Source organism: Alteromonas sp. ABM1_013 (assembly GCF_056160505.1).
This window is the reverse complement of record NZ_JBSWXH010000005.1, coordinates 346,029-403,699: the sequence shown is the minus strand read 5'-3', so window position 1 is coordinate 403,699 and position 57,671 is coordinate 346,029. Positions and strand designations below refer to the sequence as shown.

Genomic DNA, 57,671 nt, shown 5'->3' with positions numbered 1-57,671 from the left:
GATGATCCAGAAAGTTTGGATGTAGCAAAGCTTAAACAAAAGAGCCTGTCACTACACTGGGAATTCATGTTTACCCGTTCTATGTTTGAAACTGATGATATGGCAGAACAAAGTCGTCTACTTACTCACGTAGCGGGCCTTATCGATGAGGGTAAAATTAAGACTACTGTAGGCAAACACTTGGGGAAAATTAATGCTGCCAACCTAATAGAGGCGCACAAAACTCTGGAAGAAGGCCGCGCAATTGGCAAATTAGTACTAGAAGCGTTTTAAGATAATGCCAATACCATGGCTCTTACCGAGAGCCATGAGTGTTAGTGTCGAGATAGGGCAAAAGCATTGGCTTCAGCCCTTTTTCTGTGTTTTTATAAGCGCTCTTACGCTCAAAAAGGTTAAAGCTTAACTAATGTTCTGCCCGATAATTCGCCTTTCAAAATAGCATCTATTTTATGGCTAACGTCATCTAGCGACACTTCTTCAGTTAAGTCGTCAAGACATTCTAATTTCCATTCACTGGCTAATTTATCCCAAAGTCTCAATCTAGGCGGCATTGGACATTGTACTGAGTCGATACCTAGCAAAGACACGCCGCGTAAGATAAAAGGAAATACACTTACATTAAGATCGGCAGAAGCAGTCAGCCCACAACATGTTACCGAACCACTATATTGGGTTGCCTTAATAGCCTGCGCTAAATATTCGCCGCCTACGGTATCAACAGCACCCGCGTATTGTTCTTTTAACATAGGGCGCTCTTTACTTTCCAACAGCTCATCGCGAGTTATTACTTTGCTTGCGCCGAGGTTTTTTAAGAATGACTCATGTTCTTTTTTGCCAGTACATGCCACTACAGAAAAGCCAGCTTTGGCAAGCAGTGCAACTGCCACAGACCCAACGCCACCCGTGGCGCCTGTTACCAAGATATCACCTTTATCAGGCGTTATGCCGTGTTCAACTAACCCTTGTACTGACAGCCCAGCTGTAAATCCAGCAGTGCCAATAACCATAGACTCTCTTAACGTAAGGCCATCTGGCTTAGGTACCGCCCATTCACTAGGTATCCGGATGTACTCGCCAAAGCCGCCTGGGGTATTCATGCCCAAATCATAACCTGTAATGATAACCTCATCGCCTTCTTTAAACCGGCCGTCATCACATGACACCACTGTACCTGCTGCATCTATGCCTGGGGTGTGGGGAAAATTTCTACTAACACCAGGGTTACCTGTTGCAGACAAGGCATCTTTATAGTTGAGTGATGAATACTCTACCTTGATGAGAAGAGTGCCGTCTGGCAAATCATTTAGTGAGCGCTCTGTGATGCCACGAGTGAATGATTTGTCTTCCTGTTTTTCTACAAGTAAAGCCTTAAACGATGTCATACCTGTCTCCGTTGGTCGAAAATTTACGCTACCCATTGTGACGATATATAAACTTTGCGCAAGTATGCACTTTTTAGTAGGGTAGTACCCAAAAAGATACTATTGGACTTTCCCGTAAAAAGCTTTAAAGGCTTAGACGCAAATTATCGCGAGAACGCCAGTTTCGGAGGAAAAATGACAGCAAGTTTAAAATCCATGGACAGTACCGCAGAAAGTGGTACTGCAGGCTCAAAGAGTACAGATCAGAATATCGAGAAAACGGGCGGAACAGTCAGTGAGCCGAAGCAATATATTTGTGGTGTCGCGGTATCGTTAGAAATTATTGGCGGTAAGTGGAAAGGGGTGATTCTTTGGCATCTTTGCCATAAAACTCTTCGCTTTAGTCAATTAAGACGAAGGCTGCAGGGTGTGACGCAGAAAATGCTGACACAGCAACTTAGAGAGTTAGAGCGAGACGGGCTGGTAAATAGAAAAGTGTATGCCGAAGTTCCACCGCGGGTGGAGTACTCGCTAACCGCGTTAGGTCGCACATTAGAGCCAACCCTGCGTCAACTATGCGATTGGGGAAGAGCGTATAACGACGAATATAATTCGTAAGGAACATCAATCTCCTTAACATTAACAAAAAAGCGAGCACTGATAAGAGACACTCTCAATGCTCGCTTTCAACGTATGAGTGAGAGTGTCTATCTCGCGGCTTAGGCTAATAACGCGCCTATAGAAAGCGTATTTTCTTCGCCACTGCTAACCGTGTTGATAGCTGCGTCCATTGCAGCGAAATCGACGGTTAACGATGCTGCATCACCTTCATTGCTCCATGACATTACTAAAGTGCTATCCGCATACGTAACGTCAAAAGCTCCGTCAAAGGCTTTGTTTTCGTTTCTAAGCTTGATGAGCTGCATTAAGCCTTTAACTACCGGCTTTTTAACTGCCTCTTCGACCATCGCGGTAGACAAATAAGGGCGGTTAATGTCACGACCTACGTTGGTGTTGGCAAGTAACTCCATATCATTATGGGCCGCAAGTAAGCCGCCGTAATAAACTTGAGGAATACCCGGGCTAAAGAACTGAATAGCACGAGCGACCAAATAGGCGAAATCATCCTTACCTAGTGCATCGTAGTATGTGCAGTTAACCTGATATAAGTCTACGTTATTCGCTGCGGCGCCTGTGGCTTTTTTAGATTCACCGTTAGAGTTCACGTGTATCTGTTCAACAAGCGCGTTGATCGCGTCTGCATTAAGTAAGCCAGGCTTGTCACCACTTGCGCCCACATCGACAATTCCAATACCATCGTGGGTATCAAGTACGGTAAAGCAGTTTCGTGGTGAAATTGACAGCCAGTGTGCCAATGCCTCTGCGTTTTTGGTAAACAAGGTGTGCAGTACAAGTGGCGGTAACGCAAAGTCATAAACACTGTCGCAACGCGCCGCAATATCAATTTGAGTTTGATAATGGCTGTGTATTTCAACCAAACACTGCATACCCATGCCGCGAGCGCGGTTAGAAAGCTCTTCAATAAACTCAAAGGTTTCTTCAAGCATAAAGCAGTTCGAGCCTGCGCGTTTTATGGCGTAGCCTGCTGCGTCAAGGCGTATAAGGTCAACATTACTCTCAGTAAACGACTGAAGAATAGACGATAGATAGTCTTTGCCCAGCTCTGACTCTACATCTATATCGATTTGATTAGAGGTAAAGGTTGTCCAGAACGGTACCGTTTCTGGTTTACCAGTTTCTGTGCCTACTTCATAATCACTAAAAAATGGCGTTGGGCGAGGACGGAATACCTGTGCTATTTGTTCGTCGATTTGCGCTGGGTCATTACCCTTAAAAATGTCTTCTTTAGTTAAAAACAGTGGCCAATAGGTAGATTCGCGCCCGTTTGCTAGCACGTCTTTAAATGCTTCACTTTGCCCTGACATATGGTTAACAATAAGGTCGGCCATAATATCTACAGACTCACCCAGCTTTCTAACGCTGTTCCAATCGCCCAAGCGCTCATCCACTGACGTGTGGTCAATAGGGTCAAAACCTGCGTCTTCACCATCGTAAGGATAGTAGAAAGGAAGGATGTGAACACCGGTGAACAGGCCATTCAATGGACCTTCAAGTAAGCTTGTCAGACTCTCGATGTTGCCATCGCCTAGTCGATCTGCATAGGTGATTAATTGAACGCCATTGCGTATAGACATGATAATTCTCCAAAATTCAGCATGCGCTGGCTCGTACTGCTTTTCGTTTCGCGAGCACACATTACTACAGATTAAGCACTACCAGTCTGATAGGTTCACAATTGACCATGTAACAGGTTTAGCTTAATTCTTAATCTTTTACCGTGGTCTTATTCAATTTGTTTGAGGTACGCGGTAAAGGATGACCTTAATCGATTAAGTAAAATAGCAGTGCATGAGCAGTTTGTAAATGAGAAGTTTCAAAATGAGGCCTGGTAAGAGGCTGTGCTGTTACTTTGTTAACGCACTTTTGCGAAAACTCAACGTACTGAAGGAAGGTTTAAAGTGAAATGGTTCAGCATATAGTGCTTGGGTATATAACAGTTTAAATTTTTTATCGAAAGTTAGTCTCGCGTTCTAACGTGCAATTTTTCCTTGTTGTTTTGCTGTTCAAATTCTCGCTTCGCTTCTTTCCACTTAGCGAGCTTCTCATAGTATACGTCCCAAATACATGGGCAACATGAACCGCCGCCACAACAGTCGTCTCTTAATGGTTTTTCCGGCTCTTCAGGTAGTGACTTCATAGCACTTATCCTCGATCTCGTTCCTTGAAAATAACTCAATCTCAAATAATACGTTCAAGGTTCAACAACATCCTCTCGCCTAAACGTAATCTTTAAGCACAAGTGATAAAACTTTGACTGTATATCTTACCCCTTACGATACGCCTTTGCAGCTCGAAAGGTTCCAAAGGCGTTCAATCTATTTTCGTTAACAAGCAAAAGCTGACATTAACGCCATAATTTGCAAGATGTTACAGCTTCATACCACCAGATGCCTCAATCCTATGGCCGTTAACCCAATAGCAATCATCACTCAATAGCGCAGCCATAACGCCACCTATATCTTCGGGTTTGCCAACTCGGCCCAAAGCCGTCTGAGAGGCTATAGCATTATTGACTTCGCTATTATCACGAATATAGCCTCCGCCAAAGTCCGTTTCAACGGCACCCGGTGCAAGAGTATTCACTCTAATATTGCGATTTCCTAGCTCCGCTGCCAAATAGCGAGTCATTACTTCAACAGCACCTTTAGCCATTCCATAGGCGCTGTTTCCGGGTAAGCAAAATCTTGCCAAGCCAGAGGAGATATTCAATATTGCGCCGCCATCCTCAATAATAGGTAACAGTGTCTGGGTTAAAAAATAAGGACCTTTCACATGCATATCAAATAGCGTATCGAACTGTTTAATGCTGGTTGCTGCAAAGGAAGCATTTAGGCCAATGCCGGCGTTATTTATCAGGTAGGTAATAGCCTGCTTTCCAAATTGGCTCTTCAGTACTTGTTTAAGCGTAATCAGAAATTCGGGAAAAGAATAATGCGAGTCAGCAGTGTTAAGGGGCAGGGCACTGGCCTTTCTTCCATAGCTTTGAATTTCTTTAACTACCTCATCTGCCGCTGCTTGATTAGTGTTATACGTGATAACGACATCTACCCCTTCTTTCGCCAGTGCTAATGCGCCAGCGCGCCCAAGACCTCGACTTCCACCTGTTATTAATGCAATCGCCATTGTCATCTCTCTGTCGGTTAATTTGCATACGAGTATATCGACCTAAATTGGTATGAAAAACTTGCCTAAAGCGATAACATTGTTTTTATTTGGTGAACAATAGGGAAGTAATGGACAGGTTCGAAATGCTTACCCGGTTCGTGGAAACTGCGAGATTAGGAAGCTTCAGTGCGGCGGCTGCACTACTCGGTCTGCCTAAATCAAGCATTTCCCAAGCGGTAACAAAGCTCGAAAAGCAGTTGGGCACACGTCTTTTTAACCGAAGTACGCGAAGCGTTTCTCTCACCTCTGATGGAGAAACATTTCTGCCACAAAGTATTGCCTTACTAAGTGAATGGGATGCCCTGCAATCACAATTCATATCGTCACCAGACAATGTGAGTGGCGAGCTTCGTATCGACATGCCTAGTCGATTTGCAACCAACATTCTGCTTCCCATGTTAGGAGAGTTTATCTCTGCTTACCCGAAAATTACGTTGCGAGTAAGCAGCGTCGATCGCAAAGTTGATCTTATTAAAGAAGGGTTTGATTGTGTTATAAGGGTTGGTGCATTAACGGATAGCAATTTGATTGCCCGCCGCCTTTTAACTTATCCAATTTATAACTGTGTAAGCCCTGATTATGCGTCGAAGTGGGGCATACCGCAGTCGCTGTCAGATTTAGGTAATCATAAGCTCATTGATTATTCTCACTCGCTAAGCCATAAAGCACCGGAGTTTGAATATATGAAAGATGGAAGGCGCCATGCCGTTGAAATGCAAAGCTTACTAAGTGTTAATAGTACTCAAGCCTATTTCACGGCTTGTGTAAGTGGGTTAGGTATCGCGCAAATTCCAAGCGTGGGCGTTGAGTCTGACCTGAAAGAAGGAAAATTAATTCGCGTGCTTCCTAGATACGAAGCGGAGTCGATGCCGGTTAACCTCCTTTATCCCTCTAGAAGGCAAATGCCCCTTAGGTTAAAAGTATTTTCTGAATGGTTAATTGAGAAGCTAGGTCAAAAAAGCCCTGTTAAATAACAGGGCCTAGCTTTTTTAGTTCACTATTTTACTAGTAACCGTTAATCAATAGGTTGGCCGTCCTGTGCTGTATGGCCATTTAGGTTTTCTGGTGCAGCCACAACCGGCTTAGGCTTAACTGCGCCTGCTTTAGCCAAGATATCGCTGTTTCCGGTAACCAAATCTGCTAACGAGCCTTTATCTGCATCGACTAAACCCACTTCACGCAGCATGGAGTCGACCAGTGGGGCGTTAGCACGGTAATTTAGCGCTGCCTGCGTTACTTGCTCAGCCAAACCGTTGCCTGAGGTTGCAACGGTATGCTCACCTTTTGCACCGCTACCTTGACCGTATCCCTGAAGAATTTTAATACCTTCAATGTTTTCAAGGGGCTTAACCGCTTGCTCAACAAGTTCAGGTAATATCTTAAGCATCGCAAGGGCTTTTTGTAGCTCAATTTGTTCGGTCTTAAGCGTATTCTCAGCTTCGTAAAGAGCTTGTTTACCTTGCGCTTCAACGGCAAGCACTTTCTCGTCCGCGTCGGCTTGCAGCATTTTAGCATCGGCTGCAGCTTTGGCTTCCGTAAGAATTGCAGCAGCAGAGTTTTCAGCCGCTTCTTTCTTAGCCTGTGCTTCAACAGTTATACCTACAGCTTCTCGCTCCGCCTCTTTGCGAGCATCAATAACTTCAATTTGCTTCTTACGCTCAGCTTCTGCTACCGATTTAGCGGTAAGTACTGCTTCTTCTTTTTCCACCTTTTGCTTTTCAGCTTCTGCAGCTTTAGCGCGTGCAGCAGACTCTTCTTCCGACTTGGTAGCAACAGCAATTTGCTTCACTTGCTCTGAAACTTCAACTTCTTGCTGCTGGCGAATGCGCGCTTGTTCTAACGCCTGGCGTTTGGCGATTTCTTGGGTCTCTATCTCACGAGATTTCTCAATTTCTGCCGCTTCGATAGCACGGTTTTTAGCAATTTCAGCCTCGCGCTCTTCACGTTCTTTCATTTCTCGTTGCTTAGCAATTTCAGCTTTTTGCTCTTGGCGTTTAAAAGCAAGTACCTGCTCTTGTGCAAGGCGAGCTTCTTCTTCATCGCGTTTTACGTCTAACGATTGCTTCTCGGCAGCTAGGTTACGCTGCTCAATGAAAATACGGTTTTCTTGTTGAATATCGTTCGTTTCTTTGCGCTTTTCTTCAATGATTTTTGTCAATCGAGCGCGCCCTTCAGCATCGAATGCATTGTTTTCATTGAAAAACTGAAGGTCTGTCTGATCGAACCCGGTTAAGCTTACCGATTCAAGTTCTAAACCATTCTTCTCAAGGTCGTTAGCCACACTCTGCTGAACTTTCTGTACAAAATCAGCGCGCTGCTCGTGCATTTCCGTCATGCTCATTTCAGCAGCTACGGCACGTAGCACGTCAACAAACTTCGACTCCATTAATTTTTTAACTTCTTCAGCGCGTGTTGTGCGAGTACCTAGCGTTTGCGCGGCCATTGAAATGCCGTTGGCATTCGGCGCTACACGCAAATAGAAGTCGGCTTTTACGTCTACACGCATGCGGTCTTTAGTGATTAGCGCGTCTTTCTGTATTTTCTCTACTTCGATACGAAGGGTATTCATGTTCACAGGAATAATTTCGTGAACAACAGGCAGAACCAAAGCGCCACCGTCTTTAATGACTTTCTCACCGCCTAAACCGGTTCTTACGAACGCAGTTTCTTTCGTTGCGCGGGTGTAGAGTTTGGCAAAAATAAGGCCAATAACGATAAGCCCTACAACAATAGCACCGGCAATAAAGAGTATTGACGGCAAGCTAGATGGTTGAATTGTATCCATACTTTTATCTCTTTTAAGTTATAAGTAGCGGGTTGCTAACCAGCTGTGTTGGTTTTTCTGAACTAAAATGACGCGCTCTCCCTGTGCGAACAATTCTTCATCTTCGAATGGTTCAACTAACACAAAATGAGGCTGAGAATAATGGTCGGTAAATTTTGCTTCGGCAGGATTTCCACGGCTTGCTTTACCAATCGTGATTTCCGCCACGGACCCGATAAAGTCTTCGCTATTGACCGCACTGGACTCGACACTTGGTAATACACCGGCGATAATTTTTACGGTTTTGGCAGTAACGAACAGACCAACAATGAGGGCGAGAGGAACAGAGATAGCCGCAGGCAAAGTAATTTTAAATATGCTGGCTGTTAAGCCGTTTAGCATTAGGCCTGCAAGCCCAAATAAAGTGAGCAATACAACTAGGTATATAAGGAAGGGGACTTTATTTATATTTAGCCAGTTTGCTAACGACGTACTTAAAAAGCCTTCGCCATCGACTTCAGCAAAATCGTCGCCCAGCCCCAAAAAGCTCGCACCGAAAATGGTACTTATTAGTTCTAATATGAAAACAAAGAATACGGCTATAAGCGCAATGCTAAACCAGAAATTTGCAGGGGAAAGAAGAACATCTGTCATTTACACCGTCCATGATGACTAACTTGCTTTTATTCTTTATACCACAGAACAAAAATTAAGCCAGCGCGTAACGCATGTACTTTGGGCTAGTTTGTAACAAAACCTTTTCGCGGTGCCTAAATGGCTAAGCCGCAGGCCCAGCCATTTTGAGAGCGATTTTAAACGTTTAGTGTGCATGACCCTCACCGATACTGTGACCATGCTCATCGTAGTAGCCACTGGCACCAGCTTCAATAAAGCCTTGAGTTACCATTTTGGTTAAAAAAGGATCCGTGTGATCATCGCCAATATCAGCGTAATCTGTACTTTGATAGTCCTGTCTTTTTGCAAAGAAGTCTCTCGTGTTCACATCGAAATCTACGTTTGTAAGCTCCCAATCTCTTACATACCCATTTCTATCAACGCTAAAAGATCTGACTAATTTTAAGTGAGGAATCCATGTGAGCTTGAAGTGCCCTTGTTCGTTGTCTATTGAATAGTGTTCAACGGCATTGCAACCTTTTCCGTCTTTTTTATCCAAGGTCATGGCATCAATGAGTTTGTCACTAATGAGTTGGTAGCGGTATGAAAAGTCCGTCTCTTTTTTTCCGTGAATGGTTTCACCTGGCTGGTATTCGATAGCGCGCTCATGAGCATCGAAAAAGCGAGTAGGCTTTATAAATTTGTTTCTAACAAGTGTCCATAACTCAGTAATATTGGTGGCAGGGTATTCATGTGCGACTTTATTGCCGTTTCGCCACAAATGTAGTGATGTAGTTTGTAAAGTTTTAGATGGGCTAGTCACGCTTATTTCATATTTAGCGAACAGACTGGTGCTGTCTTCTTTACACGTCTGCTCATTAGATACGTTTACTACAGACGAAGTTTCAGCCATTTGAGCTAAACTAAACGTACTCGCACTTGTAAAAAGAATAAGCGCAAATGCATTAAATAATTTCATTCATTTATCCTACCGAAAATGAAGTTCTTAACCGAAGCGAAAAAGGCGACCAAAGGCCGCCCTAGCATTACTTTTTCAATAACTTATTCCATTGCATTTTCTGCTTGAGAGACAAAGTCTCCTGCAAAATCCATAACATGGAATATAACGCTTTGCTCATTAGTACCGTTGACGAGGAAAGCGCCAGGGCCTTTAGCATAAATGCCTACATCTTCACCCGAGTGTGTTTCCGAACCCAGTGGAATTAAGGCTTCTTGGTGATAGCCAGGTGTTGTAGTGTCGACATCAGTGATGTCTTTACGACCTGTATCAGGGCCTTCTAAATAAGCTGCGTCTGAGTTAGTAACGTCTCCCAGATTTCTAAAGCCTAGGCCATTTGTGTAGCCAAGTGTGGTGTATGGCGTACCGTCGGCAGCTGTAGCAGCTTCATCTGAACCTACGTTTACTACCTTGCCTAAAATCGGGTTGCCGCGCTTTGGATAACCAGCAATGGTAAAGACGTGCCCGTGGTCAGCGGTTACAATAATAAGTGTATCTTCATCATCAGTAAGCTTATCAGCAGCATCAACAGCTTCAGCAAAAGCGATAGTGTCATGAAGTGCCCCGTAAGCATTACCTGCGTGGTGAGCGTGGTCGATTCGACCGGATTCAACCATAAGGAAGAAACCTTCTTCATTGTTATCTAACACTTTAATTGCTGCACTTGTCATTTCAGCGATAGAAGGTTCACCAGCAATGTCGTTGCCGCGGTCGGCTTCGTATTGCATGTGTGATTCGTTGAATAACGCAAACACCCTTTCAGTGGTTTCAGTATCCAAGCCGTCGAAACCAGACTGATCATAGATATAAACGCCGTTTTCGTACATGGCTTGCCACTCGGCAGTTAGGTCACGTCCATCTGTACGATCTCCCTCAATGCTGCTCGCCGCATCTGGGCTGTTGAACGCTTCGTCACGCGGCAAGAAGTGGCGACGTCCGCCCCCCATTACTACTTCAATGCCATCAATGTCTAGGCCTTCAAAGTTTGCTTCTAAGTTAGCTTCGAAATTAATTAGCTGGTCGGCAATGTCAGAACAACCCGCTGTAACCGCATCTTCTGGCATATCTGAAATGTCTTCCCAGTTGCGATCTGCTGATTTTGCATAGGTTGCTGCTGGCGTAGCGTGCGTAATACGGGCAGTAGAAATAATACCGGTAGACTTACCTGCAATTTCAGCGAGTTCTAGCGCCGTAACTAACTCGTTACCTGCAACGGTAGAACAATCACCGCGCTCAATATCTTCGTCTACGCCGATAACACCTACGTCAGTTTTTATGCCGCTCATCATCGCGGTCATTGTGCCTGCAGAATCCGGTGTTTGGGCATCAACGTTATAGGTTTTTGAAAGCCCAGAGAATGGGAATTTGTCAAAGCTAAGCTGGTTTTCTTCGCCCGCTAGGCCGTTCATCTGACCATCTAAAATACGCGCTGCGGTAACGGTAGAAACACCCATGCCGTCGCCGACAAACAAGATAACGTTTTTCGCTTTACCGCGTAGGTTCGCTACCATTGCGTCTAATTCTTCTCTAGAATTAACTGTGGCAGTAAACGCCGCATTTGATGACGCTGCACTTTCACCCGATGTTGCGTTCATCCAAACCGCTTTATTGTTTTCCACTTCGTTTTGAGCAGCCACAAACCACTCATTATTGAGGCTAGTGAGTAGTTCGCTATTGCTCACGCTGTTTACGCCAGGAACACAAACATAGCTTGTCGAAGTAATTTCACTATCACCAAGTGTGCCGTCAGCATCGGCGTCTAAGCCTGAGTCAATGCGAACACCCGAGTTAGGGCAGTTAGCATCGCCAACCGCTAATTCCGTTTGCACGGTAAGGCTTGTTAAACCGTTTTGACCGTCAGCGCCATCAGCACCAGGTGCGCCATCGTTACCATCGTCGCCTTCCAAGCTACACGCTGAAAGACCTGCTACTGCTACCGCAATTATACTTAATTTAAAAAGGTTCATATTCTTATCTCTACTTACTCGTTTACAAGGCCAAGCGCTTGATTAATCAAGTGGAAAACAACGTTTTGCTCTATTACGCCTTGCGCAAGCTGGCTTCCAGGTCCTTTGGCATGCAGTGCAATGTCTTCTCCAGAGTGTGTTTCTGAACTAAGTGGAATAAGTGCTTCTTGGTGATATCCAGGCGTTGTTGTGTCGATATTGGTAATATCAACGCGACCTGCTGCGTTTTCTAATGCATACGTGGCATCAGAATTTGTTTCATCACCTAGGTTGCGGAAACCTAGACCGTTGGTGTAACCGAGTGTGGTGTATGGCGTGCCATCAGACGCTGTTGCAGGTTCGTCTGAACCCACGTTAACCACTTTGCCTAGAATGGGATTACCGCGCTTCGGATAGCCTGCGATAGTGAACACGTGTCCGTGGTCAGCCGTTACGAGGATTAATGTTTCAGAAGGATCGGTATTTTCAACCGCTGTCATTACTGCTTCTTCAAATGCTAGGGTATCGGTAAGTGCACCCGCCGCGTTGCCCGCATGGTGAGCGTGGTCAATACGGCCTGACTCAACCATTAAGAAAAAGCCGTTCTCGTTGTTATCAAGAATGTTAATTGCCGTTTCTGTCATCTCTGCAACTGATGGTTCGCCCGCGATGTCATTTCCACGGTCTGCTTCGTATTGCATATGCGACTCGTTGAAAAGACCGAATACACGTTCAACACTCTCCGTGTCTATCGCGTCAAAACCTGCTTGGTCATAAACATATACACCATTTTCGTACATGGTCTGCCATTCAGCCGTAAGGTCGCGATCATCGGTTCTATCACCTTCGACATCACTCACTGCATCAGGGCTATTGAATGCGGCGTCTTTTGGCAAGAAATGACGGCGACCACCGCCCATAGCAACCTCAATACCGTCAACGTCAACACCGGTGTAACGCGCTTCTAAATTGCTTTCAAAGTTCACTAGCTGGTCAGCAATGTCTAAGCAGCCATCGGTTACAGCGGCTTCTGGCATGTCGGAAATATCTTCCCAGTTGCGATCTGCTGACTTTGCGTAAGTTGCCGCAGGGGTAGCGTGAGTGATACGGGCTGTCGAAACAATACCTGTAGACAGGCCTTTTATTTCAGCAAGCTCTAGCGCAGTAATAACTTCATTGCCTGCAACGGTTGAGCAGTCACCGCGCTCAATATCTTCGTCAACGCCAATTACACCCACGTCAGTCTTTAGGCCCGACATCATAGCGGTCATGGTGCCCGCTGAGTCTGGGGTTTGAGCATCTACATTGTAGGTTTTAACCAAGGCCGTATGTGGAAAGCTTTCAAAACTCAAATAACCTTCTTCACCAGGGTTACCCGCTAATTGACCTTTTTGAATTCTTGCTGAGGTGAGGGTTGAGATACCCATACCATCGCCGACAAATAAAATAACATTCTTTGCTTTGAACTGATTATTGGTTTGTAACTTAGTATTTAGTTTTGATTGTGCGTCGGTAAACCAAGCGCTGTTAGTTTGGTGCTCGGGTAACACTGCCGCTTGAAGACTAGCAGAAACCGCTAGAGCAACAGCAGTACATGCCACTTTCCAGTTACGATTCATGATTTTTTCCTAAACGTATTGTTTGTATTGGTTGTGGTTTTGTCTAGACATCCAATCACTACCCATCATCATTCCTTGCATGGGGAGTGAATTGTTAAATCACGGAGAGCGTATGGAGAGAAGGTGACAATTCTTTGATATTTATATTACTGAACTGTCATAAATGTCACAAAACTGTATTTTTGGGAAGTTTTACGGTCGATTGAAATTTGATAAAGCTTACGTTTTATAGTGAGTTAGAGATAAAGAAGGGCACACATATAAAATATTATTAATGGTAATAAAAAAAGAGGTAGGACCATCTGTAAGTGTCAGATTTGCTTACATAAAATTGTGATGTTGTAACATAGCTTCTGAGGGGGTAACCTTTAAAACACTACCTTGATCATACCAATCGCCGAGCACGATTCGAGTCGCAGGTTTGCCATTAGCTTCAAGGCTGTGAATGTTTGGTCTGTGTGTATGCCCGTGGATCATGCGCTGCACACCCCACTTTTCCATCACTTTCACTACCTCTTCTGGGGTAACATCCATAATTTCTGGCTTAAGGTTTTGTTGCTTAGCCTTACTTTCCTTTCGGCCATTATCGGCTACGCGTTGGCGATACCATAAAGGTAGGGCAAGCATTAGACGAGGCCACCACCAACCACGAGATTTCTTGCGAAACTTTTGATAAGCAACGTCGCGTGTACATAACTCGTCACCATGGGTCAGCAGGGTAGGCGTGCCGTACAGGTCTATGACCTCTTGTTCGTTTAACAAGATCATGCCTGCTTTTGATAGCCACTTTTCTCGTATGGCAAAATCGCGATTGCCGTGAATAAAGTAAATAGGGCAGTGCAGACTTACCTCTTTAAAGGCTGTCGCTATAGCAGTATTGAACGGGGTGACATTATCGTCGCCAATCCACACTTCAAATAAGTCACCAAGAACATATAGTGCATCAGCATTAATCGCGTCTTCTTTTAAGAAGCGCATCAAGCATTCTGTAATATCAGGGCGGTCGGCACTTAGGTGTAAATCAGCAATGAAGTAGGTGAACGACATAAATCTTCTTAAGTGTGGTCTAAAAAGCCGCGTTAACGTTCACGCGGCTTTAATGTAACTAAAGGCTTGTTTTGAACAGCATGCCAGCCAAGCCAAAATTTAGTCAGGTGTTGTAATAATTATCTAAGCAGTTATTTATGCTACAACTGCTTTTTCAATGATCACTGGCTCAACAGGTACATCCTGATGGTAGCCGTTGTTACCGGTTTTAACCGCTTTGATCTTCTCTACCACGTCCATACCTTCAACCACTTTACCAAACGCGCAGTAGCCCCAACCGTTTACTGACTTACTAGTGTGGTTAAGGAAGTCGTTGTTGTTCACGTTAATAAAGAATTGTGCGGTAGCTGAGTGTGGGTCTTGAGTACGCGCCATCGCGATTGTACCTACTTCATTCGCAACACCGTTGTCAGCTTCGTTTTCGATAGGCTCTTTAGTATCTTTCTGTTCCATATCAGGTGTAAAACCGCCACCTTGAACCATGAAGTTGTTAATTACACGGTGAAAGATTGTGTTGTCGAAAAAGCCGTCTTCTACATAAGAAAGGAAGTTAGCTACTGTTTTAGGTGCTTTATCTTCAAAAAGCTCTAGGGTGATGTCACCGAAATTTGTTTTTAACGTAACCATTGTGGTTTGTCCTGTGTGTTAGCGTATATGTAAAGTGGGGGCATTTTAGCGCAAAACAGGTAGCTAGCGCAAAGAGCGGGTATGGCAAATAACAGCAATATCGCTGCAAATGGCTTGTACCATTTAAATCGTGACAGTGCTAAACTTTGCGCCCCAAAATTATGACAAATAGGAAATATAGACATGCTACATCTTTACAATACCCGAACCCGTGAAAAAGCGAAGTTTGTTCCGCTTCAAGAAGGGAAAGTGGGTTTGTATGTGTGTGGTATCACCGTTTATGACCTAAGTCATATGGGTCACGCCCGTACCTACCTAAGTTTCGATGTTTTAGTACGTTATTTGCGTCACCTTGGTTTAGATGTGAAGTATGTGCGTAATATCACCGATATCGACGATAAAATTATTGCTCGTGCCAATGAAAACGGCGAAAGCTTTGAAGCGCTGACTGCACGCACTATCGCTATGATGCACGAAGACTTTGCGGCAATTAACTTACTAGAGCCTGACGTTGAGCCGACAGTAAGTGGGCATATGGATGAGATCATTGAAATCATCCAGCGTCTAATGGACAAAGGCTACGCCTATCAAGCTAAAAGCGGCGATGTGCTATTCGACGTAAGCAAGTATGAAGATTACGGTAAGTTAAGCAAACAAGACTTAGAGCAGCTTAAAGCCGGTGCCCGGGTTGAAGTAGCGGCAGGTAAAGACGACCCGCTAGACTTCGTATTGTGGAAAACCACCAAACCTGGTGAGCCAGCGTGGCAGTCGCCATGGGGCGAGGGGCGCCCAGGCTGGCATATTGAGTGTTCTGCAATGAACCACAAGCACCTTGGTGCGCACTTCGATATTCACGGTGGTGGTTCGGATTTAACCTTCCCACACCACGAAAATGAAGTGGCTCAATCGTGCTGCGCGTACGATACGCCATACGTAAACGTGTGGATGCATGCGGGTATGGTACAGGTAAATGATGAAAAGATGTCTAAGTCGTTAGGCAACTTCTTCACCTTGCGCGATGTGCTTAAAGAGCACGATTCAGAAACTTTGCGTTTCTTCTTGATGTCAGCGCATTATCGTAGCCAGTTAAGTTACTCTCAAGACAATATTACTCAAGCGAAGGCAGCCCTAGAGCGTTTATATACTGCACTACGTGGCGTTGTAGTAGACGAAAGTACAGACCTTAGTTACGGCGGTTATTTAGCGCGTTTCGAAGCGGCCATGAATGATGACCTAAACGTACCTGAAGCGTTTTCTGTATTGTTCGATGTTGCTCGTGAGCTTAACCGCCAAAAAGACAACGCTGAAGAAGCGGGTAAACTGGCTGCGGTGCTAAAAGGTTTAGGCGCAATTTTGGGTATGCTACAGAGCGATCCTGACACCTACCTTAAAGGTGGCGAGGGCAACGATGACGAAGCAGCAGAGATTGAAGCGTTAATTAAACAGCGCAACGATGCCCGTGCCGCGAAAGACTGGGCAGCTGCAGATGCAGCGCGTGATGCATTAAACGCAAAAGGCGTAGTGTTAGAAGATGGTCCGGCTGGCACTACGTGGCGTAAAGCCTAACTATCCGGAGTCGATAAGCATTTTTACAAGTTAGATAGATTGAAAAAGCCCACAGATGTGGGCTTTTTTGTATGGATTAAAAACGCTTTTCTATACCCACTTCGAAGCGACGCTGTGCCCCAAACCAGCAGTTGTTGGTATCAAAACATGAACCCACATATTCTTTGTCGGTCAAGTTACTTACACTACCAGTTAACCTCAGGTCATAACCTGGCATGTCGTAGGTGACAACAGCATCAACCAAAGTGTATGAAGGCACTTGGTCAGAGTTATACTTATCTGCCTGTGTTTCACCAACGTAACGTACGCCAGCGCCCACCATTAGACCATCTAACTTGTCATCAAACAGGTAGTTAGCCCACACTGACGCACTTTCTTCGGCTACCCATACTGGCGTATTGCCCACTTCATCTGGGTCTAGCTCATTTTCTGTCACTTCCATATCTAAGAAAGTCGCATTAGCCTGAAGCGAAAGGGCAGGTGTGATATTTGTACTTAACTCTAGCTCAACACCTTCTGACTCAACTTCACCAGTTTGGGTACGCTGAGCAAAATCTGGCGTGTTCACTACAACATTTTGTTTAGTGAGAACAAAATAAGCACCGGTAAACGTAGTCGCGCCATCGCTTGATTGGAACTTAGTACCTACTTCAACTTGATCGGCGGTGGTCGGCTTGAAGGCTTCACCTGTTACCGAGTCTACGCCCGTTACAGGTTCAAAAGACTCTGAATAGTTCGCGTATACGCGCCAACCTGAATCGAAGTTATACATAGCGGCCACACGGCCTGAAAATTCATCTTGGTCAATCTCGGTAGTGCCACCGTATTCAAAACCGTCGTAAACATTTGCAGCGACATCAGTACTTTCAAAGTTATCATAGCGACCATTTAACAACACAGTGATGTTGTTAAACTGCATTTCGTTTTGAACATAAAAACCGAGTTGTTCAACATCAATTTTGTGATCTTCTTGGTAGAAATCGAGCGGTAGCGCGCTAACATCGAAAAGGTCGTTATCAATATTCACAAGGTTCAATGGCGGTGTATTCGTACCTAACGTATCGCGATAGGCTACTGTAGAATCAGAATCTTGATAGTCGACACCAAACAGAAGGTTGTGAACTAGTTCGCCAGTAACTATCTGCCCTGCAAGCTGGGTATCTACCGTTACACCATCGGTTTCTTCGTCGGTTAGATAGGCAGAGCGATACAAATCGTTTTCAGCATCTAACACAGAGTGGTAAGTATTGCGTTGAAGCGCTTCTGAATCTGTATATCTGAACTTTTGCAGTACTGACCAGCTATCTGTGATTTGGTGATTCAGTTTGTATCCGAGCATGAGCACTTCGCGTGAAAAACTATTCCAGTTTTCATCACCTGCGTAGGTACTTGGATCTAACTTACCAAACTGGTCGCTGTACAAGGTACCTTGTCCGGGAAGAGGAGTTGACGGAATCATCTCTGGGTCGTCTTGATAGTAGCCAGATAGTGTAAGTTCTGTTTCGCTACTAATATCAACCGTAACAGAAGGTGCTATGGTGTAGCGCTCGGTTTCTGTTGTGTCTTGAAACCCGTCACGCTTTCTTCCCAGCATAACCAGCCTGTACCTTGCATTGTCGGTAAGTGCGCCCGCTGTGTCCAAACCTAGTTCAAACAAGTTATCAGACCCCAACGCTGCTCTCACAAGAGTTTCATCTTCGTCTTTAGGGTATTTAGCCACTTGGTTAACCATACCACCAGGCGGAACCAGACCGTACAGAGATGAGGCCGGACCTTTTAATATTTCCAGAGATTCAGTAGCAAACGCATCAACTTGAGGGTAAAGATTCCAACTATTATTGGTTAGAAGAGGTAAGCCATCGTAAAACGTTTGGTAAGTAGTAAAGCCACGAATAGTAAACTGGTCGAAAATAGTAATGGTAGGGCGGCTTTCAGTGGTAACACCAGAAACGTAACGCAGCGCTTTATTCACTGAATCGGCCTGACGAAGCTGCAATAAATCTTGATCGATAACGCTAATGCTTACAGGTGATTCAATAGGGCGAAGTGATGATTTTGTTGCAGTGCTTCTATAAGACTGCATAGGGTTTACTTCAATGCGTTCTAATTGTTCTTCTTCGTCAGTTTGCTGGGCAAATGTATTGCTTGAAGCAAAAACAGCTAACGCAATAGCAGACAATGAGAAAATAGTCTTTTTTGAAATACTAGGTTTCGCTAACGATGGCTTACTAGACGCCATAAATCCCTTCCTCAAATGATAGATATTAAGATATTGAACTTTAGTCTACCATTTGAAAGGTAATGATAATAGTTATTATTAACTATTGAGGTTGTTGTTAATAATCGCCTATTCTATTAATTTACATCTGGCTTACTAGTGGGTATCGCCGACTCTTTTTCAGTTAAATGTGACTTCCAGCGCTGCTGTGCAACGTGCGCTTTTACAAGCTCTAAGCATTCATTTACAACGCTAAGCACTTCTTTATCTAGTGCGTCCGCAGTAGGAGTATAGTCGTGCATACCGACAGAGATGAAATGGTCGATGCGCTCTGCATCCAAGTCGCTTAACAGGTTTACTAGCGATGTGGTAACAATGTCGGTGACTGACTCTTCTAATGTATTTTCAATGGTTTTTCCAATAACAGGTAGGTAGTGCAAGGAGGATACTTGTGCATTGCTTCTCACCGCTTTTCCCACGCTTTTTCGTACATGCTCTCGAATCACCTCGCCATGTTCTTCGCTTTGAATAGACTGGCCTAAATGGTTGATTACGCCAGCCATCCACTGCGTTATAACGGGTCGACGAGGCGCTAGTACCTGTGCATTGATATCGTCTAATAAAGGCGAACCTGCTGAGATGTCTTTTTGCGCATCGCTTAGCACTTTAACAACAATCCGGTCGCTAAGTTCTTCAACAAACACGTCGTAATAAAAGGCAAAAAAGCGAAAGACGGCGGTTTGATTTAAATCGATAATTTCGAACTTGTGCAAGCGGTGTAGTATGGAGAATATTCGCAAGAAGCGGAATAGACGAGTAGGGCCCGTTGGGATTAAGCCAATAATGTCGTACCAGTGCAAAAACGGAAAGAAGTACCAGCGTAAATGCTCTTTACGAACAATAGCAACGGCCCAACGAAAGCAGAACTCGGTAAAGAATATGGCAATAAAAACTAAATCGACCAACAAGAAGTTGGCGTGAATAGGGTCATAAGCGTTAAGAAAGGCGGGGAAATATGTACCTAAAAGACCGTATACAAAATCTGTAGCATAAAGCGCATCGAAAATAAGCCACGCTAGATTTACAAACAGTATACCTAGCATGACTAAATCTAAGATTAACCAAGGCGTTTCGTGACTATTTCGCAGATTTTCTCGGTTAATTCTTAGCATTTCCATATCCTTTTCGTGATTTAACGTATGATATGACCGCTTAAAGGAAAACGCGTTAATGCTAATTTACGCTGAGTCATTAGCTCGATGCGTTCAACCTTGTCACGTCTACATACAGTTTAAGTCTTTGACCGGGTTGCAGATAGCGCTTAGTGTTTAGCGAATTCCACTTGCCAATGTCACTTACCTTAACTTTGAACTTGCTGGCGATACGAGATAACGAGTCACCGTTTCTTACCGTGTAGGTTAGTTTTTTAGTAACCCCGGCTTGCGCTTTGCCTTTCTGCCAAATAACCAGAGCTTTTCCTGGGCGAAGCGTATCACCCGGTGCCATACCATTCCATTTAGCTAACTGCTTAGTACTTACTTTGTACTTACGCGCAATATCCCATAGCGTATCACCAGATTTAACGGTGTGACGCACTTTTTGCTGAGACGAGCTGCTATTTTGCAGACTGGCTAAACGTTCCTCTTGCGATAAGGTATAGCTGTCTAACTCTTGAAGCGCTACAGGTACCATTATCGCTTGACCGATTCTGATCATTGATGAGTCTAACTCATTAATCCTTTTCAGCACTTTCACCGTGGTGTGGTACTGCTTTGCAATTTTACCTAAGCTATCGCCAGACTTAACGGTGTGACGTACCCAGTTAAGACGCTCTTTTTGATCAATCTTAGCAAGGGCTTGCGAAAACGCAGCCGCTTTATCAAGGGGAAGTACTAAGCGGTGCGGACCATCTGGAGATGTGGCCCAGCGGTTGAACCCAGGGTTTAAACCGTGAAGCTCTTTTAAAGACATGCCAGCAAGTTCCGCCGCAAACGCTAAATCGACCTGAGAGCCAATATCGACTACCTCAATAACGGCAACGTTTTCCACTTCTGGCCATGAGTACGCATATACATCTTTGTTTTTAAGAATATCAGCAAGGGCTAATAACTTAGGCACATACGCACGTGTTTCCTTGGGTAAGTTCAAGTTCCAAAAATCGGTAGGTTTACCTGCACGTTTGTTAGCTTTAATCGCTCGTTGAACACGGCCTTCACCGCTGTTGTAGGCCGCTAGTGCGTGTAGCCAATTGCCATCGAACATTTCATTTAAGTAAGTAAGATAATCCAGTGCCCCTTGCGTTGACGCAACAACGTCACGACGCCCGTCGTACCACCAGTTTTGATCCATACCAAATCGCTTTCCGGTGCCAGGAATAAACTGCCACATACCGGCTGCGCGGCCGTGAGAATAAGCGAAAGGGTCGAATGCGCTTTCTACGATGGGTAAGAGAATTAGCTCCATCGGCATGTCACGCTTTTCAATTTCTTCTGCAATGTAATAAAGAAATGGCTTGGCACGTTTAACAACCCGAGCCATATATTCAGGGTGCTTTAAGTACCACTTTCTTTGGGCGTTCAGGCGTTCATTGTCAGGTATGGGTAAAGCAAAATTTGCGCTAGCACGTTCCCATACGTCCGTTACAACAGCCTGTGTATGCATGTCAGGTGTCGCGGTAAGTTCGGCACCTTCTTCTAGCGTATCGTCATTTGGGTGCACAACTTCAACAACGCCATCTCTTGCTAACTCACAATCAGAAATAGCTTCTTCGTTGGTATGAATTTCACTGCACGCTTCTAGCGAAGCACTTTCGTTACTTTCTAATTGCGCATTGTCATTATTATTATCTGTTATCTGACAACCCGTTAAACCTATCGCCAACAATAACGGCGATAGAGGGAAAAACTTCAACTGCATATATGAAGAAACCTCTTGGAGCACTGCAAACCGGCAATATTACGATAATCGGCTTACTTTTGCATCAAAACTCATCTTTCCAGCGGCGAACTGCAGCAAACACTGCAACATCGTCAGCCAGGTTATTTTCGCAATAGGCTTCGGCAGCAGTTTTCACAGAAAGTTCATGGGCACGTAAAAATGGGTTTATGTTTTTTTGCTCTTTAAGGTTACTCGGTAAAGTAGGTTGATTCTGTTCTCGCTTAGCGTTAACCCAATCGGCGTAGTCGTTTAGTGCCGTATTATCAGGCTCAACAGCAAGAGCAAATGCAACGTTTGCTTGCGTATATTCGTGGGCGCCGTACACCTTGGTAGTGTCAGGCAATCGCTTTAACTTATTCAAAGAATGATGCATTTGCTCTGGCGAGCCTTCAAATAAACGCCCGCAGCCAGCGGAAAACAACGTATCACCACAAAATAGTACGCCATGACCAAAAAACGCGATGTGATCTAGCGTGTGACCCGGCACCTCCATAACTTGAAGTGCCATTTTGAACACGGGAAGAGAAACAGTGTCGCCCTGCGCCACCGATTTAGTGATGCCTCTTATATGGTTGCCTCTTGGCCCTATAACCGGTAAATCCGGTACGGTGGATACTAGCTTAGCAATGCCACCAGTATGATCTCTATGATGGTGGGTAATAAGAACCGCACTAAGTAATAATTTATTGGCTTTAAGAAAAGCCAATACAGGTTCTGCATCGCCCGGGTCAACGACAATAGCGCTGTTACCGTTGTGAATGCACCAAATGTAGTTGTCAGTGAAAGCGGGGATGGGATGAATTGTTACATCTGAAGGAAGCGTTTCTGCCGTCATAAGAGTACCTGCTTGTGTAGGTAGAATTATGCGTTACTATAGGGACTTGTGAACAGCAGAGCAACCTAAGAGCGCGCAGTGTTAATGAGATCGGCCTTTAAAGCCAAACCGCCTCGCTACCCGACAAGCTGGGGTGATTTCCCTGCAGGTGAGCATATACGCGATGCCGTAAATACAGTGTGTAGCGATTATGCTGAGCGCATATTTGGGTATCACTTTGCTAAGCTAGGCTCTTTAAGTGCTGAGATTAATCTAAATACTAGCCCTATAAGGCATCACATCAATCAGGTGCCCTTTGATAACCAATTTGGTTGCCAGTTAGACGACAACGCCTTATCTAACAATTCTTCAGACAATAATGTTGCACCTTCACAGTTACAGAATGAAAGCCGTGAATCAACTATTAGCAGAGAAAACATGGTAGTCGGGCAGTCGCACTGCTTACCCTTTGCTGAAAACAGCATTGATGGCTTTCTATTAGCTAATGAATTAGATTTTGCGCAAGACCCTCACGAGATCTTAAGAGAGGTAGACCGTGTTATTACGCAAAACGGTTACGTTATCATCAGTGGTTTTAACCCGTTAAGCTTAGCTGGAATTGCCAAATTTCTACCGGTTAAACGCGGAAATATTTTGCACGATGCACGTTTTTTTACGTCCTATCGCATCAAAGATTGGCTTCAGTTACTTGGTTTTGAAATTGTTGAGCAGCGCCAGGTACTGTTTTCTACGCTGTTTTTTCAGCAACGGTGGAAAGGAGCCGCTAAGCTTCAGCACTATTTAGCGTCTTACTTGCCTTGGTGCAGCGCGGTATATGTAATACTTGCGAAAAAGCGGGTAATCCCTATGACGGCCATAAAGCCTAAACGTAACTTAAAACCGCGCTTTTCAGCGGTGGGGGCCAGTGTAAGGACTTCCTCGGTAAATCGTACGCTGCGTTAGCGGTGTTAATGTACATGCCATGCGCACGTAGAGCGGGCCAGGCTTTTAACTAAAAGGCTGTAACAAGCGTTAACCCTTTTAGAGATTTGCTAACTTGCTGTACCAGAACGCTAGGCTTTAGCGTTCACAAGCGAATTTGAAGGGGAGTGGGAGATAGCTTAGCAGCTATCTCCATATTAAGATTTTAATCGTCGTTTGCTTTATAGAGATGCACATCTCGCTGTGGGTAAGGAATACTAATACCTTCTTCGTCAAAGGCTTTTTTAACTTTTTCCTGCATATCCCAGTAGTAAGGCCACAAATCATCTGTACCGACCCAAGGTCTAAACATCAGGTCGACTGAATTGTCACCGAGTCCACCTACACAAATTCTTGGTTCAGGGTCGGTCAATGAACGCTCGTCTTCTTCAAACAAACGCTGCAAAATTTTCTTAGCTTTGTCGATATCGTCATCGTAGCCAATGCCAAAGGTCATGTCGCAGCGGCGTTTATCGTATACGCTGACGTTAGTTAATGTGGCGTTAGATAGATTCCCGTTGGGAATAACAACACGCCTATTGTCAAAGGTGTTGATTACAGTATAGAGAATTTGTATTTCTGCTACAGACCCTAAATACCCTTCCGCCTCAATGGTGTCACCCACTTTGAAGGGTTTAAAAATCAGTATTAGCACACCGCCAGCAAAATTGGCCAGGCTGCCTTGTAATGCTAGGCCTATAGCCAAACCTGCTGCACCAACTACGGCGATAAATGAGGTGGTTTCAATACCTATCATAGAGGCAACAGAAATCAACAACATAACTTTTAAAACGGCACTTATAAGCCCGCATAAAAATTTGTTTAGAGTGGGGTCCTTTTTACCTATCCGGTGATCTAATAGGTTTACAAAACGATTTACTAACCAAAGACCCACCACCAGAGTAAGAATAGCCAATAGCAATTTTGGGGTATAAGTCATCACCAGTGATATGGCTTTTTCGGTTAATTCCGATAAATCGATATTAGTCCCGAACAAATCTTCCATAAATACCTCTTTCAATGATTAAACACCGTGACTACGTTATAGAAAGAATGATAGATCGCCTTGAATTACAACGAGTGGAAATGTCCCTTTGATGGTTTGCGGTTGTTAGCTTATTTTGCGATAGGGCGATAGGGCGATAGGGCAAAATGGAAAAAGGGAAATAACAAGTTACGGAGTAGATTAAAGACTGGGTTAGTAACGATTGAGTTAGATGATGCTGAGGGCGGAATAATGAGCTTGCACGACGATGGAAATGTACCTTCAACCTATCAATAAGATTTTAGGCTACACGAATCAGAGAACTTTATTATCAGCTAAACAAAAAAGGTGACATTCCGTCGCTTTAAAGCGCTGAATGTCACCTTTCTTCAATGGTGAACGTTATAAGGTTTACTTAACGCGCATACCCGGCTTTGCACCTTCGTGCGGCTCAAGAATATATAGCTCGTCGCCACCTGGGCCTGCCGCTAACACCATGCCTTCACTCATGCCAAAACGCATTTTACGAGGGGCAAGGTTCGCTACCATTACCGTATGTTTACCGATAAGAGCTTCAGGCGAGTAGGCCGACTTAATACCAGCAAAAACTTGTTTAGTTTCGCCGCCTAAATCTAGCTCTAAACGTAAAAGCTTGTCAGCTTTTTCTACGTGTTCGGCGTTAGCGATACGTGCAATACGTAAATCAACCTTTGCGAAATCATCAAACGAAATAGTGTCGCTGATAGGGTCTTTAGCTAGCGGGCTGTCTGGGTCGATAGCCGGTGCAGCTGGCGCTAGGCTTTCTTTTGAATCATCAACCATGGCGTCGATTTTCTCCATTTCTACACGCTGCATCATCGGCTTAAATTTGTTGATGGCGTGGCCTTTTAATAAGGTTTGCAGTGAATTCCAGTCAAACGAATCGTTTAGGAAAGCTTCTGCTTTTTCTGCAAGTACTGGCAGTACAGGCTTCAAATAAATAACCAACAGACGGAACATGTTGATACCCAGCGAGCACACATCGTGTGTGAACTGCTGTTTAGTTTCGTCTTTAATGGTTACCCAAGGTGCGTTGTTGTCGATGAACTGGTTTGCCTTATCAGCAAGGGCCATAATTTCACGCACAGCTTGGTGGTACTTACGTCTCTCGAAAAGTGCTGCAATGCTCTCTGATGCGTTTTGGAACTCGGCAATTAGCTCTGGCTCAATCACGTTGTCAGACAATTTGCCGTCGAAACGCTTGGTGATAAAGCTTGCACAGCGGCTTGCTATGTTAACCACTTTACCTACCAGGTCTGAATTCACTTTTTGTGCGAAGTCAGTAAAGTTAAGGTCGATGTCGGTAACACCGTCGCCCAACTTAGACGCAAAGTAGTAACGCAGATATTCTGGGTTCAGGTGGTCAAGGTAAGTACGGCCTTTAATAAAGGTACCGCGCGACTTTGACATTTTCGCACCGTTCACCGTTACAAAACCGTGAATGTTTACGCCAGTAGGCTTACGGTATCCCGCGCCCTCTAGCATGGCAGGCCAGAATAGGCAGTGGAAATAAGTAATGTCTTTACCAATAAAGTGGTACAGCTCAGCGTCAGAATCGGCTTTCCAGAAGTCGTCAAACTCTAGGTTATTCTGGTCGCAGAAGTTTTTGAAACTAGCCATGTAGCCAACAGGCGCATCTACCCACACGTAGAAGAACTTGTTCGGCGCACCTGGAATTTCAAAGCCGAAGTAAGGCGCATCACGGCTGATGTCCCACTGTTGAAGACCTTCAGTAAACCATTCTTGCAGCTTGTTAGCCATTTCTTCTTGAAGGGCACCCGAGCGGATCCACTCTTTTAACATGCCTTCAAATTTTGGCAGATCAAAGAAGAAGTGCTCAGACTCACGTAGTACTGGTGTAGCACCCGATACCACGCTACGCGGGTTTTTAACTTCAGTTGGGCTGTAAGTTGCGCCACACACGTCACAGCTATCGCCGTTTTGGTCTTCTGCACCACAGCTTGGGCACGTACCCTTAACGAAACGATCTGGAAGGAACATTTCTTTTTCAGGGTCGAACAGTTGATTAATAGTGCGCTTGCTAATGTAACCCGCGTTATCAAGACGAGTGTAAATCTCTTCACACAATGCCTTGTTTTCTGGCGAATGGGTTACATAGTAGTTGTCGTAATCAACGTGAAAATCAACAAGGTCTTGGTGATGTTCAGCACGCGTTCTTGCCACCATTTCTTCTGGTGTAATGCCAAGCTCTTGGGCTTTAAGCATAACCGGCGTACCGTGTGCATCGTCGGCGCAAACACTGTAACATTCGTTTCCGCGAAGGCGCTGAAAACGAGTCCAGATGTCGGTTTGAATGTGTTCTAGCAAATGACCTAAGTGAATAGAGCCATTTGCGTATGGCAACGCACTGGTTACCAGAATTCGGCGTTTTTCTGACATAATGACGTTATTGATTCTTTGCGTTTCAAAATGGCTGCAAATACTAGCGGAAAACCGCGTTTTTTGCATTACGTAATTCAAACAATTCTACTACTAGTAAGGCATTTTATGTTCTTTTCTCGCAAAGCAGAGTCGGCAACTAAAAAAGTTGCTGTAATTTTGGCCAAGTATTTCTCGTTAGATGTTGAAGATACCTTGCCATGGTGTGCTTTTAACCAGCCAGAAAATGAAGATGCAGGCGTTACAGTAACTTTGCCATTTTGCATTGCTACACAGTTAGATACGCTTAAACAAGAAGTGCTTAACCAGCTTAAAGGTAAGTTAGATGCCGATACGCTTACTTTTAAGCAAAACGTTGCCAGTGGCGAAACTGAAGTTGCCCCCGTTACTAATATCAAAAATATTATTGCGGTAGCTTCGGGCAAAGGTGGGGTGGGTAAGTCTACAACCAGTATCAACCTTGCGTTTGCGCTTATGCAAGAAGGCGCGAAAGTAGGTATTTTAGATGCTGACATTTACGGGCCGTCTATCCCCATTATGTTGGGCAACCCTGACGCACACCCTGAAAGTGAAGATAATAAGCACATGCAGCCCCTTATATCACATGGGCTGGTGGCGAACTCCATAGGCTATTTAGTACCGCAAGAAGACGCGGCCGTATGGCGCGGACCAATGGCGAGTAGGGCATTAAAGCAGTTATTAGAAGAAACCTTATGGCCTGTACTCGACTATTTAATTGTTGATATGCCGCCAGGAACAGGCGACATTCAGCTTACTATGGCACAGCAAGTGCCCCTAACTGCTTCTGTGGTAGTAACTACGCCGCAAGACTTAGCGCTAGCCGATGCCCAAAAAGGCATAAGCATGTTTGAAAAGGTCAATGTGCCAGTACTTGGGCTTATCGAGAACATGAGCTATTACCAATGCAGAGCCTGCGGCACCAAAGACTATGTATTTGCAAAAGACGGAGGGGAAGCGCTTGCCGAACGTCATGGGCTTCCGCTTTTAGGTCAGCTACCCCTTGATATTTATATCCGCGAGCATGGTGATGCCGGCACGCCTTTGTTAATTTCCTCGCCTGAAAGTGACTTGAGTGAAAGCTACCGCGAGGCAGCTAGAGCAATGTCTATGCAACTAGCGCTTACCGTTGAACCACGCAAAGGAGCGGTTAAACACATTAAAGGCGACCCAATTGGCATTCTTGGGAAAGATTGAGAAAGAGTAGGGTTCAGTAATAACAGGTAGCGCACAATAGTGATGTACGTTTAGTTTAAAGCCTAGTTAGATGCTGAACCAAAGAAAAATAGAGGCAGGTTTTGGCACTTAAATTCAAAATTAGCTAAAACTTTATAAAAATTGCGCAAAAGCAGATAAAACAAGCCTTTGAGCAGTTGAATGCATGCGGTGACATACGCATAATAGCGGCCTAACGAAATGAGGAATACACCATGCGCTTGTGCGACCGCGATATCTACCAACATCTTCAAGATGGGAAAATAAAAATTGAGCCTACACCTAACTATGACCAGATTAGCGGTGTAACGGTAGATATCCGCCTTGGTAACAAATTTCGCGTGTTTGAAGACCATCAAGCGCCGTTTATCGATTTAAGTGGCCCAAAAGCACAGGTTCAAGAAGCGCTGGACCACGTAATGAGCGATGAAATTGAACTTGAAGAAGGTAAAGCCTTCTTTCTACACCCCGGGGAGCTGGCGCTTGCCATTACTCACGAGTCAGTAACGCTGCCGGATAATATCGTTGGCTGGCTAGACGGGCGCTCTTCACTGGCGCGTTTGGGCTTAATGGTTCACGTAACAGCCCATCGCATCGACCCAGGTTGGTCTGGTAACATCGTTCTTGAGTTTTACAACAGCGGTAAATTACCTTTAGCGCTTCGCCCTAAGATGAAAATAGGCGCACTAAGCTTTGAAGTGTTGTCAGCCCCAGCTGAAAAACCTTACAACGCCAGAGTTGATGCGAAATATAAAGATCAAGCCGGTGCAGTTGCCAGTCGTATTTCGTCAGACGACGAAAGTAAGTAAAACAATCTAAAAACAATGTTTTTGGAAAAGCCTCGTGCGTTTCCCGCTAATTACTGATAGAAAATATAAGAGCAATAATTAGGGCCTATAGCTAAGGCCCTAGCACTTATAATAAAGCGATTAGTAACGGGAAGCGCAATGCACACAAATCCTGAACCTTCTTCAGATATTCAACAACGACAGCCAACACGAAAAAACAGCATTATTATTTTCGCGTTTATCGCCTCTGTTCTTAGCGGTATGGGCCTGTGGGCTGTAAATCAGCCTAGCGAAATTATATTTACCGCTGCTATCACCCTTTTTGTAGCCTTACTTTGGGTAACCGAAGCGCTGCCCATTCCTGCTACTTCGCTTCTACCATTCGCGTTATTTCCATTATTCGGCGTACTGTCACACAGTGAAGCTGCTTCAGCATTGGGAAGTCATGTCATTATATTGCTAATGGCGGCTTTCATGCTTTCAAAAGGGCTTGAACGTGCCAAATTACACAAGCGATTCGCTATTTACATGCTGCGTGTAACAGGCAGCGGCAGCCCGCTTAAACTGATACTGGGCTTTATGCTCACTACCGCCGTCCTTAGTATGTGGATTAGTAACACCGCCACGGTGTTAATGATGTTGCCAATGGCCATTGCCATTATTAATGCGGTCGATAATTCAAGATTCGGCGTGGCCCTTATTCTGGGTATTGCTTATTCAGCAAGTTTGGGCGGGGTAGGGACGCCAATTGGCACACCGCCGAATATTATCTTCATGAGCGTATATGAAGAAACACAAGGTATTGAATACAGCTTCATCGAATGGATGAAAACTGGCGTACCGATAGTCGTTTTAGGTGTGCCTATTATGGCCTTGTGGTTGGCACGCGGAATTAAAGAAGTGGGCAACATCGATTTGCCTGTACCTTGTGCATGGTCAAAAGCAGAAAAGCGTGTACTTGCCATTTTCGGTACGGTAGCAATGGCGTGGATCTTCAGACCTTTTTGGACCGCTTGGATAGGCGTGACCACCATCAGTGATAGCACTATAGCCGTTGCAGGTGTCGCCGCTATGTTTTTTACCAATAGCGGCAATGACAATGGCGAAGTAGACGCTAAAGGTAACAACGACAAGCTGCTCGATTGGAAAACCGCTAACGATATTCCTTGGGGAATGTTACTTTTGTTTGCAGGTGGCATTTGTATTGCGAAAGCGTTTATGTCGTCGGGTTTAAGCGTGCTGATGGGGTCGTGGTTAACAGGGCTTGCTACCTTACCTGTTTTACTACTTGTGCTAGGCATTTGCTTATTTGTAACTTTTCTTACAGAAATTACTTCTAATACCGCAACCTCTACCTTGCTAATGCCGATATTGGCGGCAGCGGGGTTGGCAGTGGGCGTTGACCCTAAGTTACTAATGATTCCGGCGGCTATAAGCGCAAGTTGTGCCTTTATGCTGCCAGTAGCAACAGCGCCTAATGCCATTGCGTACTCAACTGAAAAGTTCGATATTAAAACCATGGCAAGAGAAGGAATAATGCTTAACGTACAGGTAGCCTTAGTGGTAACCGCAGTGTGCTACGTTACGTTAGCCTGATATCAAAAAAACGGCAACTAGGTGTTTTAATGCAGAAATTTGCAAAGATGGTTAGCATTTGAGCGCTTAAACAGGCTTATTGCTAATTCTCGTTGCATTGTGAACAAATATGAGTAGTATTACTCGCTCTTTCGGTCGGTGTGTAGCGCAGCCTGGTAGCGCACTGTCATGGGGTGTCAGGGGTCGGAGGTTCAAATCCTCTCACACCGACCAACTTCTCTCTTTGAAGCGACACCCTAAAGCCTTATCTGGCTTACTCTACAGCACATCTCAAAATCAATCTTCAAGACTGCACACAATCTTCACTTTCATCTTAATGATAATCAAATTTGTGAACGTTCACAATCTTGTTCACACTTGCTAAATACGTTCAGAGTATCGGGTAATCGTGAAGTTGCCCGATTGCTGACTTCGGAAGTTCCTTCAAATTTCTTCAGGTAGCTTTCGGTTGACAGTGTTGTCTTCTTTGATTTTGTCTTGAGTGATTAATAGACTTTGATGATAGTCCTGAGCTTCAGCATCAGTCAGAAAATCTACATCAGGCTTTAACTCCTCAAGCTTGCCCTTCAGTTCGGCTAAATCTACTCTGAAAAATTCCTTACGGTTGTTTACTAAGTTGAGTCGATGTTCATTGAAATGACGATGCAGTTCAGCTTCAAGTGCAGGCGCATCCTCGGAGTAAATAAGAGCATGGACGTCAAATGTGAATGGCACACTGGCATCCCCAAGCTCACGCACACGGTCTAGGGGCTCCAGTCTTCTAGTCATACCGATTTTAAATACCCCATCACCAAACGAACCGATGTTACTGATGATATAGACGTAACCAGATTTGGTTTGTTGTGCCATCGATAGGGCCCGTTCTGATTTTGCTCTGGCCTCGTTCAGTTGTGCCTCAAGTTCTTCAAGTTCAGACTTTAAGCGCTCAAGCTCGTCACCAGTAGCTTTATTGGCTTTAGCATTGGCCTTAGCAACAAGCTCTTCGTATTTATGCTGTTCTCTTGCCGCTGCCTCTTGTTCCTTTATTAGCTGTTGTTCTTCTCTGAGTTGGCGCTTCGCTTCTGCTCGTTCTTCCTTCTCTTGTCTGAGCTTCTCAGCATATTCATAAGTTAGCCTGAGCTCTTGCAACTTGAGTTGGAAATAGGGTTCTGTGATTTGGATGTTGTTAGACTTATTGAGCTTGTCTATTGCATCTCTCGCTTTAGATAAGCGCTCTTCCATTCTGCGGATATTATTCCATCTTACGTTTGATACTGCTGCGTCACATTCGTTATTGAAAGCTCTCAGCGTTAGTTTAAGTGCTCGGTTTGTCATCGTCTGACCTTCTCTGGCACTGTTATTAACTTTCCACTCAGTATGGCAAACGGCCGCTTGTTTGGCTTTCAGCATATCTTTCTGCTGCTCTCGCACAGCAATAATCTCAGCTTTGAATCTGTCTGAAGTTCCAAAGTCGAAGTGAGGTTCATAGTACCCCAATGTAGACAACTCAATTTTTTCATCAAATACAGCCAGCTCTCTTTCAAGTTCATCAAATAGCTTTCGTTTAGTCGCATAAGACGCCCGAAGCTTCTGGATGTTTGATGTGATTGCTTCTGACTCGGCGTTAAGCTCCGTCACACGAGCTTCAATAGAGCTTATCGGTTGGTACTTCTCAAGCAGCTCTGTCGTTCTTTGCTTCGAGTCTTGAAGGTGAGATTTGACTTTGTTGAGCTCTGACTTTAGCTCGCGAGATTTTAATAGTGAAAACACTAGCAACGATATGACTGCGAAAATCAAAGCGTAGGTAATGATATGTCCATAATCACTTGGAAGAGCTTCAATCGAGCCCATAACTGTAATCCGTGTCTGCTAATCCTTCTGACAACATTATAACAAGTGCTCATTCAATACAAAATCAAGTCATTATTGGGAGTCCTTTCCCTTTGGTGTTATCAGGCTATAGATGCCTCCATCCCCGTATTTATTTCATACTGTTCGTGCATAGCTTGTCGTAACTGATGAGCTTTTGACTCAGGAACTATAAAGCTGTCATGAACAGGAATCACAGGAATAGCTTCTTGCGTTAATGAATCCATAACATCATTTGCAATCTTGCTATCGATATTTTGAAGTGTTTGCCAAGCATTGCGGTAAAGTAAGTCTGAAATAGCCTTATGTCTTGCTTCAAACATCCCTAGAAGGCTACCCGCCTTTTTAGCGTTGACTTTAAGATGGAAAGATACCGCTCTGACTGCTTGGTTTTTGCTGCTGGTACTGGTCGCAATCAAGGCTATCTTTTTAACTTTGTCTCTTGTTACTCCTTCGATGTCGTAGCAATCACTCGGAGCTTCTGCGCCTGATAAATGATACAGAAGGCGAGGGTGCATCGACTTGTAGTCAAGTTCAACACAAGGCTCTCCATTAATCGTAATGTTGCCTCTGACAACTTGAGGTAGGTTCTGCGCATCACAGTAAAACCTGCCACCAATGCACCATTGCCCTTTGAATATCCGTCTGCATGAGAGGTCAGACTGCGATAGTTGAATGGTTCTGTTGTCTTCAGATGTATATACCCAGTTGTAACTTGTGCGTACCTCATTATGTTCCATTATCGACTTTCTCATGCGAAGAGTGCTTGGTTCGTCGCTGTAGTTAACGTAATCATAAGGATTGTTGCGAAGAATGAGCGGGTCAATAGGAACAGAAATGTCAGTTACCTCAATTGCTTCCAGAAGGCGAGCTTGATTGATACAGGTCTCAGTCGGAAGAATAAGTGACGGAATGCCAGACGTGTAGTTCTCGCTTTTGAATCCTCGCTCAATCTTAATCAAGCCTAGCTGTTCTCCTTGCGCCAGCAAGGTGTTCATCGTGTCTCTGCTGTACGGCTCCCTACGAAATCTCTTCGGGATAGCTTTTAGGCGCTTACCTAGCGAGTATACGAAACCTGTATCGGTGCCTAAGTTCATCGCACAGGCAAGATTGACAGCTATACACTTAACCGCTTGGACTGTTGGCTTGGTAATACGTTGTCGCCCTTGTGTCAGCTGTTCGGTGAGCCAGTCGGTAAACTTTGAATCTACTCCCTTATGGGTTCTCAGTGGGAAGGTGAATATTGGGTTTGCATTTGGCGTATTGGACTTCCCCTTGAGGGCTTGTGTCCACTGGAAGTTTTCTTGCGGTGTAACCATAAGTTGGTTCATAAGTGTTCTCCTTGTCTTATTCCCCCCTATAGTGCTGCTGGTGGTCTCCTCGTCTGTCGCTAAGTAGTTCTCTAATTTCCATTTACCAATAACCAACCAAGTTATCATTACTGGTTAGCTAGTTAGTAAATACAATTGAGTGCGTCTGAATCGAATCTTCAAGGTGGCACAGTTTAAGAAGGGAAGTAAATTGAATGAAATGTAGCAACTACGTGTTAGTCGACTACTGTCTGCTTTAATTTGATAAAAACAGGGTATTAGAAACGGATAGACAAACTATTTCAGTTTCTATATGGCTTCTCCCTTATGTCAGGGAGTCGTGTATCCCTTGATTTTATTGGCTTTAGTGAATATTAGGTAAATCTAAAAAATCTGAAGAGCTTTAAGGTTGTTAGCTCTAGACAACTGATAAGCGAGAAGTGCGGATACAAAGCATCATTACAGATCGACAACGGCTTTCTACGAGCCTTTCTGGGTACAATTAATACGATTGCATTGGGTAAGTTAACTCGATCTGAGAGAGCTTTATAGAGCCTCAAACAGTTAAGCGTGAGACTCCGTTGTGATAGTGCTGAAGATGTCTAACAGAGGAGTTGCAGGCCACATGAATCCTTGGCTTTATAATTCGAATTTACTCGGTTTATTATTTTGCTTAATGAACTCATTGATTATCTTATGCACCGCTCCCTTGCTACAGCTCAATTCTTCAGCAATCTTAGCCATGCTCAAGCCTTCCTCTCGTAGCTGGTGGACTCGCTCACGGTCTACAGACTTCTTACGCCCAAACTTAACGCCTTTCTCTTGCGCCTTAGCGATACCTTCCATCTGTCTTTCGTAGCGTAGAGACAACTCGAACTCAGCTACAGCGGCAATCATGTGGAACATTAGCTTACCGTGTGGTGTTGTCGTGTCGATGCCTTGGTCAATCACTATAAGGCCTACGCCTTTGTCATCGAGTAACTTCGAGATGTTCGCTAGGTCAGCCACAGAACGACCTAATCGGTCTAGCTTGGTCACAACGATAGCTTCACCTTCACGCACGTAATCAAGCATCTTCTCTAACTCTGGGCGGTCTGCTGTCTTACCTGAGCGCTTCTCTTGGTAAATCTTAGCGCAGCCTTTCGCCTTCAATGCGTCAAGCTGTACGTCTAGCTTCTGGCCTGTGGTAGATACTCGTGCGTAACCGATAAGTTGACCTGTCATGATAAATCCATCCTGTTCAATAAAGTCTGAAGGTTAAGTGACCAGCAAGATAATGAACGGTAAGTGAACGGTCAATAGGTAAGTTCAAAAAAGTTTACTTTGATGGACGGTTACGAAACCTGATATTTCCGGTCTCGTAGTCAGTCCGCAAATTTCCGGAGTGAGGACATTGAGCCACCAGCCTTGAACTTTCAGGTCTGGTTCCAGAGCCTGTGCGATGTCTTCGTGTTTGGTCAAGATGAACGTTGCGACTTGCTTTAAGATTGTCTTAGCGGTGTTCTTGTGGTGCGTAGAGGCACCCTATGGGGGGGGGAGTTGAGGCTTCATCATTGTCGAATTGGCCTCTCAGATTTTTGCAATAAAACTGTCTTTATTGGCCTTTAAGGGTTAGAAACTGGAATTACATTTACTTCGAATTCATCGAATAGTTTCTTTATAGAGGTATATTCATCAGGTTTTAATAATCGTCTGGAGTCAAGAGTAATGATATGCGCCTGTTCTGCCATTGGTTTTAAAGCGTCATTTTCCATACAGCAAAGTATTATCTGCTGATTTTTCGGAACGTTTTCTAATAATGCTTTGACGATGTCACCATAACGATGAGACGCTTGCTCTTGTTGGTTTGGAGTATCTACTATAAAAGTCGCCATTTCACAGTTTTTTGCATGTTGAATTTGGCGTAAAATTGCAAGTTGATATGCTAAGACTCCTCTAGTTCCTTCAGCAGCACCACCACCTAACAACTTCTTATAATCCATAGGCGTTTTTACTTTGTTTAGGTTTATTCCAGTGGCGTCCAGTGACTTGATGTTCTCCAATAGATTACCCATAAAAAATGAATCAAGCTCTTCCTTGTCTTTTTTGGTTAATAATTTGCGCTGTTCTTTTTTTATACCCTTCTGCTTTTCGTTGGCGTTTTGTATAACCTGCTGTTGTACGGCTTTTTTGTTCGACAAAGTTTCAGCTATATTTCTGCTAGAAAGTGACAATATTACCCTGCTTAAAGATTGCTTCTGCGACTCTTCGTCTTGTTCATGAATGTCGTATTTGCGTTTAATTCTATCGACTTCACTGTTTATCAATCGTAACTTCTGATTTGTGGTTTCAAGTAATACTTCAGTTTCTCGCAATTCATCCCTTATCAGGTTCTCTTCATCCTCCAGCGCCGCTTTATCTGCCAGTAGCCCCGCTCTTGCTGTAATAGAGTTGTCATGGTGCGTACCGCACAGAGGGCACTCTAAAACTTCTTCAGGAATTGACTCAACAGAAAACTTATAGTCGTCCTCCAACTCCTTTGTGGAAGACTCTACAATTTTTAGTTGTTCCTTCAGTTCGTGAACTTGTGTTAATAGCCTAGTTTGTTCGTCGAAAAATAAACACTGCTGCTGAACAAATTCTTTTAATTCACTTTTAATTTCATTTTGTATGTTTGTAAGTTCTTCTCCATTTAATCCTAATGGCAATAAACTTTTTTCATGTGTATCTTCAATCTCCGCAAACGACTCGTTAGCTATGTCCAATCTTTCTATTTTTGTAGTAGCAGATTTTTCAATTGCTTTTTCTTCAAAGATATCTTTCTCAAGTTCTAAGAATTCAGAACCTATATAGCCACTAAAGTACTTTATTAGATTACTTCTGAAACCATTGAATTGATATAAATTATCAAGCGAATCCCAGGGTGTATCCCAGCTTTTCTTCTGGTCTATATAAAAAGGAAGATAAAAATATGCTGGAGGGGGGCATTCTAACTCGTCTTCTCTATTTTTAAGAACTAAGTCAAAGTTCACTGCGTTTGCAAATTCACGAGCATATTCACCAGTTATCTTGGAAAAAGTTTTTATAGCATCATTCACCTTGCCAAAGGCTATATTATTCCCGTATCGTCTGGCTGCATATTTTTCGTTATTTACGCTGAAGTAGAGTAATGTCATTACATCATTACTTTTCCATTCTTCATCAGTGCTAGGTTCGCAACCAAGTGCCCATAATAGACACTTCGCGAGCGAGGATTTCCCAATGCTATTGTCGTTTCCTGTAACGAGATTCAATCTCTTCGGGAAGTTGAACTGATTCGCCAACCTTTTTGAATTTGACAGAAGAAGCAACTGATGAAAATGCAATCCGTTCATTTTTTGATTTCCTAAGATTTCTTATAAGTAACTTATAATTTTGATTCATAGTTGGTTGACCAATATTGCGTAAAAAACTTCAACGTCGAATGTTTTCTTGTCGCTAACGAGCTTTTCTAAACCATCCGATTTTGATTGATTCATTACCGCGGTTACATATTCTGCATCATTTGGGAATGCGTCATATTTAATTTTTTCCATTGAACTTTTAAATTTCTGAGTTATGTCTAAATCCAGTGATGTGGAAAATCCTTTTCTTTTTAAATATAACCTTTTCAATGATGATTTTAAGCCTGTTGCCTGAAGAGGTCGTATTGCCATTTCATTTGCCACAGAGTCAAAAGTTGATTCGATTTGAGATGTAAGAGGGTGGGTTGAGTGTAACGAAAGAACATGATTGACATCATTAGAATTTATTGACTTCTTATTGGCTAGGCGATTCCAGTCGCTATAGTCAAATTGTATTCGCCCCTTTCTGTACATATCATCAACAATTGCTCTGTATATATTCGAAGGGCTGCATTGAGCCCCACCAAAAATTTGGTCTACCAGTTTGGCGAATTGAGCTAATACGAAGTCTTCTTGTGTTTGAAGTTGAATTGTAGGGACGATAAATTGTAGGTTTGAAGAGTCTAATTCGATTCCTAGTTCTTCTTGTATTTTGGTTGTTAACTCGCTAAGGCAGTCTTCTTCCAAATCCCCACACTTGATTAAATCAAGCTTCATTTTCCCCTTGGTCTCAAAAGAAAAGCCACTTGAGCAAACTAATCCTATATCTTGCACTTTCCCCTTAAATTGAGGCTTGTCACTAGATTTGAACAACTTACCAAGTATGGAGTTCTTTAATCCTCCATCTTCTTTGGGTTTCCGTGAGGTAATAGCTCCCACTGTATACGGTTTCCCGATATTTTTAACTTGATAAAAACCGAGGCGGGAGTTTGCTAAGTCCGATGAGCTGCCAATAACTACATCTTCATGATATTCAACTAATAATGAATACTCTTGCTTATTGCTGTGTTTTTCAATTATTTCGCAAAGCGCCCAATGGAATTGGAAGGCATATTTTCCGAAAGTGCTAGCACCAGCTGTATCAGACTGAGCTTCAGGATGTTCGTGCGACTCCATTTTCTTTCCATGTAAAATAGATTTTATTGCATCCTAGCATAAAGACGTTAACTTCAACAATTTATACTAGGATGCCATTTTTTATTTTAGTCCATTAAATCAACAACATCTTTAACTCCAAGGTGTGTGTATCGCTCCAACATCTCAGTTGAACGGTGCCCTGAAATAACTTTTAATTGGTTAACCGAAAGGCCTCTTTGAGCATACTTAGTAATAGCTGAATGCCTCATTGAATGAAACGATAGTCCGGTTATATCTAGGCGTTTACATGCTCGTCTAAAAGCCTTCGAGAGACTTTCTGCTGTAACGTTGTAGAGGATTTGATGATTATTACATGACACAAGCCTGTCTTTTAAAATCTGAGTTGCTTTTGCGTTTAACGGAACGTAGCGTGAATAGCCATTCTTGGCTTCAGGAACATAAAGTCTGTTTTGGTGAAACTCTATATGTTGCTTTTGTATCTTTACAATTTCTCCTCTACGCATAGCAGTCTCGTAAGAGAGTTCAGCAGCAGATGCAACTAATGGAGGTAAATCTTCAAGCAATAGCTTTAACTCTTTCTGTGTTACTACTCTGTCTCGTGGTTGGCATTCAGGAGGATATTTGAAGTCTTTGAAAGGAAATGGCCAATCTAACTCGAAGTTTTTAATGCCAAACTTAACGATGCGAGACAGCATCTGTAAGTCTAATCTCGCGGTACTGCTCTTTACTTCTTTGAGTCTCTGACGCTTAAATGCTTCGATTTCTGCTAGGGTAGGAGGCGACTTAAAGTTTTTCTTCAAGCATCGCACACGGTAGCGCACAGAATCGCCCATGTGCTCAAGGTATTTGTCGCAGACCTCGTGAAAAGACAATTCATTTGAGCCCATTAAGGCGAAACGTTCTGCTTCTTGTTGAGTTGGAAAAGTCTTAGAGATTCGCTTACCTTGCTCACGAATCTGTACGTTCCAGTTGCCTGATTTTAATTGACGGATAGTTGCCACTTCGTTCACTCCAAAATACTTAAAGGTTAATGGAAGTGAAATTCTTGAGGCCTTGCCAGTATTGACTTTCGGAGGTGCGTGTAGAGTTCGCAGCGTTATCGCGCAGGTGGGCATGGGGTGTCAGGGGTCGGAGGTTCAAATCCTCTCACACCGACCAACTTCTCATATTTTTCAATGACTTACCCCGCTCATTGATTACTCGCGAAATAAGCGTCCCAAAACTGTCACATAATTGTCACATTATACAGTAGTACAAGTTTAACTTTTTCTAACTGTTTATTCATTACTAACTTTAAGTTTCTAGCTTGATGCTCCCGTATCAATAGTGAAAATTTTCCCTAGTCGTGACTAGTTAATCCTGAGGTTTACTAAACAGGACATAACTATGACAAAGAAGACTCAGAAGCGTGATCTGCAAATCACGTTCATTCATCAGTTTAAAAGAGCGACAAGAACCGCTTGGCCTGACAAATTTCGTTTATGTTGGTATTTCAATCCAGAAACCCTAGATTATGTTTACGAACATAAGAACGAGCAATTTGTTACGAATGGTTTTGTTATCTCAGACGGTCTCGCAAATCAGCTTCCAGAAGAGTTCAGGAAGAAATATTTCGAGCCATCTGAACGATGCTTATTGTTCTTAATATTCGAGCTACAAATCGTTGGCTTTATCAATTCAGATGAAGTTGATGGTGGAGAGTTTGAAAATGTTTTCGGTGTAACGAAACATCGTTACTTTTCAGCCGAAGCAATTGATGAATGGACTGAGCAGGTTGAACTACTTTAAGGGCTGCTTTGCAGCCCTTTTTTCATCCAGTAAACATAAAACCATTTATTTCAATTTTTAGGTTGTGTTCGTTAAGCCGTAGTTACTTATATGAACAAGGTTCGAATAATAGGACTCAATCAAATCTGACAGTCGCATGTGTGCCAAAAGCGGACATTACCTTTATTTGGAGGAATTCCCTTTCTATATGTCATTCAATCTGGACTTTAGCTCTATAAGCCGGGGATCATTTGATAGCTTACGCTTGGATTGCTCAATAATACTTAGGACGTCATCCGCTCCATAAGGCCACCTTTCAGGCTGATCAGGAAGTATTGTAAACAAGAGCCTGAGATATTCTTCTGGGTACTTTACTGCCAAATTTGTTTCTTCATCTTCCTTTTTATTCGACTTCCTGATTTCAGGAATAAATACATGTTCCCCCGTTACTTTAGACACCAATTTCGATACTTCATGACTTATGATGGGAAAGTTGTTCGTTTGGTTGAGGGCTATTTCACAGAGTCTGGCGGATGTTTTCGGCGTTCTGACCATTTTGTTTTTAGGCCAAACATTTTGCAAAAACGGCAGTAGATTATTACTCCAATCAGTCTCGGAGTCATCAGCCCATTGCTTCAAATGCCAAAGAGTATGACTTCTAAACTCATCACCAGCATTCAACAATACACTTCGTAACTCGCTGTCCGTAACATAACGCTCACCCGCGTCATCTTTCGATGCCCAACCCATAAGAAGAATGCCTGACAACACCTGAACGTGGCGCTTTCTTTGTACCAAGTCCTTATTTGCCATATGAAGAAGATGGGGTTTTAGTTTGGAATATAGGTCTGCATTAGGCGTTTTAGCCCCCCACATAAAGCCTGACCAAACAGCGTCCTTATCACTTAAATCAGAGTCTTCATTTACTAAAATGCTCAGCAGATTATTCTCTGTCCACTTGGGATCAATGTAGTGAAACCATGAAAAATTGAACGCGAAGATAACCATAGAGTATCGGTGCGCATCTTCAGGGAGCGAGAACAACTGGTCAACTTTCGACAGCCATACTTTTGGAAACCCTTTGCCTCCTTTTAGGCCATCTTTAGCCGAGTCAGTCATATGAAGTTGAGCCAAATTTCCAGACGCAGAATTTATGGCCTCTCCAACCCAGTCAATATTTTTATCTTCCTGTCGAACTAGGGCTGAACCTGAAGACTTGCCATCCTGTGAGAGCACTTCAATAAATTTGTCCCATACATCGTCAAAAAGACTGGGGCATCTTTCTCGCAGCTCAGGGCCAGCATCTTCAAACCAGCGTGAGGCAGCTAGAAGAACATTACCAAAAGCATTATTTGGTATTTGAAAAAGACGACCCGCAATGAGACATTTCAGGCGATACGGATCATTCTTCCTGCTTTCTCTGGAGAGAAAGGTTTCCCAAAACCTCTGCGTGAACTCTCCACTTTTTAGCTCCAGTTTCAACGCGCCCAATGCTCTTAAAGGCGCATCATCACAAAGCCCCTGAAAGGGAGCATACTCAGTAAGATGCCGAATATCTTTACTGCGTTTTTTCTCGGCTTCTTCCAATATTTCTGATAATGGAAGTGATTTTAACGAACTCCAATCTGTGTTGGTTCTAATGACCCCCCCCCCACCATCGTGGCTTTCAGCAGCACTCTGTGAAAACTCTTGCTTCCACTCAGGCGCATCTCTCTTCAACTTTGCAGAAATATTCTCAAGATTAAAACTGAACTTGCATCCTTCGCCTTTCAACCAAAACAATATATTCAAGCGAGAATGGGCAGACCACTTGTTATGTTCTTCTTTCGAGTTACCCTTGTATCTGGGATGACCTTTCAGTATTTTGTTCTCGATTGACTTGCGCTTCCCGTCAGGAATATCCTTCCACCTATTTCTGAGAGATAGCAACAAATCCCGCTGTCCCTTTAAGTTCCAGAAATATTCCGACTCTAAGGCTAGGATTTCATCTGCATATTGGTCACCAGTTGCGATATCATTTAAGCCAGCGGCCCAGACACGTAATCGCGCAAATATAAGATCAGTGTCACGCCATCGTTTGAATTCACGTTTCGCGGCATCTTTATCTACTTCAAGTAGCCGTCGAAACAATCTGACAAAATACAGCGTGTAACCTGACAAGCCGTGGCTCCTCGTATACTCTTGACCTTGTGCATCTTCGTCAGCTTCAATAGCGCAAAGATCAATCCAATACGAATAATCTTGCTCTAAGTCTACCGCACTCTCCAAGTTCTGTCGGAGAGTGTTGACGACCTGGGCTAAAAACTCATCTGGAACTTCAATCCTATAGACCCCTTCCGGGTAGCGCACTTCTGCTCTAACAAGTGACGTAACAGATATTTTTTTTCTGTTATCACGGGGAATACCAATTCTATCGCCATAAAGAATGCCTCCTTTCAGATAAGGAGCTGACACTCTCCCATAATCTCGAACTATGAAAGCACTCCAACCGGATAGCTTTATCTGATCTTGAAGACGATACTCTTGGTGTACTTCACGATCATAATAATGGCTTAACTCGAAAAGTGTATTCCACGCCCTTATAATTTCAATTGGCACTTTCTTTTTTTTATTTTTATCAAGTCGTCGCTTCACATTCGCAAGCACTTGCGAATTTATTGAAATTTGACGACCTGCCCACCAGGCGGCTATTCTCTGATGCGAAATCCTCCCAAACCAATTTGCCAGATATTCTAACCTAGTTGGTAGGGAAGAAGAGCCACTCGAATTACCCCCGCGCATTGCCGGTAAGTGATAGTGCTCAAGCGCATCGAAGTCTTCACTGTTTAAGGCAAATGCGTCCCACAGGCTCCGCTTTGCCTGACTTTCATATTCTTCATTTCGGTCGGAGGGTGGCGGGTCACTGTCCAACGCATAGAACTGGTAAGGATTTATTAGCTCTTCATCCGAGTCAAAATGGCTTTTTTCGTCAGCTTGTTTAGTCCTTATATGGTGATCGAATACGCAAAGCCACTCAGCAGGAATAGGTGGATCTAGTAGAGAAAAGGCTCTGGCCCCTGATTTAGATTTAACAAGGTGTGCAACCATGCCGCGCTCATGCGGCTTTAACCTCGCAGGCCCTTTTCTTGCTTTAACTAAGACTCTTTTTTTCCAAGCAGCAGGGTTCTTAGCCCTAACACTCCAGGCATGGAGAGAATCCCATAGATAAGAATGTCCACCATTTTCGTTAAAATCATAAACTATTGCTTCAACACCTTTTTCCTCCCACTGTGCCACAGCTTCATCGTCGGCATTTTGGAACGCATAAATTTTGTGGCTAGTGTTATTGTGTTGTTGAAGCCCTTCAAGAAGATACCTAACGGGAGGATCGTCCGCTGAGTATCCGATAAATACAGCAACAAACCGTTTCAATACATCTTTGACAAAGTTCCTTGCCCAACCTTGGGCCAAATAAGCATCACCAAACTCAGAGCTTGATAAAACGAAACCATCTTCGTCGGGACCAGAGTAGTCAGGTGTTACTTTGCCATGAAGATGAATAATGCCCCAGTCATTATCGGAAAACTCGATACGCGGAAGACTTGTGCGTGTAACCGATTTTGCCTTTTTATCGCACGCTTCAAATAGCAGATCGAAATTAGTAGTTATGAGCCGCGTTTGCCCCGTTTGAAGTCGGGAAAGCTGCAAGATCGTTTTGTGAGCTGTTAAGTCAGGTTCTTGGGGTGGTTCGAGGCATCTTGCTACTGATTGGTTAATATCCTTGTTGTCGAAACTGCGTATCAAAGCACTAAATATATGGTCTGCGGAAATCTGCCCTCGTGTATGATGGTCCTTATTCAGCTCTTTAAAAGTAGAGAACAGTCTCTTAGCTTTGCTATCTTCAGAGGCCCCAAGGTCATCAATAACTTTCTGCGCCAAATCGGCAAAGCTTGACAACCTTGCGTGAGCCATCGAAACGCCAGCTCCACAAAAGAATATAACATTCCCTTCATCTTGGGCATGCAGAAGTTCATCTGGTATATCTGGCCCGTTTTCTATGAATCTCAATATCAATTCCTTTCGTTATTGTGTATCGGATATAAGAGTATTGAATTGCCCTAGTGCTAAAACCCGTTTAACGCCAATAGATATCTAAGGACAGTGTAAAAATGATAAACCCTCAATCGTCCACTTTGGGTCGAAGTAGTCCTTCAGTTACAGTAGCAAACATACCAGAAAATATCAGATATTCGCTCTAGGCTGTCATGTCTCTCTCGCTCCATCAATGTCTGCAATACGTACTACTCGTAAGTTTAAAGCCTAACCTCGAAGAACCATTCTTTGTCTTGGCTGGCCTTCGAGTTTACAGGCTGTTAGCCCCAAAATGTGTAATTATTTCTAATAATGAGATGTTCTATTTTCTATCAACTATCGGCATAGATTTTTTTTCGCTTAGGACAGCATCGCAAAATTTAGTTAAGCCGCTATAAGAATCAAGGTCTATATCACTCCCCAATGGTATATCGTTATGGTTGGTAAAGAACACTAGGCTACTGCCTGGCTGTTTCATCAACTGATAGCTTTTGTCAAATTGCGCTTTTTGTTTTTCTGTAAACCTAGCTTTTTCTAAAATAGTGTTAAACACTATTACTAGATGATTTTTGTGGTATGTTGCAACCAATACATGATTAGGCAAGCATACATATATTTTCGTTTTTTCATGTGAATTAAAGTTTCCCGCATTTACTAATCCAGAAAGCAAAACAGCACACCTGCTAATATCTTCTTTAATCGTGCTATTTGAGCCTGCGCTCCAATCGGCTCGTTGTATGATGCGTTGCAGAAAATGTTCATGTATTGAGCAATACGAAGTGTAGTCAGTTTCAAATGATTCTAGCTGTGTTTTTTGAAACTTTCGGGTGCTAAATCCACGTGTAAAAATAGGGTAAACCACACCAATTTGTACTAGTTCTATAGGAATATTACTTATATGGTTAATTAGAACATCTACATGCCATGAGCTGATTCGTCGGTTTACTTTTTTGTTTAATAGGAATTCGCCGTGCATGTCACAAAAAAATTCAAATAACTCAAGTGTTGCTTTTTTTCCTCTGCCGCCGTTCGGATAATTTTTTTTCCAATATTCAATCAGACATTCTCTATTGGCCTTAGTAGTTCGAAGGACTCCTTTTGCTATCGCCTTTGCCATGCTCTCATGCATGTTTAATACCCTCTTGAATGAATTTAATTAAGTCTGAATTGATGGATGACGGAGGCCTAGAGTTAAGTTCATCAGAATCCGTAAAAGATGTAGTAAATAGATTAAACGTTATTTTCTCGATATTTTCTGATTCGCGTGACCACTTTGTCTAACTGAGCCAGTTAATTTATCCTGGGCGGCTCCAAAGTACGTATTGCTGACGGTGGGTCACTATGCTTTGTTAGCTAAATTGACTATATCCGATTACCTTTTGAAAGATTGCACCGCTCGCATAATAACTGAAGATTACGAACCGTATTACTACCACCTTTGGAAAATGGAACGATATGATCAAAGCAGAGTTTGGCCTTTGACTCACACTCGACGCATTTGCCACCATCTCTTTGCCAAACTTCTCGCTGGACAGCTCTAGGGATTGCTTCACGTCTCGGCTTTACTGGCTTAGTCTTCGGCATAGCAGATGTATCTACACGTATTAGATCGCTCTCTGAAATCTGTTCTGAAGCTTTATAGACTGATGGATTTGACCTCAACTCTGGTAGTGGGGCGAATGATTTGAATGCTTTTATATAGGAAATTAAATCATCGAGTTCCTGTGAGCTTGTGACAATTAACTTAAGAGCTGGCTTACCCCTCTCTAAGCCGGGAGATGGGTATGTATTGCTATGGCGACCAGATTCCGCTGCATATTCAAGCGCAATTTCTGGCAGAGATTCTGTGTCTGGAGGATACGGCAGCCAAACAAAAGCATGGTCTTCTCTATTTGGCTGATCGGTTTGAACGACTGCTCCAAAGCTTTCTGAAATATTCCAAGCGGTGACTTTGACAGTTTCACGATCCGGTGCGCCAAATTCTTTTGCAATTCTTTCTATAACTTCATTCTTGAACATCAAGCTTCCTATTTTTCCTTGCTAGTGCAGCTAATATTTTAATAGTGACCGATTGTGCCGTTTTTATACCAGTACCATGTCACTATTTTCCATTCCATATTTTTACTAAATAACCTAACTCTATGCTAGCCATATTATTTTTGAGCATTGGCTGAGAGGTCCAAGTTGATAAATGATCGATTGGGTCGTTTGCTAAATATAGAAGAAGCTCAGTGTCTTCTTCACGCTCATAGCGGCCTGTCAGATAGAGTCTAAACCCATTCATCCAGATATAAGCTACTACAACTTATATCTGAGTTAGGGCTCTCGGACGTGCTTTGAGGCCTAATCTGAAGATATCTACAAGTATAATTACGCGCTTAATTTATTTCTCCTGCGGTGTTTCTGTGGGTAGTGCAGACCCTCAGGAGATATACTCCCCATCGCAAAAGGCAGAGGCCTAAAAAGCAAAGTGTATACTCAGGTTTCGCATGCTCCTTTACTTCCAGTCGGTTGAACCCAAGGTATTATCAGCGTACTTAGATATATTACTTGCCAGCGTAGCCATTTTGTCGAAACTATTGATACCCGAAGCACCACCAAAGAATGGGACAACAAACACGAGAGTGTTATTGTCATTGCAACGCGCAACATTGAACATTTCACCGTCGTCTACAGTCGTCAAATCGCAGTCGAAGAAACGAAAAAAAGACATCATCGAGCCTTTGCCGGTACATACTATTACTCGCGGACTATGTTTTTTTACTAAGCTTTGAAAGAAACGCCCTCGATGTGAAATACACCATTCTAGATAAACTTCGAAAGAATGCAGTCCTATGCGCTTAGCCATATCGCTATTCCAAGATACACTGGAACGATTTTTGAAAGAAATAGGAAAAGCATTCATCTTAAATCCTATGCCATCCGAGCACATAAGCTTGTGTCTAACAGCTTGTTCTTTATGCCCATGTTCCCAGTCATAGAGATAACTGTATAGCCAGGCAATCTTATTATTGTATTGATATTTAAGACGCTCTTGTACCTGTCCATCCCAGTTTCCCACATTGAAAGGTCCTTCCATTGCCTTTTCTAGATCAGCCAAGTCTTTAAACTCCGTGCCCCATTCCAAGCCACATACCCAAACACTTGAATCTAAATTTCCACCATCACAGCCGTAGTGGGAACATGCAAATTGTTTGAATTTTTCATTTAACTGGCGCTTCGTCATTACTTAATCCTTTATCCTTTCAACTTAAACACAAAACTTACATCTAACCCGCGTCATAACTTGTCGCAGAATTCAAAAATTATCTACTTTATACAAATTGGATAATGCGGTGACTTCATTTTTAATTGTTTGTCGCAAATTCGTAGGTGCAAGCACTTCAATACTGCTCCCTTGTGAACGTAGCCACCATCTGAACTGCCAAGAATCCTTAACGGTGGCAGTAAGGTTAAGCCAGTCAGTATTAGTTTCCTTAACCTGCATATCATGCGATAGCGGAGTCTCAAAAAGATAGTTGATTACCGAACGATGAATTCGAGCTTCAAAAGCAATGTCACCACTCAAACTAAATTCAGCAGCACCAGAATCGATATAATGTTGCAACGAAAAATTTACTGGCTTATCAATATTGTCCTCCAGTTGTTCAGCGACATCTATTCTCTGTAACGCATATAAACGGACATCTTTGTAACTAAATGCTGTGGCAGCTAAATAAAGTATCTTACCTCGCTGAATCAATCCGAGGGGGTGTAACACGAGTGTTTTAGCCTCTTCCGCCCAAACACCCGAATAGACAACTTTCACTTGCTTATCATCTAACAGAGCACTCTGGATAATGTTAAGGACTTGTCCGTCAATAGCTGGAGGGAGTAACGGCATTGATGGTGTTCGAATGGCGACTTTATCTGTCCATTGAGCAAGAGCATGATCTCGATTAGCTTCTTGCAAATGTTTTTTAGCATATTCGAAACGTGGCTTTAATGGTCTTAAAACCGAGGGTGGCAGTAGTGGAGCGATAACTTCTTCGGTTATTGCCAAGGAAACACAATCACTGATGCTGAGATTAGGTATATCAAACGAAGCATTATCCATCCAGCGCCATCCATAAGGTCTACTTTTGTCATTACAGAGCAACGGAAATTGTCGAGACAGCTCATTTAAATCTCGCTCTACAGTACGCTTTGAAACATTAAAACCTAAGCTTGTAAGCCTTTCTATTAGTTCTCTGGCCGATATACCTACGCCAACTGAAGGTAAGAGTCTCAAGATTTCCCACTGGCGACTTAGCGTATTCCGTTCTGTTATCTGACTCATCTCAATTCGTCCTTACACGTGCGACACATATTGTCGCGCCTTTTAATCACTATACCTTACCTTACTGAATGATCATTCGAAGGAGTGCAAAAATGCTCTACAAAATAGAAGAACAAGCCAACGTTTTTAAGAAATTAGAACCTTTGGAGTTTAAAGACTTTTCGAGTTTTGGAAAGCTTGCAGATAATCTAGAGAACTTAATTGCAAGTAGTATTTTAGGTGTATTGTTTGAAGAAGCTAGATTAATGCCTGCGATTCAGGGAAAGCAACGGCAAGTTGAAGCGAATATTTATGCTCTCAATGAAATAGGTGAATTATTATTATTTAGCTTAAAGCGTGCATCTGATGGGGAAGATGCCGTCAATCAAGCTCTAAGTTACATGCAAAATGCTGGTCAATGGAGCTACCAAAAATTAGAAGAAAAATTCATACGGCATAGTCAAAACGAAACGTCTCTAGTTCAAGCTCACAAAGAAGCTTTCGGCCTTGAGCATGAACTAGAGCCTGAAAAAATGAACAATAAACAACATCTATTAGTTATCGGCAGTGCAGCCGATCAATCACTAATTTCTCACGTTGATTACTGGAAGAAAAACGGTATTTCTATTTATTTCCTACCATATAGGGTTTATGAACTCGCTGGAGAAAATTACTTTGAATTCTTTGCACTTCCACATGATCAACACAAAAACCCAAAAGATGTGAAAGGCGTAATATTCGACACAAATCGTCGTTGGGACGAGAACTCTATTTGGTCGATGATAGATAATAGTCGTCTTGAAACATATGGTGACGCAAAGAAGTTTGTTCACGATATTCATGTAGATGATATTGTTTTCTTTTCACACGAATGGTGCGGCTTAATTGCTGCCGCAAAAGTAAAAGGTGAGGTTAAAGTTCTAGACAGTGAAACTCTGTATCGAGATGTAGAATTTTTGACTCCTACCCCGAAACGGAAGGATAACAGAATGTTGGCTATGCCTTTTTCACAAGTGAAACTAAAAACGGGTAAAACTTTCTTTTGGGCTAGAACTATAAAGATACCTTATCTGTCAAAAAGTGAAGCACTTGAGTTAGTTGAGTTGCTTAATAATTATTTGTATCAAACATAGAAAGTCGCGAATGCTGGAATACTTCGTAGCCGCGCCTTAGAGTAACAGAAGTCGGCTATGAGCGTAAAGCGGGCATCTTATTTTCGATATCAATGAAAATTTAGAATATAGTTTTTAAGGGGCGACCAATGTTACTATGAAGTAGTTGTAAAAAGCTGCTTCTCCCCTTTCGCTTTTCAACCATCGATGACAAGGATGTGAAAATTGCACTCGTTCTCTTCAATTAATTCAAATAATTTTTATAAACTGAGTTATGAATATGGGCTAGTGCCTGCAATTTGTAGTTTACTTCTTGGTATGGGAGTATTCTCATAGAGTCAGATGAAATCAGCGACTGCGAGTCTTGCACAAAGACGAATGGCAAGATAATCGCCTGCATTACAGCGCCTGGTCTCATCCAACGATGACTTTGATTTTTGCGCATGAAGCTCAAAACAAAAAACTCCTTTGATAAGTAAACCTTAAAGCAGAGGTGTAAGCACGCCCAAACTCGGAGCGCAGCACCATAGCGCAGTTCACTTACCTGTCTCGACCACATCGATTTTTCATACGCCTGGTAGAAGCGCAGGAACGTCATGTTTAATCTCGCTCGTTACAAGTGTTTCATCACTAGGGCATGCCCTAGAAATCTCAAAGTCATGTAGGAAGGCGGCATTATTCACCTCAATAACCGATTACTCGCAATCACCGAGCAGCTTAAAAAGCAAATAATGCCGTTTGTGTGCGCAAAAATGCGTCAAATTGATAGAGTCATTCCTGAGGAGTAGACGTCATCTCAAGCTTTAGCGTACCACCTTGGGTAATTTCGCTGTGCATCAGATAACGTCGCTTAAGTGGCTCGCCGTTTAACCACGCAGCTTTAATATAACGATTTTCATCGCTGTTATGTACGGTCTCAATCGTAAAGTTTTTACCGCTGTAATAACGCTCATCTAAAGTAATGGTAATACGGTCAAAAATAGGGCTGCCAATTTGATAAATAGGATTTTGTCGCGCGCCACCATCTACTTGGAAAAGTCCAATTTTCATCAGCACTGCAAGTGAGCCCATTAAGCCTTGATCTTCGTCACCGTTGTAGCCATGCTCTGGCGACAAGTTTTGATAAACTTCATTGACCACCTCTCGCGCCCAATATTGTGTTTTGCTGGGTTCACCGAGTTCATTAAAGATAAACGCGGTTTGAATTGAAGGTTGATTACCGTAGTTGATGGGAATACGGCGATACTCTTCGTGGGTTTCCTGTGCGTGAGCCGTACCCGAGGTAAAACCGAGTTTCCCAGCAGTTTCAAAAGCGTCATTCAAGCGTTCGGCGGCGATTTTTTTCCCGCCCATTAAATCGGCAAGCCCGGCGATATCGTGGGGAACGTACCATGTCATTTGCGCTGCGTTCGACTCAACAAAACCGTGGCGGTATTCGAATGGGTCAAAGTCGGCCTTCCACTCTCCATACTCATCTTTCGGGCGCATGTAACCTGTCTCGGCATCATAAATATTTTGATAGTTAAGACTGCGAGCTTTCAACCATTCCGCGTCATCATCTAAACCTAGTTCTAGGGCTAACTGTCCTAACGTCCAGTCTTGATAGGCGTATTCAAGGGTTTGTCCTGCTCCATCGCGGTGGAACGCGTCGCTTTCAATTGGCAGCGGGTAAGGCACAAAACCCTGTTCCACGTAGTATTTTAATCCACCCCCTACGGCAGTATCGTGTTCATAGCCTGCGTGGCTCATCATACCGCCGGGCAAGTGATTCTTTTTAAGCGCTTCATAGGCTTGCAGTGGGTCAAAATCATGAATACCTTTTAAATAGGTACTAACGATAAAAGGCGTAGACGAAGCGCCTGTCATCACGTAAGTATAATTTCCACCAGAAGGCCCTCTAGGCACATAGCCGCCATCTTGCGCCAAGGTGAGCATAGAGTTAGAAAAGTCAGACGCCACTTTGGGGTAGGCCAACGGCCATAAAGTCTGAATTGTCCATTGTGCGCCCCAGAACGAATCTGAGTTGTGGTGATTAAACTTGGGTTCTTGTTGTGCGTTTAACGGGAGTTGCTTGATTTGTCGCTCAGCGCTGGTTTGATCTGAGTAGCGGCCATCGACATCTGAGACAATGCGACGCCCCTGAAGCGCGTGGAACAAGTCGGTGTAAAAACGGCGGCGCATCTTTTCGCTTCCGCCTTCTACTTGGATTTTGCCTAACCATTCATTCCATGTATCACGCGAAGCCGCCACGATGGCATTGAAGTCCCACTCAGGTAACTCAGATTCCATGTTCTGCTTGGCACCATCCTCATCCACATAAGAAATAGCGACTTTCATTAGCACGTCATTGGTAGCGTCATCCAATGTTAACAGGGCTGCTGTGTCATTGACGTCAAGTTTGGCAACAGACTTATTTAGCTTGATATAGAAAAAGACCGGTGTTGGGCGAGGACGTCGAATAGTCGGTGCATTAATAACAGATCCACTAAACGTGGTGTCATCGATTTGCGTGAAGCTGCCTTTAGATAACGCCGAAGGACCAAATTGGCCCTGTAAGTCGAGCAATATTTGTTTTGGCCCAGCTTGGGTATATTCGTAGTGGTGAAAACCCACGCGTGTGGTGGCGGTTAACTCAGTATTAATGCCATAGCGCTCAAGCACGAGTGAATGATAACCAGCGGCGACGCTTTCTTTGTCGTGGCTAAACGCTGAAAAATAGTCATTTTCTATGTCCGCGAGTGGGCGCTGTTGTGATACAGGCAGCACAGATAAACCAGACAACTGCCAAGCGTGAACATGGTTGAACCCTTTTACTTCTTCTGTTTGATATCTGTAACCGCTGCCCCATGCGCCGTCAATTTCAGTATCTGGGCTAAGGTTCACCATGCCGAAGGGGCGTGTTGCTGAATTAAAGTAAAACCAGCGTGAGTTAGCTGAATCTAACCAAGGCCATACCGCATCAACAGGGGCAAGTTGTTCACTAACCGCTTGTTGTACTGAAACCGGTGCTTCTACTTTATTCGATTCTCCACAGCCAGCTAGCGCCGCACTGACAAGTAACGCTGGAACAGCGCAATGCGTTAATCGCATGTCTTTCTCCACGAAGGTTGCGATCACTCACGCCGATACATTAAGCGTTAGGAAACTAGTCGTCGTTTAAGGTGCACTCTGAGAACTCATTGATGACTCGCTGAATATGGGCTCTCATTGCTTCTCTTGCGCGATTTTCGTCTCTGTTTTGTAATGCTTCTATAATCAGGTGATGATCTTCAATTATTGGTGACGCACCACGACTGCGAATTAGCGTGTCGAAGGTGGTATTCATTTCAGACCGATTACGCAGCGACCACAACCAACAGATGATCTCGTAGATACTTGAGTTTCTGGTTGATTGTGCGATCAGCTCATGAAAACTTCGGTCATAACTGTGTGTTTCTGCTAAATCCTGACTCTCAAGATTTTGCATTTTCTTTTGAAACACTTTTAACTGATGAATTTCCTGATGGGTAATACGCTGAGAGGCTAAAGCAGCAGCTTCTGACTCAAAATACAAACGGGCTTCAAGAATTTCAAATGGGCCGGGTAGGTTGTCTTCAATGTTGAGTTCATTGCGGCCAGATTCAGCGATGACATACACACCCGAACCCGAACGAATTTCCACAATACCACTCACTTCTAACGCAATCATTGCCTCGCGAATAGTTGGGCGGCTGACATTGAAGGTTTCCGCAAGTTTGCGTTCTGCCGGCAGTTTTTCACCGACACGTAGACTACCCTGACTTATCATCTCGAGAATCTGTTCGGCGATTTGCAAGTAAAGACGCTTGCTCGATAAATCATTAATTTGAAATTGCATAAATGTTGTTTTTATCAGAACCTGTTAATACTTACACTTTAGCGTGTTACTGCTCAGGTGGTCAATTTACATGACCAAATAAAAATAGTGGTTACCTAAAAAGGTAACCACCTAAACACAGCAATTAGAAGCTGTAGGTCACACCCATGAAGTAGGTCGAACCAAAGGTCGCGATAGACTGCAAACGTGCCTTCTCGAAACGAGTTCCACGCTCGTAATCGCCGTTCACGTTAATCCCTTCTAGCGACACTTTTACGCCGTTTTCAAACTCGTAAGACATAGAAATATCCACTTGCTTTCTGGCGTCGAGTAGGCTGCCAGGGTTAGGCACAAGCGCACTACTATCTCCGTAGTTTTCGCCCGTTTTAGAACCGTCATTCAATGAGTATTCGCTGCGATAGTTCATCGCGATACGAATGGCGAAACCACCGTTTTCATAGTAACCAATAAGGTTAGCTGTGCGCTCTGATGAACCAAGTAGCGGTTGCTCTTCTTGTGGGTTATCTGCGTCTAGCAAGGTATAGTTGGCAATCATACCCAAGCCGTTAAATGGTGCAGGTAGGAAGTCAAACGACTGGTTGTACGCAAGCTCAATACCGTTGATCTTCAATACGCCGTCGGTAGCGCGGTTACGAGTGATGTTATAAATGTAGCCGTCTGTACCGCGACATTCACCGGTAGCTGAGTCAAAAGACACATCCGCCAACTGGAAATCACCTGGACATACCGCTTCTGAAATAACTTGGTTCTTCACGTCTTTTCTAAAGTAAGCCAAGGTCAACGCGCTTGATTCATTGAAGTACCATTCAGCACTCAAGTCATACTGATTTGCGGTTAATGCAGGAAGGTCGAAAGAGCCTTCTGATACATTCACAATAATATCAGTGCCATTATCTTGGGTTGCAATCTCGCGGCCGAAGCTCGCGGTTTCACCAATAATTGGGCGTACTAGCACTTTACCCGCAGCTGCACGAATTACGATGTCATCGGTTAAATCATACGCTAGGTTTAGGCTGGGTAACCAGTTGTCGTAATCAAAGCTGTTTGATGACGGCTCGGCAGAGTCGCCACCGATGTCTGTGAATGCGCCAGTAGTAACTTGAATACCGCCGTCATAGGTCACGGTGTCTACCGTACGGTCGGTTTTTGCGTAACGCATACCAATGTTACCGCGCAGGTAGTCGTTGCCGAAGTCGAGCTGGGCGTAAAGGTTAGTAATGTTGCGATCGATTTGGAAGAACCCTGCTTCTTGGAAGTTAGGCTCAATGGTCAAACCTGAGTCATCAAAGGCTTTTAGATAAGCGTCAACATCGGGCAATACATAGTTCAAGTTCAAGCCAGAGAATTCACCACCAGTAAAGTTTTTAACGGTATAACTGGCTTCTGCCACAGTTGGGAAGGGCGCAGTATAAATATCGTCGTCGCGGAAGTTGCGGTCATAACGTGTACTTTCAGTATCTAGCGTTTGTCTGCGATGTTTGGCACCAAATTTCACGGCTTTAAAGAAATCGCTTTCAAGGTAATAGTTGAAATCAACCTGCGCAGCGAGTTCGTCAGTGTCGTAGGTTTGCACTTTACCTGAAATGTCATTACGGAACAGGTTGTCCAACGCCCATGAGTTCGGTTCTGATACTGGGTTCAGCCCGTTAGACGTGAACACAGGGTTATTGGAATCCATGTCGACTTCAAGGTCAGAACGAATACCCAATACGATTGCGCGTTCAACAATATCAATACTACCAGCGGTATAATGCAGTGCACTGTTCATTTTGAGCTTGTCTGAAATCAACCAATCAGAAGTACCAGTTACTGCGTAGCTGGTGCGTTCTTCAGTTTGACGGGTGTGGTTCGCTTCAACGCGGATGTTTTCAGCAAGAATCTGGTCAACGGTGTTGTCTGTTTGACCTAAAAACGTCAGCGCTGGCTCTGGATCACCACCACTAAATAGCGGCACCAACTGTTGGAAGTATATCTTACGTTCGTCTTGGGCAAGAATACCTGTCAGGCCAAATTCGAGGGTGTCACTGGCAACATATTGAATCGCGGTGTTCAGCAAGTAGCGTTGGGTGTTGCCGTCTTCACGGCGCAAACGAGGGCGGTTTGTGCGCTCTAGCGGAATACCATTTTCTGCATAATCACTTTCACCATCACCGTCTGCATCAACATCAGCAAATCGCTGGCTGTACATGAGATCATAACGGGTATCGAGTTCTTGATAACCGAAGTTTAGCAATACACCTAGGTTGTCATTAAACTGGTCAATATAGGTAAAACTTGCTCCAGGCGTAGTACTGCTGCGATCTTCTGAGTAGTTTGCTTCTACTTTCGCTAGCATTTTTCGCTCTGAATAGTTGAGTGGCTTGGCTGTGCCTATGTTAACCGCACCAGACAGACCACCTTCATCCATAGATGCACTGGGAGTTTTGAAAACTTGAATTTCTGAAGCGAGTTCGGATTGCACAATATCAAAGCGGAAGCCACCGTCAAACTGAGCGCTGGCGAACGCTTGACCGTTCAGGGTTGTTGCCGCGTATTCGGGGCCTAGACCTCGAATACTGATCAACGCACCGCGTCCGTTAGAACGCTGAATTTGAATACCGGCAATACGTTGAATCGATTCGGCGATATTCTCATCCGGAAAGCTTGAAATGTCGTCGGCAGAAATGGCGTCAGAAACACCTACTTCATAACGCTTCATCGACAATGCTTTTGTAACACTAGAACGAATCCCTTTAACTTCTATCACTTCAGGATCTTGTAAGTTTGTTTCTTGCGCGAGCACCGTAATCGGTAATGCCAATGCTAATGCAGTGGCTAACGGTGTGAGTTTGCGTTGGGCCTCAAATCGGTTTTTCATGCTGTCTCTCCCAGTCTTATGAATAATTGGTAAGGCCGGATTAGTATAATCAAAAGAAAATGGTTTTAACAACTAAAATTTTACAAAAAATAAACGAAAGTTACACTCTGTAAACCTAATTAACTCATTCGATTATGTTGAAGATAACGCTGTTGTTGCTGGACGCTGCGTGATTGATGATACTAAAAAATCCTATTAATACAGTGTTTTGTATTTATTTTTTGTTTTGTTTAACCCCTTTGTTGCAATGTTGATGGTCTTCAATTACCCTTTGTAAGGTGGCCTTACCAAAAATATGTGATGCTACCTAATTGTGAACATAAAGGTGACCAATGAATACAGTAAGTAAAACACAAGCCTCAATAGTGAAGTCTCATTCGCCATTATTAGCGATGAGTGCGTTGTTTTTTTTCTGGGGCTTTCTGACAAGCTTGAATGATGTCTTGATCCCTCACCTTAAAAGTGCGTTTTCATTGAATTACACCCAAGCCATGTTGGTGCAATTTGCTTTTTTCGGCGCTTACTTCCTTATTTCTCTGCCTGCCGGCAAGTTAATTAGTCGTTTGGGCTTTAAAGCCGGCATTATCGCGGGTTTATTAACCACAGCGGTGGGGTGTGTGTTGTTTTACCCCGCTGCAGAAGTGAAGTTGTATGTGTTTTTCTTAGGGGGGCTATTTGTTCTCGCCAGCGGAATTACGATATTACAAGTGACGGCAAACCCCTATGTAGCAGCGCTGGGTGATGAAAAAAGCGCATCAAGTCGACTGAATTTTTGTCAAGGCTTGAACTCGGTGGGGCACACTGTGGCCCCCTTCTTTGGTGGTGCGTTAATCATTGGGGCGAGTCAGCTCGACGGGCCTGCTAATCCAGAGTCGGTACAAATTCCTTACTTGTTGATTGCATTTGCTCTGGTTGTGGTGGCGATTGCATTTAAGCGCTTCCCACTACCTAAAATTGCCGCAGAGGCCGAGCAACCTGCAAGCCTGCAAGGAGAGGCTGTGAAAAAGCTCACGGCTCATCGTCATCTTGTCTTGGGGGCCGTGGCGATATTTTTGTATGTCGGTGCTGAAGTGTCGATCGGCAGTTTTTTGATTAACTTTTTAAGTAGCGATGATATCGCTGGCCTTACTCATAAAGATGCGGCGAGTTATTTAGGGCTTTATTGGGGCGCTGCTATGGTCGGGCGTTTCGCTGGTGCTTACATCATGCAGTACATCAAAGCATCTTCTGCGCTCACATTTAACGCACTTGCAGCTATTGTTTTACTAGTGGTTGTTATGTCAGCCAGTGGCAGTGTCGCCATGTGGGCCGTGGTATTAATTGGTCTGTGTAACTCCATCATGTTCCCGACTATTTTCTCACTAGGGATTCGTGGTTTAGGCGGCGCGACGGCCGAAGGTGCGGGCCTGTTGTGTTTGGCTATTGTCGGCGGTGCGATTTTGCCCGTTATCCAAGGCGTTGTAGCCGACACCCTGAGTATTCAGATGAGCTTTATCGTGCCCTTGGCTAGCTATGGGTTTGTCACTTGGTATGCACAAAAAGGCAGTAAGCTGCCAAATGAACAATAGAGAGTTGGGTTATGTTGGATTGTAAAAACAAACAAGCATTAACGTCACATATTCAAGACATACTGGCGTTTTACGCGCCGAACGTGTTGGATGAAGTGAACGGTGGGTTTCACCAAAACTATTACGACAATGGTGACGTATTCGACCTCGGTAAAAAGCATCTG

Annotated in this window: 44 protein-coding genes and 1 tRNA gene (2 of these 45 cut by a window edge); 13 read left to right on the top strand and 32 right to left on the bottom strand. The window is 43.6% G+C overall.

What is annotated here, in order from left to right; genetic code table 11:
• Positions 1 to 273, top strand: partial view of a zinc-binding alcohol dehydrogenase family protein gene (locus ACXAGK_RS16455; RefSeq protein ID WP_474857058.1) — the 3' end only. It extends 741 nt beyond the left edge of the window; the window shows 273 of its 1,014 coding nt (coding positions 742–1,014); its start codon lies off the left edge, out of view; the stop codon is at positions 271 to 273.
• Positions 274 to 392: 119 nt separating this feature from the next.
• Here ACXAGK_RS16455 and ACXAGK_RS16450 read toward each other — a convergent pair whose 3' ends face one another.
• Positions 393 to 1,382, bottom strand: a complete 990-nt coding sequence (locus ACXAGK_RS16450) for a YhdH/YhfP family quinone oxidoreductase (protein ID WP_474857057.1) — start codon at positions 1,380 to 1,382, stop codon at positions 393 to 395.
• A gap of 174 nt (positions 1,383 to 1,556) precedes the next feature.
• On the opposite strand from ACXAGK_RS16450, the gene ACXAGK_RS16445 reads away from it, so the two are divergent.
• Positions 1,557 to 1,979, top strand: a complete 423-nt coding sequence (locus tag ACXAGK_RS16445; RefSeq protein ID WP_474857056.1) for a winged helix-turn-helix transcriptional regulator — start codon at positions 1,557 to 1,559, stop codon at positions 1,977 to 1,979.
• Positions 1,980 to 2,080: 101 nt separating this feature from the next.
• Here ACXAGK_RS16445 and gtfA read toward each other — a convergent pair whose 3' ends face one another.
• The 3 genes from gtfA to ACXAGK_RS16430 form a co-directional block, all read right to left on the bottom strand.
• Positions 2,081 to 3,577 (bottom strand): sucrose phosphorylase, encoded by a 1,497-nt coding sequence (gtfA, locus tag ACXAGK_RS16440; RefSeq protein WP_474857055.1) that lies wholly within the window; start codon positions 3,575 to 3,577, stop codon positions 2,081 to 2,083.
• A 383-nt stretch (positions 3,578 to 3,960) separates the two neighbouring features.
• Positions 3,961 to 4,140: an oxidoreductase-like domain-containing protein gene (locus tag ACXAGK_RS16435; RefSeq protein WP_020743842.1), complete on the bottom strand. Its 180-nt coding sequence runs from the start codon at positions 4,138 to 4,140 to the stop codon at positions 3,961 to 3,963.
• A gap of 230 nt (positions 4,141 to 4,370) precedes the next feature.
• Positions 4,371 to 5,126: an SDR family NAD(P)-dependent oxidoreductase gene (locus ACXAGK_RS16430; protein WP_474806080.1), complete on the bottom strand. Its 756-nt coding sequence runs from the start codon at positions 5,124 to 5,126 to the stop codon at positions 4,371 to 4,373.
• Positions 5,127 to 5,236: 110 nt separating this feature from the next.
• On the opposite strand from ACXAGK_RS16430, the gene ACXAGK_RS16425 reads away from it, so the two are divergent.
• Positions 5,237 to 6,142 (top strand): LysR family transcriptional regulator, encoded by a 906-nt coding sequence (locus ACXAGK_RS16425; protein WP_474857054.1) that lies wholly within the window; start codon positions 5,237 to 5,239, stop codon positions 6,140 to 6,142.
• Between the two features lie 41 nt (positions 6,143 to 6,183).
• On the opposite strand, the gene ACXAGK_RS16420 is transcribed toward ACXAGK_RS16425, so the two are convergent.
• The 7 genes from ACXAGK_RS16420 to ACXAGK_RS16390 all read right to left on the bottom strand — a co-directional run bounded on the left by ACXAGK_RS16420 (position 6,184) and on the right by ACXAGK_RS16390 (position 14,804).
• A complete protein-coding gene (locus ACXAGK_RS16420) occupies positions 6,184 to 7,953 on the bottom strand; it encodes a flotillin family protein (protein WP_474857053.1) in 1,770 nt (589 codons plus the stop codon).
• An 18-nt stretch (positions 7,954 to 7,971) separates the two neighbouring features.
• Complete coding sequence (locus ACXAGK_RS16415) at positions 7,972 to 8,586, bottom strand: OB-fold-containig protein (protein ID WP_474857052.1); 615 nt, start codon at positions 8,584 to 8,586, stop codon at positions 7,972 to 7,974.
• A 166-nt stretch (positions 8,587 to 8,752) separates the two neighbouring features.
• Entirely contained in the window at positions 8,753 to 9,526 is a 774-nt protein-coding gene (locus ACXAGK_RS16410; protein WP_474857051.1) for a hypothetical protein, read from the bottom strand.
• An 83-nt stretch (positions 9,527 to 9,609) separates the two neighbouring features.
• Positions 9,610 to 11,532: an alkaline phosphatase gene (locus ACXAGK_RS16405; protein ID WP_474857050.1), complete on the bottom strand. Its 1,923-nt coding sequence runs from the start codon at positions 11,530 to 11,532 to the stop codon at positions 9,610 to 9,612.
• A 14-nt stretch (positions 11,533 to 11,546) separates the two neighbouring features.
• Positions 11,547 to 13,130, bottom strand: a complete 1,584-nt coding sequence (locus ACXAGK_RS16400) for an alkaline phosphatase (protein ID WP_474857049.1) — start codon at positions 13,128 to 13,130, stop codon at positions 11,547 to 11,549.
• A 321-nt stretch (positions 13,131 to 13,451) separates the two neighbouring features.
• Positions 13,452 to 14,177: a UDP-2,3-diacylglucosamine diphosphatase gene (gene lpxH, locus ACXAGK_RS16395; RefSeq protein WP_474857048.1), complete on the bottom strand. Its 726-nt coding sequence runs from the start codon at positions 14,175 to 14,177 to the stop codon at positions 13,452 to 13,454.
• A 135-nt stretch (positions 14,178 to 14,312) separates the two neighbouring features.
• A complete protein-coding gene (locus ACXAGK_RS16390) occupies positions 14,313 to 14,804 on the bottom strand; it encodes a peptidylprolyl isomerase (RefSeq protein ID WP_020743833.1) in 492 nt (163 codons plus the stop codon).
• Positions 14,805 to 14,987: 183 nt separating this feature from the next.
• On the opposite strand from ACXAGK_RS16390, the gene cysS reads away from it, so the two are divergent.
• Positions 14,988 to 16,370 carry a cysteine--tRNA ligase gene (gene cysS / locus ACXAGK_RS16385; RefSeq protein ID WP_474857047.1) on the top strand — a complete coding sequence of 461 codons (1,383 nt, stop codon included), beginning with the start codon at positions 14,988 to 14,990 and terminating at the stop codon, positions 16,368 to 16,370.
• Positions 16,371 to 16,446: 76 nt separating this feature from the next.
• Here the strand turns inward: cysS and ACXAGK_RS16380 are convergent, their stop codons facing one another.
• The 4 genes from ACXAGK_RS16380 to gloB all read right to left on the bottom strand — a co-directional run bounded on the left by ACXAGK_RS16380 (position 16,447) and on the right by gloB (position 22,360).
• Positions 16,447 to 18,609, bottom strand: a complete 2,163-nt coding sequence (locus tag ACXAGK_RS16380) for a TonB-dependent siderophore receptor (protein WP_474857046.1) — start codon at positions 18,607 to 18,609, stop codon at positions 16,447 to 16,449.
• Between the two features lie 116 nt (positions 18,610 to 18,725).
• Positions 18,726 to 19,760 (bottom strand): ion transporter, encoded by a 1,035-nt coding sequence (locus tag ACXAGK_RS16375; protein WP_474857045.1) that lies wholly within the window; start codon positions 19,758 to 19,760, stop codon positions 18,726 to 18,728.
• A 79-nt stretch (positions 19,761 to 19,839) separates the two neighbouring features.
• On the bottom strand, positions 19,840 to 21,504 hold the full coding sequence (locus tag ACXAGK_RS16370; protein ID WP_474857044.1) for a LysM peptidoglycan-binding domain-containing protein: 1,665 nt from the start codon (positions 21,502 to 21,504) through the stop codon (positions 19,840 to 19,842).
• Positions 21,505 to 21,568: 64 nt separating this feature from the next.
• Positions 21,569 to 22,360, bottom strand: coding sequence for a hydroxyacylglutathione hydrolase (gene gloB, locus ACXAGK_RS16365; protein WP_474857043.1), 792 nt, complete (start codon positions 22,358 to 22,360; stop codon positions 21,569 to 21,571).
• Positions 22,361 to 22,444: 84 nt separating this feature from the next.
• Here gloB and ACXAGK_RS16360 point away from each other — a divergent pair, with 84 nt between their 5' ends.
• A complete protein-coding gene (locus tag ACXAGK_RS16360; RefSeq protein ID WP_474857042.1) occupies positions 22,445 to 23,302 on the top strand; it encodes a class I SAM-dependent methyltransferase in 858 nt (285 codons plus the stop codon).
• A gap of 184 nt (positions 23,303 to 23,486) precedes the next feature.
• Here ACXAGK_RS16360 and ACXAGK_RS16355 read toward each other — a convergent pair whose 3' ends face one another.
• A complete protein-coding gene (locus tag ACXAGK_RS16355) occupies positions 23,487 to 24,326 on the bottom strand; it encodes a mechanosensitive ion channel family protein (RefSeq protein ID WP_474857041.1) in 840 nt (279 codons plus the stop codon).
• Between the two features lie 390 nt (positions 24,327 to 24,716).
• Positions 24,717 to 26,744: a methionine--tRNA ligase gene (metG, locus tag ACXAGK_RS16350; protein ID WP_474857040.1), complete on the bottom strand. Its 2,028-nt coding sequence runs from the start codon at positions 26,742 to 26,744 to the stop codon at positions 24,717 to 24,719.
• Positions 26,745 to 26,852: 108 nt separating this feature from the next.
• On the opposite strand from metG, the gene apbC reads away from it, so the two are divergent.
• From apbC to ACXAGK_RS16330, 4 genes are all read left to right on the top strand, one after another.
• On the top strand, positions 26,853 to 27,959 hold the full coding sequence (gene apbC / locus ACXAGK_RS16345) for an iron-sulfur cluster carrier protein ApbC (RefSeq protein WP_474857039.1): 1,107 nt from the start codon (positions 26,853 to 26,855) through the stop codon (positions 27,957 to 27,959).
• A 233-nt stretch (positions 27,960 to 28,192) separates the two neighbouring features.
• Positions 28,193 to 28,786: a dCTP deaminase gene (gene dcd, locus ACXAGK_RS16340; protein ID WP_179983793.1), complete on the top strand. Its 594-nt coding sequence runs from the start codon at positions 28,193 to 28,195 to the stop codon at positions 28,784 to 28,786.
• A 138-nt stretch (positions 28,787 to 28,924) separates the two neighbouring features.
• On the top strand, positions 28,925 to 30,361 hold the full coding sequence (locus ACXAGK_RS16335; protein WP_474857038.1) for an SLC13 family permease: 1,437 nt from the start codon (positions 28,925 to 28,927) through the stop codon (positions 30,359 to 30,361).
• A 136-nt stretch (positions 30,362 to 30,497) separates the two neighbouring features.
• Positions 30,498 to 30,574: transfer RNA gene (locus ACXAGK_RS16330), tRNA-Pro, on the top strand.
• 210 nt (positions 30,575 to 30,784) lie between these two features.
• Here the strand turns inward: ACXAGK_RS16330 and ACXAGK_RS16325 are convergent.
• The 6 genes from ACXAGK_RS16325 to ACXAGK_RS16300 all read right to left on the bottom strand — a co-directional run bounded on the left by ACXAGK_RS16325 (position 30,785) and on the right by ACXAGK_RS16300 (position 38,980).
• A complete protein-coding gene (locus ACXAGK_RS16325; RefSeq protein ID WP_474857037.1) occupies positions 30,785 to 32,191 on the bottom strand; it encodes an SNIPE associated domain-containing protein in 1,407 nt (468 codons plus the stop codon).
• Between the two features lie 101 nt (positions 32,192 to 32,292).
• A complete protein-coding gene (locus ACXAGK_RS16320; RefSeq protein WP_474857036.1) occupies positions 32,293 to 33,540 on the bottom strand; it encodes a hypothetical protein in 1,248 nt (415 codons plus the stop codon).
• 618 nt (positions 33,541 to 34,158) lie between these two features.
• Positions 34,159 to 34,743, bottom strand: coding sequence for a recombinase family protein (locus ACXAGK_RS16315; protein WP_012518830.1), 585 nt, complete (start codon positions 34,741 to 34,743; stop codon positions 34,159 to 34,161).
• 380 nt (positions 34,744 to 35,123) lie between these two features.
• Positions 35,124 to 36,872: a hypothetical protein gene (locus ACXAGK_RS16310; RefSeq protein WP_474857035.1), complete on the bottom strand. Its 1,749-nt coding sequence runs from the start codon at positions 36,870 to 36,872 to the stop codon at positions 35,124 to 35,126.
• A gap of 45 nt (positions 36,873 to 36,917) precedes the next feature.
• On the bottom strand, positions 36,918 to 37,997 hold the full coding sequence (locus ACXAGK_RS16305; RefSeq protein ID WP_474857034.1) for a DUF4297 domain-containing protein: 1,080 nt from the start codon (positions 37,995 to 37,997) through the stop codon (positions 36,918 to 36,920).
• A gap of 86 nt (positions 37,998 to 38,083) precedes the next feature.
• Positions 38,084 to 38,980, bottom strand: a complete 897-nt coding sequence (locus tag ACXAGK_RS16300; protein ID WP_474857033.1) for a tyrosine-type recombinase/integrase — start codon at positions 38,978 to 38,980, stop codon at positions 38,084 to 38,086.
• Between the two features lie 385 nt (positions 38,981 to 39,365).
• Here ACXAGK_RS16300 and ACXAGK_RS16295 point away from each other — a divergent pair, with 385 nt between their 5' ends.
• Positions 39,366 to 39,767, top strand: a complete 402-nt coding sequence (locus ACXAGK_RS16295) for a hypothetical protein (RefSeq protein ID WP_474857032.1) — start codon at positions 39,366 to 39,368, stop codon at positions 39,765 to 39,767.
• Between the two features lie 183 nt (positions 39,768 to 39,950).
• On the opposite strand, the gene ACXAGK_RS16290 is transcribed toward ACXAGK_RS16295, so the two are convergent.
• From ACXAGK_RS16290 to ACXAGK_RS16265, 6 genes are all read right to left on the bottom strand, one after another.
• On the bottom strand, positions 39,951 to 43,793 hold the full coding sequence (locus ACXAGK_RS16290; RefSeq protein WP_474857031.1) for an SIR2 family protein: 3,843 nt from the start codon (positions 43,791 to 43,793) through the stop codon (positions 39,951 to 39,953).
• 346 nt (positions 43,794 to 44,139) lie between these two features.
• Positions 44,140 to 44,946: a hypothetical protein gene (locus tag ACXAGK_RS16285; protein ID WP_474857030.1), complete on the bottom strand. Its 807-nt coding sequence runs from the start codon at positions 44,944 to 44,946 to the stop codon at positions 44,140 to 44,142.
• Positions 44,947 to 45,179: 233 nt separating this feature from the next.
• Positions 45,180 to 45,836, bottom strand: coding sequence for an HNH endonuclease (locus ACXAGK_RS16280; protein WP_456252626.1), 657 nt, complete (start codon positions 45,834 to 45,836; stop codon positions 45,180 to 45,182).
• Positions 45,837 to 45,918: 82 nt separating this feature from the next.
• Positions 45,919 to 46,101 (bottom strand): hypothetical protein, encoded by a 183-nt coding sequence (locus tag ACXAGK_RS16275; RefSeq protein WP_474857029.1) that lies wholly within the window; start codon positions 46,099 to 46,101, stop codon positions 45,919 to 45,921.
• 213 nt (positions 46,102 to 46,314) lie between these two features.
• Positions 46,315 to 47,043 (bottom strand): hypothetical protein, encoded by a 729-nt coding sequence (locus ACXAGK_RS16270; RefSeq protein ID WP_474857028.1) that lies wholly within the window; start codon positions 47,041 to 47,043, stop codon positions 46,315 to 46,317.
• 72 nt (positions 47,044 to 47,115) lie between these two features.
• Positions 47,116 to 48,135 (bottom strand): helix-turn-helix transcriptional regulator, encoded by a 1,020-nt coding sequence (locus ACXAGK_RS16265; RefSeq protein ID WP_474857027.1) that lies wholly within the window; start codon positions 48,133 to 48,135, stop codon positions 47,116 to 47,118.
• 92 nt (positions 48,136 to 48,227) lie between these two features.
• Here ACXAGK_RS16265 and ACXAGK_RS16260 point away from each other — a divergent pair, with 92 nt between their 5' ends.
• The gene (locus tag ACXAGK_RS16260) at positions 48,228 to 49,247 is read left to right on the top strand and encodes a PDDEXK family nuclease (RefSeq protein WP_474857026.1); all 1,020 of its coding nucleotides are present in this window, start codon (positions 48,228 to 48,230) and stop codon (positions 49,245 to 49,247) included.
• A 750-nt stretch (positions 49,248 to 49,997) separates the two neighbouring features.
• On the opposite strand, the gene ACXAGK_RS16255 is transcribed toward ACXAGK_RS16260, so the two are convergent.
• The 3 genes from ACXAGK_RS16255 to ACXAGK_RS16245 form a co-directional block, all read right to left on the bottom strand.
• A complete protein-coding gene (locus ACXAGK_RS16255) occupies positions 49,998 to 52,316 on the bottom strand; it encodes a GH92 family glycosyl hydrolase (protein WP_474857025.1) in 2,319 nt (772 codons plus the stop codon).
• 55 nt (positions 52,317 to 52,371) lie between these two features.
• Positions 52,372 to 53,082, bottom strand: coding sequence for a FadR/GntR family transcriptional regulator (locus ACXAGK_RS16250; protein ID WP_474857024.1), 711 nt, complete (start codon positions 53,080 to 53,082; stop codon positions 52,372 to 52,374).
• A gap of 124 nt (positions 53,083 to 53,206) precedes the next feature.
• Positions 53,207 to 55,939, bottom strand: coding sequence for a TonB-dependent receptor (locus ACXAGK_RS16245; protein WP_474857023.1), 2,733 nt, complete (start codon positions 55,937 to 55,939; stop codon positions 53,207 to 53,209).
• 332 nt (positions 55,940 to 56,271) lie between these two features.
• Here ACXAGK_RS16245 and ACXAGK_RS16240 point away from each other — a divergent pair, with 332 nt between their 5' ends.
• Both ACXAGK_RS16240 and ACXAGK_RS16235 read left to right on the top strand, forming a co-directional pair.
• The gene (locus ACXAGK_RS16240) at positions 56,272 to 57,507 is read left to right on the top strand and encodes a sugar MFS transporter (RefSeq protein ID WP_474857022.1); all 1,236 of its coding nucleotides are present in this window, start codon (positions 56,272 to 56,274) and stop codon (positions 57,505 to 57,507) included.
• 11 nt (positions 57,508 to 57,518) lie between these two features.
• A protein-coding gene (locus ACXAGK_RS16235) for an AGE family epimerase/isomerase (protein ID WP_474857021.1) crosses the window boundary here: on the top strand, positions 57,519 to 57,671 show its 5' end (the start). It continues 1,029 nt past the right edge of the window; only the first 153 of its 1,182 coding nucleotides appear in the window; it begins with the start codon at positions 57,519 to 57,521; its stop codon lies off the right edge, out of view.

Bases quoted from the DNA above. Each gene is read 5' to 3' on its own strand.
- ACXAGK_RS16450 (WP_474857057.1), bottom strand. From the start codon at position 1,382: ATGACATCGTTTAAGGCTTTACTTGTAGAAAAACAGGAAGACAAATCA.
- ACXAGK_RS16445 (WP_474857056.1), top strand. From the start codon at position 1,557: ATGACAGCAAGTTTAAAATCCATGGACAGTACCGCAGAAAGTGGTACT.
- gtfA (WP_474857055.1), bottom strand. From the start codon at position 3,577: ATGTCTATACGCAATGGCGTTCAATTAATCACCTATGCAGATCGACTA.
- ACXAGK_RS16435 (WP_020743842.1), bottom strand. From the start codon at position 4,140: ATGAAGTCACTACCTGAAGAGCCGGAAAAACCATTAAGAGACGACTGT.
- ACXAGK_RS16430 (WP_474806080.1), bottom strand. From the start codon at position 5,126: ATGGCGATTGCATTAATAACAGGTGGAAGTCGAGGTCTTGGGCGCGCT.
- ACXAGK_RS16425 (WP_474857054.1), top strand. From the start codon at position 5,237: ATGGACAGGTTCGAAATGCTTACCCGGTTCGTGGAAACTGCGAGATTA.
- ACXAGK_RS16420 (WP_474857053.1), bottom strand. From the start codon at position 7,953: ATGGATACAATTCAACCATCTAGCTTGCCGTCAATACTCTTTATTGCC.
- ACXAGK_RS16415 (WP_474857052.1), bottom strand. From the start codon at position 8,586: ATGACAGATGTTCTTCTTTCCCCTGCAAATTTCTGGTTTAGCATTGCG.
- ACXAGK_RS16410 (WP_474857051.1), bottom strand. From the start codon at position 9,526: ATGAAATTATTTAATGCATTTGCGCTTATTCTTTTTACAAGTGCGAGT.
- ACXAGK_RS16405 (WP_474857050.1), bottom strand. From the start codon at position 11,532: ATGAACCTTTTTAAATTAAGTATAATTGCGGTAGCAGTAGCAGGTCTT.
- ACXAGK_RS16400 (WP_474857049.1), bottom strand. From the start codon at position 13,130: ATGAATCGTAACTGGAAAGTGGCATGTACTGCTGTTGCTCTAGCGGTT.
- lpxH (WP_474857048.1), bottom strand. From the start codon at position 14,177: ATGTCGTTCACCTACTTCATTGCTGATTTACACCTAAGTGCCGACCGC.
- ACXAGK_RS16390 (WP_020743833.1), bottom strand. From the start codon at position 14,804: ATGGTTACGTTAAAAACAAATTTCGGTGACATCACCCTAGAGCTTTTT.
- cysS (WP_474857047.1), top strand. From the start codon at position 14,988: ATGCTACATCTTTACAATACCCGAACCCGTGAAAAAGCGAAGTTTGTT.
- ACXAGK_RS16380 (WP_474857046.1), bottom strand. From the start codon at position 18,609: ATGGCGTCTAGTAAGCCATCGTTAGCGAAACCTAGTATTTCAAAAAAG.
- ACXAGK_RS16375 (WP_474857045.1), bottom strand. From the start codon at position 19,760: ATGCTAAGAATTAACCGAGAAAATCTGCGAAATAGTCACGAAACGCCT.
- ACXAGK_RS16370 (WP_474857044.1), bottom strand. From the start codon at position 21,504: ATGCAGTTGAAGTTTTTCCCTCTATCGCCGTTATTGTTGGCGATAGGT.
- gloB (WP_474857043.1), bottom strand. From the start codon at position 22,360: ATGACGGCAGAAACGCTTCCTTCAGATGTAACAATTCATCCCATCCCC.
- ACXAGK_RS16360 (WP_474857042.1), top strand. From the start codon at position 22,445: ATGAGATCGGCCTTTAAAGCCAAACCGCCTCGCTACCCGACAAGCTGG.
- ACXAGK_RS16355 (WP_474857041.1), bottom strand. From the start codon at position 24,326: ATGGAAGATTTGTTCGGGACTAATATCGATTTATCGGAATTAACCGAA.
- metG (WP_474857040.1), bottom strand. From the start codon at position 26,744: ATGTCAGAAAAACGCCGAATTCTGGTAACCAGTGCGTTGCCATACGCA.
- apbC (WP_474857039.1), top strand. From the start codon at position 26,853: ATGTTCTTTTCTCGCAAAGCAGAGTCGGCAACTAAAAAAGTTGCTGTA.
- dcd (WP_179983793.1), top strand. From the start codon at position 28,193: ATGCGCTTGTGCGACCGCGATATCTACCAACATCTTCAAGATGGGAAA.
- ACXAGK_RS16335 (WP_474857038.1), top strand. From the start codon at position 28,925: ATGCACACAAATCCTGAACCTTCTTCAGATATTCAACAACGACAGCCA.
- ACXAGK_RS16325 (WP_474857037.1), bottom strand. From the start codon at position 32,191: ATGGGCTCGATTGAAGCTCTTCCAAGTGATTATGGACATATCATTACC.
- ACXAGK_RS16320 (WP_474857036.1), bottom strand. From the start codon at position 33,540: ATGAACCAACTTATGGTTACACCGCAAGAAAACTTCCAGTGGACACAA.
- ACXAGK_RS16315 (WP_012518830.1), bottom strand. From the start codon at position 34,743: ATGACAGGTCAACTTATCGGTTACGCACGAGTATCTACCACAGGCCAG.
- ACXAGK_RS16310 (WP_474857035.1), bottom strand. From the start codon at position 36,872: ATGAACGGATTGCATTTTCATCAGTTGCTTCTTCTGTCAAATTCAAAA.
- ACXAGK_RS16305 (WP_474857034.1), bottom strand. From the start codon at position 37,997: ATGGAGTCGCACGAACATCCTGAAGCTCAGTCTGATACAGCTGGTGCT.
- ACXAGK_RS16295 (WP_474857032.1), top strand. From the start codon at position 39,366: ATGACAAAGAAGACTCAGAAGCGTGATCTGCAAATCACGTTCATTCAT.
- ACXAGK_RS16285 (WP_474857030.1), bottom strand. From the start codon at position 44,946: ATGCATGAGAGCATGGCAAAGGCGATAGCAAAAGGAGTCCTTCGAACT.
- ACXAGK_RS16280 (WP_456252626.1), bottom strand. From the start codon at position 45,836: ATGTTCAAGAATGAAGTTATAGAAAGAATTGCAAAAGAATTTGGCGCA.
- ACXAGK_RS16275 (WP_474857029.1), bottom strand. From the start codon at position 46,101: ATGAATGGGTTTAGACTCTATCTGACAGGCCGCTATGAGCGTGAAGAA.
- ACXAGK_RS16270 (WP_474857028.1), bottom strand. From the start codon at position 47,043: ATGACGAAGCGCCAGTTAAATGAAAAATTCAAACAATTTGCATGTTCC.
- ACXAGK_RS16265 (WP_474857027.1), bottom strand. From the start codon at position 48,135: ATGAGTCAGATAACAGAACGGAATACGCTAAGTCGCCAGTGGGAAATC.
- ACXAGK_RS16260 (WP_474857026.1), top strand. From the start codon at position 48,228: ATGCTCTACAAAATAGAAGAACAAGCCAACGTTTTTAAGAAATTAGAA.
- ACXAGK_RS16255 (WP_474857025.1), bottom strand. From the start codon at position 52,316: ATGCGATTAACGCATTGCGCTGTTCCAGCGTTACTTGTCAGTGCGGCG.
- ACXAGK_RS16250 (WP_474857024.1), bottom strand. From the start codon at position 53,082: ATGCAATTTCAAATTAATGATTTATCGAGCAAGCGTCTTTACTTGCAA.
- ACXAGK_RS16245 (WP_474857023.1), bottom strand. From the start codon at position 55,939: ATGAAAAACCGATTTGAGGCCCAACGCAAACTCACACCGTTAGCCACT.
- ACXAGK_RS16240 (WP_474857022.1), top strand. From the start codon at position 56,272: ATGAATACAGTAAGTAAAACACAAGCCTCAATAGTGAAGTCTCATTCG.